The sequence below is a fragment of the Streptomyces adelaidensis genome (assembly GCF_016598475.1).
Taxonomy (GTDB): domain Bacteria; phylum Actinomycetota; class Actinomycetes; order Streptomycetales; family Streptomycetaceae; genus Streptomyces; species Streptomyces adelaidensis.
In genome coordinates this window covers 1-56,423 of sequence record NZ_JAEMUX010000001.1, presented here as the reverse complement: position 1 = coordinate 56,423, position 56,423 = coordinate 1, and the positions used below count along the sequence as shown (strand labels likewise).

Sequence of the window (56,423 nt, the reverse complement as noted above, 5' to 3'; positions counted from 1 at the left end):
GCCCCTCCCTTTCGATCGCCTGTTTGTGCAGGCTATCGGGTGCCACCGACAACGGCGGACAACGCGACGGGCCGACGGGATGTCTCCCGTCGGCCCGTTGAGCCCCTGGCCGTCGAACCGTGCGGCTCGCGGCAGCGTTACGCGTCGACCTTCTCCATGACGTCGTCGCTCACGTCGAAGTTGGCGAAGACGTTCTGCACGTCGTCGCTGTCCTCAAGGGCGTCGATCAGCTTGAAGATCTTCCTGGCGCCGTCCTCGTCCAGCTCGATCTGCATGGTCGGGACGAAGTTGGCCTCGGCGGAGTCGTAGTCGATGCCGGCCGCCTGGAGGGAGGTGCGGACCGCGACCATGTCGGTGGCCTCGCTGAGCACCTCGAAGGACTCGCCGAGGTCGTTGACCTCCTCGGCACCGGCGTCGAGCACGACCTCCAGGACGTCGTCCTCGGACAGCTCGCCCTTGGGGACGATCACGACACCCTTGCGGTTGAAGAGGTACGAGACGGAACCCGGGTCGGCCATGGAACCGCCGTTGCGGGTCATGGCGACGCGGACGTCGGAGGCGGCGCGGTTGCGGTTGTCGGTGAGGCACTCGATGAGCACCGCGACGCCGTTCGGGCCGTAACCCTCGTACATGATCGTCTCGTACTCGGCGCCACCGGCCTCGAGGCCACCGCCGCGCTTGACCGCGGAGTCGATGTTCTTGTTCGGGACCGACTGCTTCTTCGCCTTCTGGATGGCGTCGTAGAGAGTCGGGTTGCCCTCGATGTCGACACCGCCCATCCGCGCGGCGACCTCGATGTTCTTGATCAGCTTCGCGAAGAGCTTGCCGCGCTTGGCGTCGATCACGGCCTTCTTGTGCTTCGTCGTGGCCCATTTAGAGTGGCCGGACATCTGCCTGTCTCCTTCGCGTAACCCATCTCTGTACGAACGGCAGAGATCCTACAAGGAGTCCGCCGCCCGGCTCGCGTGCACCATCTCGACGAACAGTGCGTGCAGCCGGTGGTCGCCGGTCAGCTCCGGGTGGAACGACGTGGCGAGGGCGTTGCCCTGGCGTACGGCGACGATGTGACCCTCGTGCTCGGCGAGCACCTCGGTCTCGGCGCCGACGGACTCGACCCAGGGGGCGCGGATGAACACGCCCTCCACAGGATCGCCCGGCACGCCCTTGACGTCCACCGAGGCCTCGAAGGACTCGTTCTGCCGTCCGAAGGCGTTGCGGCGCACGATCATGTCGATGCCGCCGATGGTCTCCTGGCCCGAGCGCGGGTCGAGGATCTTGTCGGCGAGCATGATCAGACCGGCGCAGGTGCCGTAGACGGGCATGCCGTCCCGCACGCGCGCGCGTAGGGGCTCCATCACGCCGAACAGGACGGCCAGTTTGGAGATGGTGGTGGACTCGCCGCCGGGGATGACGAGGCCGTCGATCTCGGCGAGTTCCTCGGGGCGCCGGACCGGCCTGGCCACGGCGTCGGCCGCGGCCAGGGCTACGAGGTGCTCCCGGACGTCGCCCTGGAGGGCCAGGACGCCTATGACGGGTGTGCTCATCGGTGGTTACCAGCCGCGGTTGGCGTAGCGCTCGGCCTCGGGCAGGGTGTCGCAGTTGATGCCGACCATGGCCTCGCCCAGGTTGCGGGAGGCGTCCGCGATGATCTTCGGGTCGTCGTAGAAGGTGGTGGCCTTCACGATGGCGGCGGCGCGCTTGGCCGGGTCGCCGGACTTGAAGATGCCGGAGCCCACGAAGACGCCCTCGGCGCCGAGCTGGCGCATCAGCGCGGCATCGGCGGGAGTGGCCACGCCGCCCGCGGAGAAGAGGACCACCGGGAGCTTGCCCAGCTCGGCGACCTCCTTGACGATCTCGTACGGGGCGCGCAGCTCCTTGGCGGCGGCGTACAGCTCGTTGTTGTCGAAGCCGCGCAGCTTGGCGATCTCGTTCTTGATCTGGCGCAGGTGGCGGACGGCCTCGACGACGTTGCCGGTGCCGGCCTCGCCCTTGGAGCGGATCATCGCGGCGCCCTCGGCGATGCGGCGCAGGGCCTCGCCCAGGTTGGTGGCGCCGCAGACGAAGGGGGTGGTGAAGGCCCACTTGTCGGAGTGGTTGACCTCGTCGGCCGGGGTGAGGACCTCGGACTCGTCGATGTAGTCGACGCCGAGGGACTGCAGGACCTGGGCCTCGACGAAGTGGCCGATGCGGGACTTGGCCATGACCGGGATGGAGACGGCCTCGATGATGCCTTCGATCATGTCCGGGTCGGACATGCGGGCCACGCCGCCGTCCTTGCGGATGTCGGCGGGGACCCGCTCCAGGGCCATGACGGCCACGGCGCCGGCGTCCTCGGCGATCTTCGCCTGCTCGGCGTTGACCACGTCCATGATCACACCGCCCTTGAGCTGCTCGGCCATGCCGCGCTTCACGCGGGCGGTGCCGGTCTCGGGGGTCGGGGCGGCGGAGTTGGAGAGCGTGCTCGACACGGGTTTGACCTCGCTCGGGGAAGAGGGTTTCTGCAATCACCGAGACAACGGGAGGGGGGCGGGCCACTGCAAGGGCCAATGGGGAGGCGGTGGATCGTTTTTCCCGCCGACCCGCCCCGCTGCGCAGGAGGGCTCGGGGGGCTTGGGTGCGTCGGCGGGCGCGGGCCCGGTGGGGGCTGATCGCGCAGTTCCCCGCGCCCCTAAAAGCGAAAGCACGGGGCGCAGCCCCTGCTTATCAGGGGCTCGGGGAACTGCGCGAGCAACCACGGACGAACCCTCACCCGCCGACGCACCCAAGTCACCCGAGGTCCGAGATCACGTCCCCGCTCGGTCGGCGACCGCAGCCGGTGGCTCGTCGTCCATCTCGAAGGCCATGGGGAAGGGCGCGTGGCCGGCGAGACGGAACCAACGGACCTTGCGGTGGCGCCGCAGGGCCCGCGCCGCCCGCACCGCGTCGTTGTGGAAGCGTCGAGCCATCGGCACCCGACGCACGGCCTGGGCCAGTTCGTTCGCCGCGTCCTCGCCCCCCGGCGCCTCCCGCACGACCTCCACCTGTTGCGGGTCCGCGAAGACCGCTCGCAGCGCCTGGCTCAGCTCGCTCTCGGCGACCTCGCGCTGCTCCTCCTCCGCCTGCCGGGCCGCGTGTGCCGCCTCGTAGAGGACGATCGAGGCGGCCGGGTCCAGCACTCCGGAGGTGGCCAGTTCCTGGGCGACCGAGGCGCGGCGCAGCAACTGCGCGTCGAGCGCCGCGCGGGCGGCGTCGATGCGCGCGTGCAGCCGGTCGAGGCGTCCCGCGGTCCAGCTCAGGTAGAGACCGATCGCGAAGAGGACGACCGCGATCCAGATGAGTGTCGACGTCACGGGCCGCAAGGCTACCCGTGCCCGGTACGGCCTCCCGACCCACCCGGAACAGAGGCCCCGCCGGCCGCGCCTTCAGGACCGGGACGGCGGGCGCGGAACGGCAGGCTCGGCAGGCACCTCAGGCCGCGGTGGCCGCGATATCAGTCCCGAGCCAGCCCCAACCGCGCCCGCAGCCCCACCCGTTCGTCCGCCGCCACCGAAGCCGCGCCTTCCGTGACCGTCTCGTAGACGCCGAGGATGTCCGCGCCGACGGTCGACCAGTCGAAGCGGCGGACGTGCGCGCTGCCGCGGTCACGCAGCTCGGCGCGGCGGGCGGGGTCGGCGAGAAGGCGCAGGGCTGCTCTGGCGAGGGCGTCCGCGTCCTCGTTGGTGAACAGCTCCCCCGCGCCGCCCTGGTCGAGGACCTGGGCGAAGGCGTCGAGGTCGGCGGCGAGGACGGCGGCGCCGGCGGACAGGGCCTCGACGAGGATGATGCCGAAGCTCTCGCCACCGGTGTTCGGGGCGACGTACACGTCGACGCTGCGCAGGAAGCGGGCCTTGTCCTCGTCGCTGATCATGCCGAGGAACTCGACGCGGGAGCGCAGTTCCTCGGGCAGGGTCTCGACGGCCTCCTCCTCGTCCCCGCGCCCGGCGATCAGCAGACGGGTCTGGGGGCGCTCGGCGAGGATCTTCGGCAGGGCCTTCATCAGGACCGGCAGCCCCTTGCGGGGCTCGTCGATGCGGCCGATGAAGCCGAGCGTGTCGCCCTGCCAGTCGGGGTTGGGCTTGGCGCGGGCGAAGAAGTCGACGTCGACGCCGTTCGGGATGACGACCGCGTCGCCGCCCAGGTGTTCTACGAGGGTGCGGCGGGCGTACTCGCTCACCGCGATCCGCGCGCTGATCTTCTCCAGCGCGGGCTGGAGGATCGGGTACGCGGCGATCATCGCCCGGGAGCGCGGGTTGGAGGTGTGGAACGTCGCGACGATCGGTCCCTGTGCGGCCCAGCAGGCCAGCAAGCCGAGCGACGGGGAGGCCGGCTCATGGATGTGGATCACGTCGAACGTGCCGTCGTGGAGCCAGCGCCGTACCCGGGCCGCCGACAGGAAGCCGAAGTTCAGGCGGGCCACCGAGCCGTTGTACGGCACCGGGACCGCGCGGCCCGCCGAGACGACGTACGGCGGCAGCGGCGTGTCGTCGTCGGCGGGGGCGAGCACCGACACCTCGTGGCCGAGGCGGATGAGGTGGTCGGCCAGGTCGCGGATGTGGAACTGGACTCCCCCGGGGACGTCCCAGGAGTACGGGCAGACGATCCCGATCCTCACGGGCGTCCCTTCCCGGAACCCGACTCGGAACCCGGCTGGGGACTCGGCTCGGACCCTGTCGCGGGAGTCGCGGGGCCGTCGGGACTCTTCGCGGGATCGAGGTCCGCGAGCCACAAGCGCTGGAGCATGTGCCAATCCTCCGGATGGTCGGCGATGCCGGTGGCGAAGGCGTCTGCCAGCGCCTGTGTCATGACAGACGTCTTCTCGGCTCGGGTACCTGTCTCGGGTACCTCGACAGGGGGATGCACGCGTCCCCGCATGACGGGCGAGTCGTCGTACCAGAGTGTCACCGGCAGCAGCAGCGCACCGGTCTGCTGGGCGAGGAGGGCAGGTCCGGCGGGCATCCGGGTCTTCTCGCCGAAGAACCCGACCTCGACTCCGGAGGCGGACAGGTCACGGTCGGCGACCAGGCAGACCAGGCCGCCGTCGCGCAGCCGCCGGGCGAGCGTGCCGAACGCGGAGCCGCCGTTGTGCGGCAGGACCTCCATGCCGAGGCCCTCGCGATAGGCGACGAAACGGTCGTAGAGCGTCTCGGGCTTGAGGCGTTCGGCGACCGTGGTGAACGGGGTCTTCAGCTCGGTGGTGACCCAGGCTCCGGCGAGGTCCCAGTTCGCCAGGTGCGGCAGGGCGAGAACGACGCCCTTGCCGGAGGCGAGGCCGTCGACGAGGTGATGGGCGTCCCTTATGTCGCAGCCGGTCCTGATGCGCTCCTCGCTCCAGGCGGGGAGCCGGAACGACTCCATCCAGTAGCGGAGGTACGAGCGCATGCCCGCACGGGACAGCTCGGCGAGGCGCTGCGGGCTCGCGCCGGGCACCACGCGTGCGTAGTTGGCCTCCAGGCGACGTACGAGGGTGCCGCGCCGCATCCAGGCGGCGTCGGCGATCGTCCGGCCGAGGCGGACGGCGACGGGCTCCGGGAGCTTCTTGACGGTGCTCCAGCCGAATCCGTAGAGCCCGTCGGTCAAGCGCTCGCGCAGAGCGCTCACGGCGTCGCCTCGCTGTTCTGCGCGGTGTCGGTCGTCGTGTCCTGGGAGGCCGCCGCAGCTGCGGCGGCCTCCGCCTCGGCGGACTCGCGGCGGACGGTGACGACGCGCTGGATCAGCGTGACGAGGCTGCCCACGGCGACGATCCACAGGGCGACGGGCAGCAGGACGTCGATGCCGGGCACGCCGAACGCGTGCAGGCCCGAGAGACCGGCCGCGACCAGCGAGATCACCAGGCGCTCGGCGCGCTCCACCAGGCCGTTGACCGCCACCGGCAGGCCGATCGACTCACCGCGGGCCTTGGTGTACGACACCACCTGGCCGCTCGTCAGACAGAAGATCGAGACGGCGCACAGTACGTTGTTGTCGCCACCGCCCGCGTACCAGAGGGCGAAGCCGCCGAAGATCGCGCCGTCGGCGACGCGGTCGAGCGTGGAGTCGAGGAAGGCGCCCCAGCGGCTGGAGCGGCCCATCTGGCGGGCCATGTTGCCGTCGACGAGGTCCGAGAACACGAACAGCGTGATGACGATCGTGCCCCAGAAGAACTCGCCCCGGGGGTAGAAGACCAGCGCGCCCGCGATCACTCCGGCGGTGCCGAGGAGCGTGACCGTGTCGGGGCTGACGCCCCTGCGGATCAGAAACGCGGCGAACGGTGTGAGGACACGCGTGAAGAATGCACGCGCGTACTTGTTCAGCATGGCCTTCCCGAGGGTCGGTGTCGCCGTGTGGCCCTGCTGGCCACCGGCTGGCCCATCGTAGCCACGCGCCCGCGTGTGCGACCGTCGGGCACCGGCCCGCCGTGTCACGTGCGGTCGACGCCGGTGTCACGACGGGACCCGCGGCGCTGTGGCACCGGGCCTCACCTGGGCCGCGAGGAGCGATCGCGTCCGTCGTATGGACGGGCGGTGACGCGAGTGCCAAGCTCGAAGACACCGCGGGCGTCACCGGAGCCGCCACCGCTGGGGGTCCCTCCGGACGGAGTCTGGGGGAGGATCCGTATGTCCGCGCCCACAGTGACCTCACCGTGCACGGGAGGCAGGATCATGGGCGACAAGGCGAACGCACATCCCGGAGCCGCCGGCAGGGCTACGGCGGCCGACCACCCCGCGTCCGTACGGAATGTGGTGCTGGTCGGCCACTCCGGTTCGGGCAAGACGACTCTGGTGGAGGCTCTCGCGCTGACGGCGGGAGCGGTGAACCGGGCGGGCCGTGTGGAGGACGGCGGCACCGTCTCCGACTACGACGAGATCGAACACCGGCAGCAACGCTCGGTGCAGCTCTCCCTCGTCCCCGTCGAATGGGGCGGATACAAGATCAATCTATTGGACACCCCCGGATACGCCGACTTCGTCGGGGAACTCAGGGCCGGTCTGCGAGCGGCGGACGCGGCCCTTTTCGTCGTCTCGGCGTCGGACGGCGTGGACGGCTCGACCCGCATGGTGTGGGAGGAGTGCGCGGCGGTCGGCATGCCGCGGGCGATCGTGGTGACGCATCTGGAGGCCGCGCGGGCGGACTTCGAGGAGATGACCCGGGTCTGCGCCGAGACGTTCGGCGGGGACGACCCCGACGCCGTGCTGCCGCTCTACCTGCCGCTGCACGGCCCGCAGGGGCCCGACGGGCACGCACCCGTGACCGGTCTGACCGGGCTGCTGTCGCAGAAGCTGTTCGACTACTCCTCCGGGGAGCGCAAGGAGTCCGAGCCGGGCCCCGAGCAACTGCCGGCGATCGAGGAGGCCCGCGACCGGCTCATCGAGGGGATCATCGCCGAGAGCGAGGACGAGACCCTCATGGACCGCTATCTCGGCGGCGAGGCCATCGACGTCAAGACACTCGTCGACGACCTGGAGCGGGCCGTCGCCCGCGGGGTCTTCCACCCCGTGCTGGCCGCCGCCCCCGCCGCCGAAGGCGCCCGGCAGGGCCTCGGCACGGTCGAACTGCTGGAACTGATCACCGGCGGCTTCCCCACCCCCCTGGAGCGCGAGGCGCCCTCGGTGACCACACCGGACGGCAGGCCCCGCGACCTCCAGGGGGCCTGCGACCCGGACGGACCGCTGGTCGCCGAGGTCGTGAAGACCGCGAGCGACCCCTATGTGGGCCGTATCTCGCTCGTCCGCGTCTTCTCCGGGACCCTGCACCCCGACGAGACGGTGCACGTGTCGGGGCACGGACTCGCCGACCGCGGGCACGAGGACCACGATGTCGACGAGCGGATCGGCGCCCTGTCCGCGCCGTTCGGGAAACAGCAGCGGACCCTCACGCGCTGTATCGCGGGAGACCTGGCCTGCGTGGCCAAGCTGAGCCGCGCGGAGACCGGGGACACGCTTTCGGCCAAGGACGATCCGCTGCTCATGGAGCCGTGGGAGATGCCCGACCCGCTGCTGCCGCTCGCCATCCACGCGCACAGCAAGGCCGACGAGGACAAGCTCTCCCAGGGCCTCGCCCGGCTGGTCGCCGAGGACCCGACCATGCGGCTGGAGCAGAACCAGGACACCCACCAGGTCGTCCTCTGGTGCCTGGGCGAGGCGCACGCCGACGTGGCGCTGGAGCGGCTGCGCAGCCGGTACGGCGTCCAGGTCGACGTCGTACCGCACAAGGTCTCCCTACGGGAGACGTTCGCCGACAAGTCGGCCGGGCGCGGCCGGCATGTGAAGCAGTCCGGCGGACACGGGCAGTACGCGATCTGCGAGATCGAGGTGGAGCCGCTGCCCGGCGGCTCCGGCATCGAGTTCGTGGACAAGGTCGTCGGCGGTGCCGTGCCGAGGCAGTTCATCCCGTCCGTCGAGAAGGGCGTGCGGACGCAGGCCGCCAAGGGGGTCGCGGCCGGCTATCCGCTCATCGACGTCCGGATCACCCTGCGGGACGGCAAGGCCCACTCGGTGGACTCCTCGGACGCCGCGTTCCAGACGGCGGGCGCGCTGGCCCTGCGCGAGGCCGCGGCCGACGCGAAGATCCACCTCCTGGAGCCGGTGGCCGAGGTGTCGGTCCTGGTCGGCGACTCGTACGTGGGCGCCGTGATGAGCGACCTGTCCGGACGGCGCGGCCGGGTCGTCGGCACCGAGCAGTCCGGCGGCGGACGCACCCTCGTACGGGCCGAGGTACCGGAGATCGAGATCGACCGGTACGCCGTCGACCTGCGCTCCCTGTCCCACGGCACCGCGCGCTTCGGCCGCCGGTACACCCGGCACGAGCCGATGCCCGTCCAGGTCGCCGAGAGGCTCCGCGAACGGGCGTAGGAGAGCTGCGGGTTCGGGATCGACGGGGGCTCGACGGCAGGTACTGGTGACCGTCGGCGGGCGGCTCTGGCCGTCCGCCGACGGTTGCGGGTGGTTCCGCAGGGGGCAAAGTCGGCTCTAGGCCGCTTCAAGCCGGTTCCAGGGCGGTTCCAGGGCGGTGGGTTCCGTGAATGTCCGTTCTTCGCACCGCGCGATGTCCGTGGCTGCGGATACGCTGATCACCTGATCGACAAGTGTGGCTCGATCAGGACCAGATCAGGCGATGACCTGATCAACAGGTGTGCGGAGCACGGAAGTCGGGAAAGCCGCAGGAGCGAATGTGCGGCGATGGGGGCGGCGGTGGCGAACGAATTCGATTTCACTCCCGGGGCGCAGGTGCCGCTCACGGGCGCCGCGGGCCAGACAGCGGCGACGTACGCCCTGGCGTCCGCGGCCTACCGGGACAACGAGATCGCGGAGATCCTCAAGACCAACAACGACTGGCACAAGTCCACGGTCAAACCGGGCCGCAAGTGGGCGACCATTTTCCGGCCGAATCTCGGGGAGGCGTTCTCCCTGGCGGTGCGGGACCGCATGGTCGGCGCGGGCCGCAAGCCGCTCATCCAGTCCTTCGGCATGGAGCCGCAGGTCGTCGTCGAGCACTGTCTCGCGGCGAACAACATCCGCAGGGAGCGCGACAACTGGCTCTCGGCGGTGATGGTCCTGTGCGGCGTGCTCTTCCTGCCCGGACTCCTGCTGTGGCTGCTGGTCTTCCAGATCCGCACGACGGTCGGCAAGCGCGACGACAAGCGGGCCGGCGCTCTCGCCACCACGCTGCTGGTCGCCGTGGGCGCCCTCGCCGTGATCTTCCTGCTCAAGATGCCGTTCACCGGCTTCTGGGCCTGGTACGCGCGTGCGTGCGTCGTGCTTCCCGTGGTCGGCTGGTTCTGGGCGAAGCAGATCTGCGAGCGCACCGCCAAGGACCTGCGAGACCGCTGGGACAGCCTGCTGTCCGGCGGCGGCATCGGCGCCAAGATCCCCGAGGCCGTGCCCGGCAGCCCCGGCGAGACCAAGGCCGAGCAGCTGCGCAAGGAACTCGCCCGGCTCAGCGCCGAGCAGCGCTCCAACCTCGTCTTCTACGCCGGCCCCAAGGGCATCCTCGGCATGGGCACCCGCTGGGGCAGCTGGCAGCTCGCCGAGGATCTCGTGGCGGCCGACCCCGGCAAGGAGATCCATCCCTTCCGCAGCTGGGACGTCATACGCTCCATCCACGACCAGCTCCGCATGCTGGAGCGCACCCCCCTCAACACCGGTGGTTTCGCGGCCCCTTCGATCAAGCACTGGATCGTCAGCCCGATCGGTGAGGGCGCCGGCGGCGTGGCCCGGCCCGAGGGCACCGACGTGGACGCGTACCAGTACAAGAACCACGCCATACAGGACATCTGCAACAAACAGCACTTCGGCAGCGGCAACCGGCACTACCTGGGCGTCCAGTGGACGCTCTGGGACGGCCAGTTGGTCATCACCATGCTCGTCACGGTCACCGTCCTGCACCAGACACTCCGCATCGAGGTCACCGGCCACGCCCTGGGCCCGGTCCACGGACTGTTCACCACCAAGCCGGCGGCCAAGGAGAAGGAAGTCCAGAAGTCGCTGCGCTTCTGGGAGACCCGCAAGGTGAAGCTGCCGCTCGTCGACACGGACGAGGTCGTACGGCTCGCCGCCCGCGCCCCGCTGACCTGGTATCCGCCGCTGCTCAACTGGCTCGGCGGCTCCATGGGCCTGCCGGAGCCGTTCGGCCTGCGGCACGCCTGGGCGGACCAGCCGTGGCGGCACCGCTTCATGGCGGACGACGCGCTGCGCGCCGCCACGCCCGTGCTCCGCGTGGTCCACACCGCCGCCCTCAAGGTGCTGGAGGAGAACGGCGTGGACACCGAGAAGTTCGGGTCGCGGGCCGGGATGCTCAGCGGGGCGGTGCAGGATCCCACGCCTCGCAAGGCTGACCTCTACGACGCGTGAGCGCTGCGCCGGCTTGAGCGGGGGGTGCGTGGGGGGGGTGGGTGCGTTTTCGGCTGCGGCTTCGTCGTGGCTGGTCGCGCAGTTCCCCGCGCCCCTTAAAAGCAAAGGCAGGGGGCGCCCCTGGTGCTTTTGCTTTTAGGGGCGCGGGGAACTGCACGAGCAACCACACACAACCGGCAGCCGAAAACGTGCTCAACCCACGGTTCAGGCGGCGGTCGGCCAGGCGTCCGCGAGCATTTTGCGGGTGTCGGCCAACAGTTGCGGCAGCACCTTCGTGTGGCCGACGACCGGCATGAAGTTGGTGTCGCCGCCCCAGCGGGGGACGATGTGCTGGTGGAGGTGGGCGGCGATGCCGGCGCCGGCGACGGTGCCCTGGTTCATGCCGATGTTGAAGCCGTGGGCGCCGGAGGCGGTGCGGAGGGCCGTCATGGACTGCTTGGTCAGCTCGGCCAGTTCGGCGGTCTCCGGCGCGGTGAGGTCGGTGTAGTCGGCGACATGACGGTAGGGCACGACCATGAGGTGGCCGCCGTTGTACGGGTAGAGGTTGAGCACCGCGTACACGTGCTCCCCGCGCCTGATGAGCAGGCCGTCCTCATCCGATTTGGCCGGGATCGAGCAGAACGGGCAGCCGTCGTCGGCTCCGGGGCCGGTCGGCTTGTTCTCGCCCTGGATGTAGGCCATCCGGTGGGGCGTCCACAGGCGCTGGAACGCGTCCTGCGTCCCCACTCCGATCTGCTGCTCCGGCTCACTCGTCATGACATGCAGCATATGGCTTCGCCTGTTCGCGGCGTGTCGCCGGGTGCGGCCCCCGGGAGCTGAACCCCGGGGGCCTGCGATCGTCGTCCGGCGCGGGCGCCGTACGCCTCAGATCTGGACGCGGTCCTGCACGACCTGCACGATCTTCGCGATCGCCTCGTCGAGCGGGATGCCGTTCTCCTGGGAGCCGTCGCGGTAGCGGAAGGAGACCGCGCCGGCCGCCATGTCCTCGTCGCCCGCGATGACCATGAAGGGCACCTTCGCCTTCTGGGCGTTCCGGATCTTCTTCTGCATGCGGTCGGAGGAGGCGTCCACGTCCACGCGCAGCCCCTTCTTCTTCGCCTCCACGGCGAACTTCTGCAGGTACTCCACGTGCGCGTCGCCGATCGGGATGCCGACCGCCTGGACGGGCGCCAGCCACGCCGGGAACGCGCCCGCGTAGTGCTCGAGGAGCACCGCGAAGAAGCGCTCGATCGAGCCGAACAGCGCGCGGTGGATCATGACCGGGCGCTGCTTGGAGCCGTCCGGGCCGGTGTACTCCAGGTCGAAGCGCTCCGGCAGGTTGAAGTCCAGCTGGACCGTCGACATCTGCCAGGTCCGGCCGATCGCGTCCTTGGCCTGGACGGAGATCTTCGGACCGTAGAAGGCGGCGCCGCCCGGGTCCGGGACCAGCGGGAGGCCCTGCTTCTCGGCGACCTGGCGGAGCGTCTCCGTGGCCTCCTCCCAGGCCTCGTCGGAGCCGACGAACTTCTCCGGGTCCTTGGTGGACAGCTCCAGGTAGAAGTCGGTGAGGCCGTAGTCCCGCAGCAGGTTCAGGACGAAGGTGAGCGTCTTGTCGAGCTCGTCCGCCATCTGTTCGCGGGTGCAGTAGATGTGCGCGTCGTCCTGCGTGAAGCCCCGGGCACGGGTCAGACCGTGCACGACACCCGACTTCTCGTACCGGTACACGGTCCCGAACTCGAAGAGCCGCAGCGGCAGTTCGCGGTAGGAGCGGCCGCGCGCGTCGAAGATCAGGTTGTGCATCGGGCAGTTCATGGGCTTGAGGTAGTAGTCCACGCCCTCGTCGAGCTGCATGGGCGGGTACATGCCGTCGGCGTACCAGTCCAGGTGGCCCGAGACCTCGAAGAGCTTCCCCTTCGTGGCGTGCGGGGTGTAGACGAACTCGTAGCCCTCCTCCTCGTGGCGGCGGCGCGAGTAGTCCTCCATGACCCGGCGGATGATGCCGCCCTTGGGGTGGAAGACGGCGAGGCCGGAGCCGATCTCGTCCGGGATGGAGAACAGGTCGAGTTCGTTGCCCAGCTTGCGGTGGTCACGCTTCTCGGCCTCGGCGAGGAAGTCGAGGTGCGCCTTCAGCTCCTCCTTGGAGGGCCAGGCGGTGCCGTAGATGCGCTGGAGCATCGGGTTCTTCTCGCTGCCGCGCCAGTACGCGGCGGCGTTGCGCATCAGCTTGAACGCCGGGATGTTCCGGGTGGTGGGCAGGTGGGGACCGCGGCAGAGGTCCTTCCAGCACAGGTCGCCGGTCTTGGCGTCGTGGTTGTCGTAGATGGTCAGCTCGCCGCCGCCCACCTCGACGTCCGCGCCGTCGTCACTCGACGCGGAGCCCTTGATACCGATCAGTTCCAGCTTGTACGGCTCCGACGCCAGCTCCGCACGCGCCGCCTCGTCGGTCACCACGCGCCGCGAGAAGCGCTGGCCGCGCTTCTGGATCTCCTGCATCTTCTTCTCGACGGCTTTGAGATCCTCGGGCGTGAACGGCTTCGCGACGTCGAAGTCGTAGTAGAAGCCGTCCCGGACCGGCGGCCCGATGCCCAGCTTGGCCTCGGGGAACAACTCCTGCACGGCTTGCGCCATCACGTGTGCGGTGGAGTGGCGCAGGATGTTCAGGCCGTCCTCGGAGGAGATCTCCACGCTCTCGACGGTCTCGCCGTCCTTCACCTCGTACGCGAGGTCCTTGAGCTCGCCGGCCACCCGGGCCGCGACGACGGTGCGCTCGCCGGCGAAGAGTTCGGCGGCCGTAGTGCCCGTCGTCACCACGCGTTCTTCCCGCTCGGAATCGCGTTGGATGATCACACGGACGTCGGACACCGGTCTCTCCTGACTGAAGGCGGGTGCGTACGCAGGTGCGTACGCACCCGGGAATCGTACCGAGCCCACAGTGCCCTCTCACAACGCATAAGCGTCAAGGGCCTCAGTCCCCGCCGCACGCCTCCTCGAAGAAGGCCGTGATCTCCGCGGTCTCCTGCAGCGACTTCATCAGCCGGTCCCGCTCCGCCTCGTCGACCTGCACGGGTGCGACCCCGTCGGCGTCGGTGAGCCGTCGGAACCCGCCCCGGCTCTCCAGCCGCCCGTGCACCCGCACCGGCAGCCCGACGAGATGGGCCTGCCCCGCTATCCGGTACGACTCCTCGTCCAGGGTCATCCGGACGTGCGGGACCTCGGCCCCGGCGATGACCCGGAGCCGTACCGTGCCCGCGCCGCGCGCCCCCGACCGGCGCATCCGCACGACGGCCCCGGTGATCCGCACCGGCATCGAGGGCTCCTCGCGCAGGTAGCGCGCCCCGGCCTCGCGGAGCACGGGCAGGTCGCCCGGCGAGAACTCGACGGGCTCGGCCGGGATCGCACCGCCCTCGGGGACGCCTGCGGCGGGCGCCCAGTCGACGGCGACCCGGGCGCCCTCGGTGCCGCGGACGAGGGCGACAAGGGCCTCGGTCAGTTCATGGCTCACGCCTGCCCCGACGGCGCCGTCGAAGGCGTCCATGCCGCCGGTGGCGCGCCGGTAGTCGATGGCCTCGCGGGTGGCGTAGAGGGCCTGGTGGAGGCGGAGGGCGAGGGGGCGGCCGGTGGCGACGGGGACGAAGGCGGTGAGGCGGCGGCCGCCGGGGGCGGCTCCGACGAGGACGCCCTCCAGGGAGGCGGCGGCGGGGCGGCGGTGCCGGGCTCCGTAGTAGCCGGCCCGCGCGCGGGTGGCCAGGGCCGCCGCGAGGAGCATCTGGCGGGCGGCCGAGCGCAGTCGGTCCTCGACGACCCAGGAGGCGGTGCCCGCGGGGCCGGTCGGAACGTCCCGCCACCAGTGGATCTCGTCGCTGGGCACGGCGAGTGCGACCAGCACGTCACGGGCGGCGGGCGACCCGCTCCGGGACAGGGCGGTGAGGGCCTCGCCGAGCAGATCGTCACTGTCGGGGAAGGCCCGGTTCTCCGGCACGAGCAGGCTCATGCCCCGGCCGGCCGGGCCGGGCGGGGTCCAGCGGCCGTAGCGTCCGGCGGCGCCGCCGCGCCGCTGCCAGCCGTGCCGGCGCAGGAGGGCGCCGAGGACGGCGGGGTCGACCTGGGCGGCGTCGGGCGGCTGGGTCCAGGTGGGCTCGACGGGGTGGGACCGCCCGGGCCGCACGGGTTCGCCGATGGGACGGCGTACGGCCACGTCCTCGCCGTACGAGCGCCGACCGGACGCGCTCTCGCCATAGGGGCGCCGGCCGGGCCCGTCCGCGCCGGAAGGACGCGGTCCCGGGCGCGGACCTGGGCCGTCTTCGTCGTTGGGGCGGTGGGTCACGGTCTGCCTCCCGTTCCGACCCGCGTCATGATCTCGCAGAGCGCTCGGTCGTCGAAGATGCGCGAGGTCGGTATGCGGACGGTGGTGCGGCGCCGACCGGTGATCGGTTGTCCGGCGAGGTTGATCCAGTAGCAGCAGTGCCGCAGGTCGAGCCGGTCGTGGCCGGCCCGCAGCCACTGCTCCTGCGATCTCGGGACGATCATCACGACCAGGATCTTGTGCACCGAGACGGGAGTGCGGGCGAGCTTCGCCAGGTGGGCGTTGTCGAGGGTGAAGGAGAAGAACCGGCCGGGCGGGCTCGGCGCGAGCTGGTAAGTGGCCTTGAGCTGCACCTTGATGGTGACCTCGTCGTCGACCGTGTGCCCGGGCGAGCCGTGGCTGACGTGCCAGTCGATGCCGTTGTCCGGAAAGGGCTGGGAGAGGGAGCAGCCCGCCGCGGCGGCGACGGCGTGCAGATAACCCACCTGCAGTGTCTCCATGCAGGCGGTGGTGGCGAGGGAGCCGCGGTGCGATGCCGCGTGCTCGGGCAGCAGCCCGCCCCGCTCGGGCTGCGCTATGGCCATGCCCAACAGCCTTCCGATTACCGGTGTTTCCGCGTGCCGAGCCGCTGAACTGCGCGGACCCGTACTTCTGTTGTCTCCTTCCGGCGTACGGCGCAAACAGCCCGGGTATCACCAAACAGGCAGAAGACGGGACGTCAGCTGCGGTGGGTGAACGAGGAGTTGTATACGCATGACGTGTTGGTACGAGGGGCCCTTGGCGGCGTTCGACACGGAGACCACGGGCGTGGACGTGGAGACCGACCGGATCGTGTCGGCCGCCGTAGTCGTCCAGGACGGGCCCGGCACCCGTCCCCGGGTGACCCGGTGGATGGTGAACCCGGGCGTGCCGGTGCCCGAAGCGGCGACGGCGATACACGGGCTGACGGAGGAGCGGCTGCAGCGCGACGGCCGCTGGCCGGCACCGGTGATGGAGGAGATAGCCAGGGCGCTGGCCGAGCAGGCGACGCGCGGCCGTCCGCTGGTGATCATGAACGCGCCGTTCGATCTGACCATGCTGGACCGCGAGTTGCGGCGGCACCGCGCCTCGTCGCTGGACCACTGGTTCGAGGCGACACCGTTGCGGGTCCTCGATCCGCGGGTCCTCGACAAGCATCTGGACCGCTACCGCAAGGGCCGGCGCACGCTCACCGATCTGTGCGCGCACTACGAGGTCGTCCTGGACGGCGCGCACGACGCGGCGGCCGACGCGCAGGCCGCGATGGACGTCGCACGCGCGGTGGGCCGCCGATTCGCCGTCCGGCTGGCCCGTCTCTCCCCCGCCGAACTGCACACCCTGCAGGCCGTGTGGCACGCGGCTCAGGCACGCGGTCTGCAGGCGTGGTTCGCGCGCAGCGGCACGGAGGAGGCGGTGGACCCGGCGTGGCCACTGCGTCCGGACCTGCCGGCCGCGGCGGCGTGAGAGCACCGGCGGACGGTGTGGGCGCACAAGAAAACCGGTCCGTCATCGACGGACCGGTTCTTCCGGGTGGGCGATACTGGGTTCGAACCAGTGACCTCTTCGGTGTGAACGAAGCGCTCTTCCACTGAGCTAATCGCCCGGGAACGCACTGAACCATACAGGTCCCGACGGGTCTGGTTCAAACCCCTTGGGCACCGGCCGCGAGGTACGCGAGGAGGCCTCGCCGTCCCGCCCGCATCATCAGCGCGTGGTTGGCGCGGAACACGGGGCGTCCGGGTACCGCGAGCCGGCGCAGCAGGGGCTTGGTGACGTCGACCTCCTGGTCGTAGCGGGCGAGGGTGCCGATGCCGTCTGCGGTGAGCGTCCAGCGGGCCCAGCCGTCGACGTCGCCGGCCATCTCGATCTCCAGGACCCCGGCCGCCTGATCGCGCCGTACCTCGCGGGCGGTGAAGGCGAGGTCGTACGGCAGGGCCGAGCGGATGCGCATGGTGCCGCTGGTGTCATCGAGCCGGACGACCTCGCGCACCTGCGGCCACCAGTTCGGGTAGTGGTCGGCCCGCTGGAGCACGTCGTACACGGCGGCGGGTGGCGCGGGCAGATCCCAGCGGCTGCGGAAGCGGTAGTGACACCAGTCCATGGGGGGATTCTGCCTGCACAGGGGCTGTCTGTGCGGGATCTGAGTACGTCCTGAGTATCCGCACTCATGTCGTACGACGTGACCCGGACCACACTCCGGAGCATGACGCATTTTCCGTCCCCAGCTGAGGAGTTGCGGGTCCTCGACTCCGAGCTTCGGCAACTCGACGCCCGTCGTACGTTTCTGCTGGCGCGGCGCGCCTGGCTGGTCAACGTCCTGTACGCGCAGGTCCCCGCGGCCGTGGCGCCGCCGGTGCGGCGGCCCGAGGCGACGGCGCCCAGGGTCCAGAACGTGCTGCTGGTCCTCGGCGGCGTTCTGCTGACCATCGCCGCGATCGCGTTCACGCTGGTCAGCTGGGGGCAGCTGGGAATCGCCGGCCGGGCTCTGATCCTCGGTGCGGTGACGGTGACCGCGCTCGGCATCCCGGTGCCGCTCCTCCGGCGAGGCCTGCGCTCGACCGCCGAGGCGGTGGCCGGCCTCGGCGTCGCCCTGACGGTCCTCGACGCATACGCCCTGCACGAGGTCGCGTTCGCCGGGGCGAAAGGCACCGCGTACGCGGCGGCCGCGTCGGCGGTGCTCGCGGCGACCTGGGCGGCGTACGGCCTGGGGCTCGGCGCGCTCACGCCAACTGCCACTCCCTCAGTCACCGGAGACACGAGGGCGCGTACCCGCACTCCGCTGAGTCTGCCGCTCCCCCTCGCTCTGATCGTCGCGCAACTCCCCCTCCTCCTCTGGTCGTTCGCGATGAAGGCGAGCGTGGAGACGGTCACGGTCGTGCTGCTGGTGACAGCGGCGGCCGACACCTGGGTCGCGCTGCGGGTGCCCGTGAAGCCGCTTCGGATCGTCGCCGTGGTCGGTGCGTGCGGCTGGGGTGCCTGGGGCGTATGGGCGGCCGGGTGGCTCTCCTGGGTCGCCGTCGGCCCGGACGCCGCCGCCCGTGCGGCGGCGCTCCTCGCCCTCGCCGCCGCGATCGCGCTGACCGCCGCCCGGCACGCGCCGAAGCCGGCCCTGGCCCTCGGCGCCGCGCTGACCGGCGGGCTCCTCCTGGTCGCCGGTCTCGGTGGGATCGCACGGTCGGTCCTGTCCGACGTGTGGACGGTCCCCGGCTATCTGCTCTGCGGGGTCGCACTGCTCGCCGCCGTACGGATGCGGGCGCCCGAGCCCGTACGCCGAGGTCTCGCCCACGCCTCCGCCGTCGTCCAGGCCCTCGCCCTGGCCACCGCACTCCCGGTCCTGCTCCTCGTGCTGCTGGGCCCGGCCGGCTGGATCGAGCGGATCTGGTCCGGCGCGCCGGCGGACGCCCGCAGGGCGGTGACCCTCGACGCGCCCTGGCCGCCGAACGCGGAGACGGTTCCCCTGGTGCTCGCCGTGGTCGCCGTGGTGCTGGCGATGGCCGGGCGCAACGCGCCATGGCGCACCCCGGCCCTGGTGGGCGCGTTCGTCCTGGCGTGGGCGACGGCCCTGGTACTCCCCGCGGTTCTCCAACTGCCGTACACGGCAGCGATGGTGGTGCAGGGCCTCGTCGTCGCGGCCACGCTGGGCTTCGCGGGACTCGTACGCTCTGCCGCGCCCAAGCGCCTCCAGGCTCCGCTGCCCCTCACCGGCGCCCTGCTGGCCCTCGTCACCTCCCTGAGCCTCGCCCTCCTCTCCCTCGCCGCCGAACCGGCCACCCTCACCGTGCTCGCCGCCTCGACCGCCCTGTTCGCGCTCGCGGCCTGGCGCACGGGCCTCGGCCCCCTCACCGCGCCCGCCTCCCTCGTCTACGCCACCGCTCTGACCTGCGCGATCGGCGCGTCCGCCGACTGGAAGCCGGCGCATACGGCCTTGCTCGTCCTCGCCGTGCCGATCGCGGCGGCCCTCCTCGCCGCTCGTCCCGGCGACTCCCTCATGACCGTCCCGGTCGAGGCGACCGGCGCCGCGGCGGGCCTCGTGGCCATCGGCCTCGCCGCCGCCGACCCGCCCCTGCTGGCCCTCATCCTCGCCCTCGGCGGAGTGATCGCCGCGGGTACGGCGGTACGACCGGACCGGCGCCACGTCGGCTACGCGGCCGCCGCGCTCTTCGTGCTGGCCTCCTGGGTGCGGCTGGCGGTCTGGGAGGTCGGCTCCCCGGAGGCGTACACCCTGCCGGTGACCGTCCCCGCGCTGGTCGTCGGCCATCTCCGCCGGCGCCGCGACCCGACCGCCTCGTCGTGGACGGCGTACTGCCCGGGCCTCGCGGTGACTCTCCTGCCGAGCCTGGCCGCGGCCTGGGGCGACGAGCACTGGCTCCGCCCACTGCTGCTGGGCGTCGCGGCCCTGGTCATCACTCTCGTGGGCGCCCGCCACCGCCTCCAGGCCCCACTCCTCCTCGGCGGCGCCACCCTCGTCCTGGTCACCCTCCACGAACTCGCGCCGTACATCGCCCAGGTCATGGGCGCACTACCGCGCTGGGTACCGCCCGCCCTGGCAGGCCTGACACTCCTCGCCCTGGGAGCCACATACGAGCAGCGCCTACGCGACGCCCGCCGCATGCGGAACATCCTGGGAAAGCTGAACTGAGGCGCCCCTCAAGGGGCGCGGGGAACTGCGCGTCCAGCCACAACGGACCCGCAGTTCCCCCAGGTGCCAAGTCACCACCTGCTCCCCCGGCGGAGCGTCACGGCATCTTGTCGCCCACCAACGCGAGGTTCTGGATGGCCGCCAGCCCGTACAGCGCCGTCGCGTTGGTCGAGACCCACGCCGCCTCACTGCCCGGCACCAGAGCCGTCGGGCCCTCGATCTTCTTCGTGGACCAGTCGGTCGACTCCTTGTAGTCCCAGGGGTCGGCGCTGTTGTAGAACTGCCGCCACGCCCGGGCCGCCAGCTTGTCGTCGCCCAACTGGACGGCGGCGTACGCGTCCTGCCGCGAGTGCCCCTGGAAGAGCAGCAGGGAGCCGAAGTTGGACCCGTAGCGAGCGGCCTGCTCCGCCTTGGTGGCGTTGAAGTAGCGGCAGTAGTCGAGCCATGCCTCCTTGAACTTCGGCATGTCGATCTGGTCGAGGAGTTCGGCGTTCAGCTCGACCAGGCCGAACATCGCGGAGAGGTGCGAGACGCCGACGCGGGGCTCGGTCGCGACGGCGAACTTGCCCGTGTCGAGGTCGTAGAGCGCGTTGCCCTGGACGAAGCCGTTGGGCTGGGCCGCGATCGTCTCCATGGTCGACAGGACCCGGGCCTTGGCCTTCTCCCACTTGGGGCCGCGCCGCTCCCACTCGGTGAGCCACGCCGACACCAGCCCGGACCAGTCGGTGCCGAAACCGATCGACAGGGCGTTGCGGTCGGGCGTGTACGGCTCGGTGCGGATCTTGCGGATGGGGTCGAGGACGAGGAACGTCTCGTCGGAGTCGACGTTGGCGTGCATGAGGTCGCCGACGCGTTCGTCGGCGGTGAGGAAGTAGTAGTAGCGGCGGTACGTGGTGTTGGCGATGCGCTGCTGCTTGGCACTGTCCGCGTAGTGCTGGACGCCGTGGCGGGTGCCGAGGCCGGCCCATTGGCCGAGGTGGTAGACGTCGACCTCGCCGGTGTGGCGGGTCATGGCCTCGGCGAAGCGGAAGATGTCGGCGCGGCCGGAACGCATGTACGCGAACCACAGCCACAGGTCGGGCGAGAGTTCCGAGTTGTCCCAGGCGTAGCCGCCGACGTCGTAGCACCACTGGTGGCGGCTGGGGTCGTAGCTGTGCATGATGTCGCCGTAGTCCCAGAAGCCGTACCAACGGCGCATCTCCACCTGGTCCTTGTAATAGGTGAAGAGGAAGTCGAGGTGGTCCTCGATCTTGGCCTTGGCGGCGGTGGTGCGGTCCGGTTCGGCGAAGAGCTTGCCGAAGACGCCCGCCTTGATGAGCTGCTTGGGCGGGGCGGCGAGCTGCGGGGGCGTGCGTACGGCCTCGACCTGCTTGGCCATGTCCTCGGCGCTCGGGGTGGACTCGTGGGCCCAGAAGAGGAGTTCGCTGGTCCGGGCGATCCCGTAGGGGGTGCCGAACTCGGGCTCGTAGTCCTCATAGGTGATGTTGAGGCCTTCGAGCTGCTCGGGGTAGGTGTCCTGGCCCATGCCGTCGTGGTAGAAGCGCAGGTCCATGGGCTGCGCCTCGGGCGACCAGAGCCAGAGGGTGACCTCGGCGTTGTCGGTGTGGGCGTCGCGGATGTCGAGCTGGGCGGGGAACTTCTCCCAGAAGTCCCTGAGGCCGAAGGCGAATCCGCCGCTCGCGCCGCCGACGTAACCGAAGCCGCTCGCCCGTCGGCCGCCGCCGGCCGGGATCCAGCCGTGGCCCTCCTTCGTCCGCTTGCGGACGCCGAAGCCGTCGGCGGAGAGCTGCGAGAGCGTGTAGTCGCCCCACTCGGGGATGTACTGGAGGCGGGTGGTGACCCGCTGGTCCCACATCGAGGGGTCCGGCAGCTTCTCGCCCTCGAACTGGGCGGTGCGCACGGCCGCGCCCGGGTCGCGCCGCAGCCCGGTGACGCCCTTGACGGCCTCACGCAGCAGCCCGGTGCCCTCGCCGCCGATACGGATGTGCCGGTCGTACGCCGCGTCGCGCATCGGGACCTTGAAGCGGACGCCGATGCCCCGGATGAAGTCGCCGCTCGCCTTGCCGGGCTCCTGGGCGCCGTCGAAGGTGATGGTGTGCACCATGCGGAACGATTCCGCGCCCGCGTAGAAGTAGAGCCGGATGGAGAAGGGCAGCCAGCTTCTGCCGCCCTTACGGTGCTTGCCGTCGATGCGGACCACGGCGCGGACCGGGCCCTCCTGCTCGACCTCGGCCTCGTCGATGACGCTCTCGAAGCGTTCGTACTTGACCGTGCCCTGGTCGCCGTCCTCGATCTCCGGCTGCCGCAGCAGCACGAGGCGGCCGGTGTGGGCGACCTCGGTGGAGCCGCGCAGGACGGACTTGACGAGGGTCGAGCCGCTCTTGCCGAGCTTGGCGGTGATGACGCCGGTCGACACGGTGATGGTGCCGCCGCTCTTGTCGACGGTGACCTTCTTCTCGGGTGCGGCGGCAGTGCCGGCGGCGAGGGTGAGCTTGCCGGAGCCGGCGCCCGCGCCGACCGCGTGCGCGGTCCACTTCACGGAGCCGTCGGGCCAGTAGCCGATGGGCCAGGACTGGACGGGGACCTGCTTGCCCTCCGCGTCCTTCAGAGAGAACGACTGTTCCTTCTCGTAGGCGCCCTTGGGCCAGGGCACGCCCACGGTGGACCCCGGCGCGGCGCCGAGGCCGCCGCTTTCCAGCCAGTCCAGGGTCACCGGTTCGGCCTCCGCGGCCTCGGCTCCGGGCGCGGCCTGGGCGTTCGTACTCCCTAGCGCCCAGCTGAACTGCGCGGCGGCTCCGGCGACAGCAGCCGCCTTCAGCAGGGACCTGCGGTCGATGGGGGACATGGCCTTTCCTTTCCGTACGGGAAGTCTTGCGTGCGGGTGGTCAGGGGCATGACAGAGAGAGGTACGACGCCCAGGGCGCCGACCTTGTTTCGAGCGGCGCGGCCCGGTCGGTGGCGCCCGCCCGGAGTGAGGGCACCGCCGGTCAGCGGCGGCGCCGGTACCGCTCCTCCACGGCGACGGCCGCCGCCGCGACGGACCCGAGGACCGGGATCGCCAGCGGTGCGACGAACCAGGCGGAGCAGGCCACCACGGCCAGTCCGCCGACGAGCAGGAAGGACCCGGCGGGGTCGAGCACGGTCCGCCGCCCGGCCGCGCCGAGCAGGGCCCGCCAGGTGGCGCCGGGCCGCCAGAGCGCCGCCGCGCGCAGTCCGGCGACGACGGCGCCGATCAGCGCGAGGACCCCGACGACGCCGACCAGCGGCCCACCCGGGATGCCGGCGCGCACGGCCTGGACGTCCACCCACACCGCCGCGAGCGCCGCCCATCCGGCGAGCCCGACGAGCCAGCCGCCGCGCACCGCCGCCCGGAAGTCGGCCATGAACTCCCGCCAGCCGCCGCCCTCATGGGCCGTACGGCGTCGCAGGTGCCGGGAGCCGGCGGCGAACGCGGCGGGGTACGTCACCAGCGGCAGCGAGGCCACCGCGATCCACACCCCGGTGAGCAGACACTCGGCGAACAGGGCGAACCGCTCGGCGAGCGGGGACTCCTCGCGCACCTTGGTGGCGGCCTTCACACGGGCCTGGGACATGGTCGGTTCCCCTCAGCCCTTCAGGCCGGATGTGGCCATGCCGTCGATCAGATAGCGCTGGAAGGCGAGGAAGAAGGCGAGCACCGGCAGCAGGGCCACCAGCGACATCGCGATCATGCCGCCGTAGTTGGCCACGCCCTCCTGGTCCACGAACATCTTCAGGCCGAGCGAGACCGTGTACTTGTCCGGCTCGTTGATGTAGATCAACGGCCCCATGAAGTCGTTCCAGGAGTTGATGAACGTGAAGATCGCACTGGTGATGAGCGCGGGCCGGCACAGCGGCAGCACGATCGACCAGTAGATCCTCAAGTGCCCGCAGCCGTCGAGCCGGGCCGCCTCGTCGAGCTCCTTGGGCAGGTTCCGCATGAACTGCACCATCAGGAAGACGAAGAACGCCTCCGTGGCCAGGTACTTCGGCAGCAGCAGCGGGGTGTACGTGTTGATCATTTCCATGTTGCGGAACAGCACGTACTGCGGGATCAGCAGCACGTGGTACGGCAACAGGAGCGTGCCGATCATCAGCGTGAAGAGCAGGTTCCGGCCCGCGAACCTGATCTTCGCGAAGGCGTACGCGGTCAGCGAGCAGGACACCAGGATCCCGATCACCGAACCGACGGCGAGGGTGAGCGAGTTGACGAAGAACGTGGAGATCGGGATGTCCGCGATGCCGTCGGCGAGGCTCGTGTAGTTCGCGATGACCGGGTCGCCCGGGAAGAGGTCCAGGCTGCCGACGACGTCCTCGCTCTTCTTGAACGAGCCGCCGACGACCCAGATCACCGGGTAGAGGATCACCGCCAGGACGAGCAGGGACCCGATGTGCCAGGCGACGGAACCGGGCAGTCTACGCCGGAAGGCACTCGTCCTCGCCGACGGGGCCGGCGTCATCTCGGTGGCCTGTGCGCTCATCAGGCACCCTCCTCGTAGTGCACCCAGCGCCTCTGGGACCAGAACAGCACCGCCGTCACCAGGGCGACCGCGACCAGCAGCAGCCAGGCCATCGCGGAGGCCAGCCCCATCCGGCTGTTCTCGAAGCCCTGGACGTAGAGATAACAGGTGTAGACCATCGAACCGTCGGCCGGACCACAGGCATTGCCTCCGGCGCCACCACCGACGATGTACGCCGAACTGAAGATCTGGAAGGAGTGGATCGTCTCCAGCAGGACGTTGAAGAAGAGGACCGGGGAGATCATCGGCAGGGTGATGTTCCAGAACCGCCGCCAGGGGCCCGCCCCGTCGACCTCGGCGGCCTCGTACAGCTCGCGCGGGACCTGCTTGAGACCGGCGAGGAAGATGACCATGGGCGCACCGAACTGCCAGACTGTGAGCGCCACCAGGCTGTAGATGATCAGGTCGGGGTCGCCGGTCCAGCCGCCCACGTCGATGCCGAAGGTCTTCTGCGTACGGTCGACGATCGCGTCGTCCGAGAAGATCGCCTTCCAGACGATCGCGATGGAGACGCTGGCCCCGATCAGTGAGGGCGCGTAGAAGGCGGCCCGGTAGAAGGCCTGTCCGCGCCGTTTCTGGGCCAGGAGCAGGGCTACGCCGAGGGCCGCGAGCAGCTTGAGCGGCGTACCGACGACGACGTACCAGAGCGTCACCCGCACCGAGTGGCGCCAGCGCTCGTCGGCGAACATCTCGGAGAAGTTGTCGAGCCCGATCCACTTGGGTGAGTCGAACAGGTTGTAGTCGGTGAAGGCGAAGTAGAGCGAGGCGACCATCGGGCCCGCTGTCAGCAGCAGGAAACCGGCGATCCACGGGGACATGAAGAGATAGCCGGCCAGGCTCTCCCGGCGGCCCCGCCGCTTGAGTGCGGCGGGGCGCGGAGGCTTGGCCGGACGGTGCCGCGGCTTGGAGTCCTTGGTCAGGTCCTCCATCGCAGGGGCGTGTGTCACGGCGGTTCCCATCAGCTGCCGAGAGCCGTCTTCGACTCGGTGAAGAACTGCTTGACGGCGTCGTCCACCGACCGCTTGCCCAGGCCGATCTCCTCGCCGATGCGCAGGAACGCGGCCTCACAGATGTCCGCGCCGTTCGGGTGCGGGGTGATGGGCTCCAGGACGCCCGACGAGACGAGGGACTCCTCGTACGCGGCGATCGCCTTGTTGACCGGGTCGGTCGGCGCGAACGCGTCGTACTGGGCCTGTGTCGCGGGCACACCCCGGTCGTAACCCATGATCTTGGCGACCTCAGGCTCGTGCACCATGAAGTCGATGAACTGTGCGACTTCTTTGGGGTGCTGGGTGCGCTTGGACGCGCTGAGCATCAGCGAGCCGAGGTACTGGCCGGTCCTCTTGCCGTCCGTGGTCGGGATGGGGGCGAGGCCGTACTCGCTCTTGCCCTCGGAGCTGTAACGGATGGTGAAGTTGTCCCAGGTGAACTCGCCGGCGGCGATCTCCCCGGAGACCGCCGACTTGGGCTTGATCTGGGTGACCTTCTTGACGTCGGCGTAGATACCCTCCTCGACCGCCTTCTCGGCCTTCGTCCACCAGGCCTTCAGATCCTCCTCGGCGAAACCGAGCCCGTCCTCGGTGAAGAACGCCTTGCCGTTCTGGCGCAGGTAGAGGTCGTAGAGGTACATGACGTTGTACGGGCCGGTGTCACCGGCACGGCCCGTCTTGTCGCGGATCTTCTTCATCGCCGCGTCGTAGTCGTCCCAGGTCCAGCCCTGCTCCGGTTTCACACCCGCCTTGGTGTAGACGGGCGTGTCGACGACCAGGGCCATCGAGTTGGAACCGACCGGAACACCGAGCAGTTTTCCGTCGATCTCGCCGAACTTCTCCAGGCCCGCTCTGAAGCCGTCCATGGAGAGGTTGCCCGCCTCGACCTGTGCGCCGAGATCGAGCAGCACATTCTTCGCGTCGTATTTGCGCAGGAATCCAATGGCATTCTGGAACACGTCCGGCGGATTTCCACCGGAGGCCTGGGTGTTGAACTTCTTCCAGAAGTCGGTGTAGGGCTGAAAGTCCGTCTTCACCTTGATCTTCGGGTACTTCTTGTGGAAAAGCTCCACGGTCTTGTTGATGCGCTCGGCCCGGTCCTCGGCGCCCCACCAGGCGTAACGGATCGTCACCGTCCCGTCCCCCGTACCACTGTCGCCGCCGCAGGCCGTGGCCGTCGCCCCGAGCCCCGCTACGGCCAGTGAGGCTCCGGCCGCCTTGAGGACCGTTCGCCTCTCAACGTTCCTGTTTTGCTGCATGGTTGAGCCTCCCCGCGACGTTGCGTCCCGCTCCATGAATCGTTTCAAGTAAGCGCTTGCTGGCACAAGGTACGGAGACCCTCAGGAGACGTCAATGATTCGGACAGGAATTGATGGAAAGCGGAGTCGCCGTTGGGCCGCCCGAGGAGGCATCCCAGGTGACACATGATCAACTGAAAGGCCAGGCCAGGGAGTTGCGATCGACGGGTCGAACGCGATGTGGCCCGCCGAGCAGGAAACAGGTGAGCCTGAAAGGAGTCAGCGGGGCGAGGCGCCGCCACAGCCCGACCGGCCCTCGGAAGCGGGACGAGCCGACCGGGCTCGAGCACCTTCGACGGAGGCGGAGAGTGCCCGACACAGCCGCACGGAAGCGGAGTTGAAGGCACCGCACCGGCCGCGCGCGTCACCGGCGGAGGGCGCCCTGCCGACCGCCGGCCCTACGGATTTCGGACGGCCCGGGCGCCTTGGGCGGCGCCTGAATACCCCCGCACATCTCCTGCCTATTCACGACGAAAACGGCCCGGCCCACGTTTCCGTGGGCCGGGCCGCAATCGATCGGTGGGCGATACTGGGTTCGAACCAGTGACCTCTTCGGTGTGAACGAAGCGCTCTCCCGCTGAGCTAATCGCCCGGGCGCAGGAAGAACATTACCCCATGTCAGGGGGTGCCTACGACCACGTCCGGAAGCCCTGATGCCGCCCTGTCGGGGATCACTGGTCCTTGATGTTCCAGGGCATCTCGAAGCCGAACTTCCAGACGTAGATACCCACGAGGACAGCCACGATCACCAGGCCGATCGTCGTGAGAATGATGTTGCGGCGCCGGACCTTGGGGTCGAGGGCCCGTTGGGTGGCCTCGGTGACCTTCCGCTTGGTCCAGCGGAGCGCCAGTTGGGCCCAGACGAATTCGGTTGCCCAGATCGCCATGCCACCGAAGATCACGACCCAGCCGGGGCCGGGCAGCGGAAGCATGATCACGCCTGCGACGACCACGGCGAGCCCGATGACGAAAACCGCCACCTGCCAGCTGACGTGCAGCATCCGCCGGGCTTTGATGAATTGCGGCGCACGGGATCCGAGCGGCGCTTCATTCTTCGCCACATCGGCCTCACTGTTCGCTACGTCTGCTTCACTCTTCGTCCCGTCGGCCGCCACAGCGGCCTCCCCCGTTCCGTCACTCCCCGTGCTCATACAGCCAAACCCTACCCGAGAGAAACCGGTCACCGGAATGGTCGTACCGGACCAAGACGGTCTCGGCCGGATGAGCTACCAAAAGCGACGCAAAACTCCCAGAGGGGTTTACAACGGCACCGTAGGTGGCATGTCGATTTCGCCGACGTGCGAATCCCCGAGCGCACACTGAGCGAAAGGCCTTGGCGCTTATGAACACCACGGTCAGCTGCGAGCTGCACCTGCGCCTCGTTGTGTCGAGCGAGTCCTCACTGCCTGTTCCCGCGGGACTGCGGTATGACACGGCCGATCCCTACGCCGTGCACGCCACCTTCCACACCGGAGCGGAGGAAACGGTCGAATGGGTGTTCGCCCGCGACCTCCTCGCCGAGGGCCTGCACCGGCCCACCGGCACCGGCGACGTCCGTGTCTGGCCGTCCCGCAGCCACGGCCAGGGCGTCGTGTGCATCGCCCTGAGCTCTCCGGAGGGCGAGGCCCTCCTCGAAGCCCCGGCGCGGGCGCTGGAGTCCTTCCTGAAGCGCACAGACGCCGCCGTGCCGCCGGGCACGGAACATCGGCACTTCGACCTCGATCAGGAGCTCTCGCACATCCTGGCCGAAAGCTAGGGCGAGGCCTCACAGAGCCGCCCGGCGCCGTCCACTCGGGGAGACGGCTCGGGCCCAGACAACCGAATACGGCTCAGGCCGACCATCGACGCCGTCCCGTGGAGCGCTCCACGGGACGGCGTCGCCGCGCTGTGACCGGCCGGGGCACCAATTCGCCCCCTGGCCCGTTCCGGTCGTGACAGGGGCGCTCCAGGCCGGTCCCGTGCCGGTCCACCGCTTCGCCGAGCCACTACGATCGGCCAGCATCGGCGGGCGCCCGCCCGACCCTCGCAGGCCAGGGAGCGAAACGTGCTGATCACCCACGACACCCGGTGCGCCCTCGACACCGTGGTGGATCTGGTGAACACCGCGCCGGAGAACGACTCGGCGACGGACGGGCTCACGGATCTCGCGTCGCTTGAGGACTTCGTACGAAACCACGAGATCAGCGACGTCGGCGTCCTGTCCGAGTTCGATCTCGCGGCGGTGCGCAAGGTCCGCGGCCGGTTCACCGAGGTCTTCGCGGCCCCCGAGGCGGGCTCGGCCGCCTCGGTCATCAACGATCTGATCGCCGCGGCGGGCACCACCCCCCGGCTCACCGACCACGACGGCTACGACTGGCATGTGCATTACTTCGCGCCGGGCGCGTCCGTCGCCGACCATCTCGCGGCCGACTGCGGCATGGCGCTCGCCTTCTTCGTCGTCGCCGGGGAGCAGGAGCGGCTGCGCCGCTGCGAGGCGCCCGACTGCCGGCGCGCCTTCGTCGACCTCTCCCGCAACCGCTCGCGCCGTTACTGCGACAGCCGCACCTGTGGCAACCGTCTGCACGTGGCCGCCTACCGGGCGCGCCGCAAGGAGGCAGCGGGCTGAGGAGGCCGCGGACCGGCGGCCGGGACGGCGGGGGCTGACGGAGCCCTCGACGGGTGACGTCAGGGGCTCCGTTTACGGCTCAGAGCATCAGCAGGTCGTGCAGTGACGCCATGAGCAGCAGGCAGCCGATCACCGCAAGGAAGATCATCAGCGGTGGCTGGGAGAGCGCGAAGAGACAACCTCGCCGCTCCTGTGGTGGGGCGGTCGTGTCGCTCTGTGTTGTGTCCAGCATCTCGCCGCGATGATGACGCAGCGGAGGCCCTCCGCGCGATCAACCCACCCGGAATGACGGAGAGTTCGCCAATATCCTCAAGGTCCGGAGCGAACGTGATCACTTCGGCGCCGCCGCCCGACCTACTGTGTCGTTTCAGTCGGCGAGGCCTCGGGCGGCCCGATGCCGGGCTCCGCCGGATCAGATGCCGTGCTTCTTGAGGATCGCCTCGATGTCGCTGAAGTCGTCCTTGCCGGTCGCGCCGGAGCCGGCCGCCCGGGGTGCGGCTGCCGGGCGGGCCCCTGGCCGTGCGCCCGGGCCCAGCGAGGGTGCCGAGGCCTCGGGGGCTATCGCCCCGGTGCGCGACGGCTCGGCCGCCTTGCGCTCCTTGCCGGTGACTCCGCGGCGGCGCTCGACCGCGCGTGTCGTCATGAACAGGAACCAGGCGGCGCCGAGCACACCGAAGCCGGCCCACGCGGTCGGGCTGAAGGCGGTGTCCGCCACCCATTCGACGACCCCGGTCATCACCAGGCCGAGGGGCACGAGGGAATAGGCGGCGATGCGAGTCGCCCTGAGGAAACGCTTCCGGTACGCCGTGATCGCGGCGATGCCCAGGCCTGCCACGGAGACGGCGGCACAGACTGTCTCGGCAATCATCCGGTCCTCCAGGCACTGCTCGGGTCGGGCGGTCTCGGTCCGTCCCTTCCATCCTGCACCGCCACCCGTCCGATATGCCATGGTCCAGGGGAGACCTCAGGGACATCTCCGGGTCGTCTCGGGGTCGCGCCGCCCGGGTGGAGCCGAGCGTCGGGCCGCCGGGGGCCGACCGATTGGGCCGGTGCGGCCCCGGCTGGGAGACTGATCCCCATGAGCGACTCCTCCCCCGTACCGTCCGCCGTCGTCCTGGACGTCTGGTGCGAACTCCAGTGCCCCGACTGCCGTAGCGCCCTCGACGACATCCGTGCGCTGCGGGCCCGCTACGGCGACCGGCTCGACGTACGGCTGCGGCACTTCCCGCTGGAGAAGCACAAGCACGCCTTCGCCGCCGCGCAGGCCGCCGAGGAGGCCGCGGAGCAGGGGCAGGCGTGGCCGTACGTCGAGGCCGTGCTCGGCCGGGTCGAGGAACTGGACCGTGCGGGAGAGCCGCTCCTGGTCGACGTGGCCCGTGAACTCGGGCTGGACGCCGAGGAGTTCGACACCGCGCTGATCGACGGCCGGCACATCCTGATCGTCGACGCCGACCAGGCCGAAGGCAAGGCGATCGGCGTGACCGGCACCCCCACCTATGTCATCGGCGGCGAGCGCCTCGACGGCGGCAAGAGCCGGGCCGGGCTGCGCGAGCGCGTCGAGGAGATCGCCGACCGGTTGCTGGCCGGGGGCGTCTGACCCCGGGGACCACTCGCGGTGGCTCTCAGATCAGCTCCTTGGTCAAATGACGGACGGTCGTCTCGTAACCGAGCGACTCGTAGAGGCATTCGGCCCGGATGTTCCCCGCGAAGACGTTGAGGCCGATGACGGATCTCCCCGCCGTCAGCGTCTGGGCCTCGGCCAGCAGCATCAGGGAGCGGCCGTGGCCCCGGCCCCGGTGTGCGGCGGCCGCCTCCACGTCGTACACGAAGGTGCCGCCGTCGGTGAGCGCCAGCCACAGGACGCCGACCCGGGTTCCCTCGTGTTCCAGGACGCTGAACAGCATGTTCTCGGTCTGGATGCCTTGGCCCAGCAGCTGGTCATGGTCGCGATCGGCCTTGGTGCGCGCCTCCGCCTCGGGCACCCCGCGATCGATCCAGTCCTGGACGTAGTCCTCCCGGCTCGCCTTCTCCCAGGGCACGAACTCGGCCTCCGTCATCGGCCGTCCCCGGCTGCCCGCGGGCAGTTCTGGCGGGGTGGAGCCGAGGGTCTTGCGCATGGTGCGGTTGCGCAGGACGTAACCGAGCGCCTGGGTGAGTCCCAGGGCGGCTTCGGCGTCGGCCGGGACGGACGTCTCGATCCGTCGGCAGCCCCAGCCGCGCGCCACCTCCTCGGCGGCGAGCGCGGCCACGGTGCCTCGTCCGCGCCGCCGGTCCGGTTCCTCGATCCGCAGGTCCCGGAGCCGGGCCACGGAGTTCCCGAAGGCGGGATGGGTGTCCAGGTGTATCGCGCCGACGGGACGGCTGTTCACGCACACCTGATAGCGGCGCGAACGCGTCCCGTCGGCGGCGTGCTGAAGCGGCTCGATCGGCCGCAGAGTGGTGGTCATCAGGGGTGTTCTACCCGCTCCGGACCGCCGATTCAGCCCAATATTCGTGGCTCTTGAGGCCCGGCTCCGGATCCGTGGTCCTCACGGGTCCTGGTCGTCCCCGGACCGCTCGTCGAAGACCCGCATCGCCTTGGCCGTCACCGGACCGGGCGTGCCCGGCAGTTCGCGGGCGTCGACGCGGTGCACGGCCTGCACGTCGCGCAGGCTCGATGTCAGGAAGACCTCGTCGGCGTGGTCCAGGACGTCCAGGGGCAGCTCGGTCTCGCGGGCGCCGGTCCACTCGACGACGAGCGCGCGGGTGATGCCCGCCAGGCAGCCGGAGGCGACCGGCGGGGTGTGGAGCTCGCCGTCGAGGACGACGAAGACGTTGGAGCCCGTGCCCTCGCAGAGCTGCCCGACCGTGTTGGCGAACAGCGCCTCGGTGGCGCCCTGTTCGTGGGCGCGGGCGAGGGCAACGACGTTCTCGGCGTACGAGGTGGTCTTGAGGCCGGTGAGGGCGCCACGCTCGTTGCGGGTCCAGGGGACGGTGATCGCGGCGGTGGAGTCGGCGCGCCGGGCGGTCCCGCCGAGGGCGACGACGAGGGTCGGGCCGTTCTCGCCGCGGTCGGAGCCGAGCGGGGAGACACCGCCGGTGTAGGTGATGCGCAGCCGGCCGAGCGCCACCGGGCCGGCGTCCAGGACGGCGGAGCAGGCGCGGCGTACCTCGTCGAGGTCGGGCTCGGGCAGACCGAGTCCGCGCGCCGAGCGGCCCAGCCGGTCGAGGTGGCGGGTCAGCGCGAACGGCCGCCCGTCGACCGTCTTCACGGTCTCGAAGACGCCGTCGCCCACGGTCAGTCCGTGGTCGAGGACGGAGACACGGGCGGAGTCGATGTCCTGCAGTCCGCCGTCGAGCCAGATCTTCACGTAAGGGTCCTCCCACTCGCCTCGTACGTCCCCGACGCTACCGCGAGCAGTCGGGCGGCCTTCAGCTCGGTCTCCAGCCACTCCGCCTCGGGGTCCGAGCCCCAGGTGATGCCCGCTCCCGTACCGAAGCGCAGCTCGCCGGCGGCCCGGTCGACCCAGAAGGTACGGATGCCGACGGCCAGCTCCGCGGTGCCCCGGCCGGCGTCGACCCAGCCGATGCCTCCGCAGTACGGGCCGCGCGGGGCGGTCTCCAGGGCGTCGATGATCCGCAGGGCGCTCGACTTGGGCGCGCCGGTGACGGAACCGGGCGGGAAGGCGGCGGCGAGCAGCTCCGGCCAGCCGGCGCCCGTACGCAGTTCGCCGCGGACGAGGGAGACGAGGTGCACCAGGCCGGGGTGCTTCTCGACGACGCACAGGTCGGGCACGGTCACGGAGCCGGTGGCGCAGACCTGGCCGATGTCGTTGCGGACCAGGTCGACGATCATCACGTTCTCGGCGTAGTCCTTCTCCAGCAGGTCCGCCTCGGTGCGTCCGGTGCCCTTGATGGGGCCCGACTCGACGACCCGGCCGTCGCGGCGCAGGAAGAGCTCGGGAGACGCGGTGGCGATCTCCACGCCGTACGCCGGAAGACGAATCGTTCCTGCGAACGGTGCCGGGTTGCCACGCGCCAGCAGCGCGGTCAGGGCGTCCACGTCGGCGTCCGGCGCGACGGGAGCCGACAGCACCCGGCAGAGGTTCGCCTGGTAGACCTCGCCCGCCGCGATGTGCTCACGGATCCGGCGCACACCCGCCACGTACGCGGCGCGGTCGAGGGACGACACCCAGTCACCGACGCCCGGCCCGTACCACTGCCCCGGCACCGGAGCGGGTGCGGCCTCGCGACGTACGTCACGGAACCGCGCGCACACCAGAGCGCCCTCGTAGTCCGAGCACACCGCCCAGAAGCCGGACGAGTCCAGGGCGGCGGCGTCGCTGGTCACATCGGTGAGACCGGTGGCGACGAGGTTGCCGAAACGGGCGAGCGGAGGGAGGTCGAGCACGCTGTCGAGTCTAGGACGGGCACCCCGCGGGCGGACCCGGCCGGGTCCTGGACCGGGCGCACCGCAGCACGCTGCACAAACGTGTTTTTGTGCTGGCCCCGGAATCCGCTAGAGTTCAACTCGTCGCCGGGCCGCGAGAGCGGACCGAAACGGCACGCGGACGTAGCTCAGTTGGTAGAGCGCAACCTTGCCAAGGTTGAGGTCGCCAGTTCGAACCTGGTCGTCCGCTCGCAGGAAGAGGGGGATCTTCCCGAACCCCCGCACTCCTGGTGGAGTGGCCGAGAGGCGAGGCAACGGCCTGCAAAGCCGTCTACACGGGTTCAAATCCCGTCTCCACCTCCAAGGACGATTAGCTCAGCGGGAGAGCGCTTCCCTGACACGGAAGAGGTCACTGGTTCAATCCCAGTATCGTCCACTGATCCGGTTCACCGGGTCCCCGCGCGATTAGCTCAGCGGGAGAGCGCTTCCCTGACACGGAAGAGGTCACTGGTTCAATCCCAGTATCGCGCACGCAAGATCGACAGCCCCGGGATCGCCCGGGTTGTGATCCCGAGGACGATTAGCTCAGCGGGAGAGCGCTTCCCTGACACGGAAGAGGTCACTGGTTCAATCCCAGTATCGTCCACACGCACCGAGCCCCCGGCCGTCTCGTACGGCCGGGGGCTTCGTCGTTCCTCGGCTCAGCTGGAGAACAGCATGTGGCCGAAGCCCCGGTTGTGGTGACCGTGCTGGCCGTGGTGACCGCCGCCGTGGTGACCGCCGTGCTGGGCACCCCAGGCGGGAGCACCGTGGCCGCCGCCCGACGGGTACTGCGGAGCGGCCGGCGGCGGCGGAACGGCCGGGCCGGCACCCCACTGGGACTCCAGACGGGTCAGTGACTCCAGCTCGCCGTAGTCGAGGAAGATCCCGCGGCATCCGCTGCACTGCTCGATCTGGACGCCATTGCGGTTGTAGGTGTGCATCGGCGCATGGCACTTCGGACACTGCATGTGCATGGTTCGGCTCAACTCCTCGCCGTTCGGTGCTGCTTCGCGTTACGCCAGGACAGACACTGTCCGGCGGCGGTCGGTTGCACCCTACTTCGGGAAAGCGGCGGCCAACTCCGGCGGGATGCCTCCCATTCGGTCACATGCGTCGATAACGGCCTGCTGCGCGTCGTCGGGGGCGCGGCCGGCCGCCGTGGACTTCGCGATGGCCAGGGCCGCGGTCTGCACGGTGAGTGAGCGGGCCGGTACGTCCAGTACGGGCCAGGGGTCGCCCTGCGCGGGGACCGCCGGGCCGCCTGCGCGTCGGTACGCGTCCAGGAAGCGGATCCACTCGTCGGGGAGGAGGAGGCCGCAGGCGTACCAGGCGGCCGGGCGGGCCAGGTCCCAGGCCGGGACGCCCACGCCGAGGTCGTCGACGTCTATCAGTCGCCAGGCGCCGGTCGTCGCCGGGTGGCGGACCAGCTGGCCGAGGTGCAGGTCGCCGTGGCAGAGGGTGGCCGGGCCGGGCATGAGGGTCTCGGCCCGGGCCCAGGCGGGGAGGGTGCGCCAGGCGCGCAGAACGGAGGCGGTGGTGGGGTGGTGGGGTGCGACGGTGCGGAGGCGGGCGATGGCCCGGGCCGCCTTGACCGGGCCGCGCATGGGCGGCAGGCCCGGGGGTGCGGGGCGCCGGTGGAGGCGGGCGAGGAGGGTGGCCGCCTCCTCCCACGGGGCGCGCTCCGGTGCCTCGGGGTCGACCGGGGTGCCGTACGGCCAGAGCGTGATGAGGCGACCGTGGAGGGGGGTCGGGGTGGAGTGGAGGGGAGCCAGGAGGATGTCCGGGTGGGCGGTGGCGACGGCCAGGCGAAGGGTCAGGGCAGTGGGGCCGGTGTCGGAGGCGTGGGCCTTGGCGACGGTGTCGGCGTGACGTACGACCGTGCCGTCCGCGCGCTCCGCGAGGACCGTGTCGGGATGGGAGCAGACGGTGGACTCGGGGTGGGACACGCTTCGCACCCTGGCCCTCAGCGCTGGAAGTACGTCGGCATCAGCGGCGGTCATGGGGTCCCCCTGCGAAGTCGTACGACGGCACCGAGCAGAGCCTACGCAGGTGGGCACGGTGGGCCGGGGCGGGGCGGGGCGGGGCGGGGCGGGGCGGGGCGGGGGGCTCGGCTCGGCGGTCACGAGGTGCCGCCGCGCCCACCCTTGCCGCCACAGCGGCACGATAGCGGGACTCACGGCATCCCGCCGCCCCCGGGCAACCAGCGGATTCAGGGCAGCGCGCTGGGCGCGGCCACGGTGGGGGAAAGAGCAACGCCCGCGCAGCTCCCCAGCTGCGCGGGCGTCTATTGCCGTCCGCCGCACCCCCGTCCCCACGGGGTTTCATGGATGGATGTCCCCGCCCGGACCGCTCTTCCGGGCCTGGGGTCGCCGCTCAGCGCCCCAGCATCACACCCACGGACGACGCTTGTGTGACCACTGCTTCCCAGCCGCCGAAGGCGTATACGAGCAGGGCCGCCAGAGGGAGGACCATCGCGGTCGCCACCAAGGGGTGGCGACGGCCCGAACGGCGATCGGCGGTGAACACCTTGCGCTCCCGTGTGCGGATCGCGGTCCGCGGTGCCGTGTGGGCCATGGTCCCTCCTCTCTGACCGTTCTTTTCGGTCTTGTCTTGTTTTGTTTTGGCAGCGGCGGGTGTCTGACCTCGGGGGACGAGTGCTGCACCCGCCGCTTGACCTCAAATCTAGGCGTGCGGCCCGTCCGGGTCGTCATGCCCTCGTACCGATTGCCGGGCCTCCCGGAGGATGAGCGATGACCTGCGACGTACTCCCCAGGGTGGAGATGAGGTCCTAGGTCTCGGGGTCTTCCCGGAGGGGACGCCCGGTCTGCCCCTTCTGCTACGAGTTCCGCTCCGAGCCGTCCTCGCGGGGCACCGGCTGCTCGACCAGTGCGAGGACCCGGTTCGCCATGAACCGGGCCGTCCGTACCACGGAGCCGATGGGGGTCCCCCCGCGCGAGCGAAGCCGAGCGTGGGGGAGGGTGACTTCGCTCACTTCCACGACCCCTCGGCGTACCACCGTCTCCACCCGGCGGCCGGCCCTGCTCGCGATCACCTCGTAGGTGCGTGTTGTGTCCCCGGCGTCCACGACTATCTCCACACCGTCACCCTTCACGGGTTCAATCCCCCTTCCCTGGTGGGTGGTTGGGATCACAGGCAGTCCAACCAGGTGCCGAGCCCCTGTTCCCTGACCACCCTTCAAGTTTCCCACCCGGCACTGACAATCGATCGGGTCGCGAGGGCGCGGCCTCTGCGCACGCCCGGCCGTGGAAACGTAAGCTGTGGCTCGTCAGACGGAACGGGCAGCGGGGATGAACATGGCGATGATGCGCCTGAGGCGCGAGGACCCGCGCGTCGTCGGCTCGTTCAGGATCCACAGACGGCTCGGCGCCGGCGGAATGGGCGTTGTCTACCTGGGCTCGGACCGGCGTGGACAGCGAGTGGCGTTGAAGGTGATCCGGCCGGATCTGGCGGAGGATCAGGAGTTCCGTTCACGGTTCGCGCGCGAGGTCTCCGCGGCGCGGCGGATCAGGGGTGGCTGCACGGCACGGCTCGTCGCTGCCGATCTGGAGGCCGACCGGCCGTGGTTCGCCACGCAGTACGTGCCGGGGCCCTCGCTGCACGACAAGGTCGCCGAGGAGGGGCCGATGCCGGCCGCCGATGTGGCCGCCGTCGGTGCCGCCCTCTCCGAGGGACTCGTGGCCGTGCACGAGGCCGGTGTCGTACACCGGGATCTGAAGCCGTCCAACATCCTGCTGTCCCCGAAGGGCCCGCGGATCATCGACTTCGGTATCGCGTGGGCGACCGGGGCCTCGACCCTGACCCATGTCGGCACGGCCGTGGGATCGCCCGGATTCCTCGCGCCCGAACAGGTGCGCGGCGCAGCCGTGACACCGGCCACGGACGTCTTCTCCCTAGGTGCCACCCTCGCCTACGCGGCGACCTCCGACTCGCCCTTCGGACACGGCAGTTCCGAGGTCATGCTGTACCGGGTGGTGCATGAGGAGCCGCAGCTGCGCGGGGTGCCCGACGCGCTGGCTCCGCTGGTTCGCGCCTGTCTGGCGAAGGACCCGCAGGAACGGCCCACCACGCTTCAACTGTCGTTGCGGCTCAAGGAGATCGCGGCCCGGGAGGCGCAGGGGCCGACGGATGTCCGGCCGCCCGCGCAGCGCACCGATCCGGACCGGCCCTCGGGACGGCTCGCGGAACAGTACGTCGAGCAGCGCACGCTCCGGCAGCCGCAGGACACGCGCGGGTCGCAGCAGGGCAAGCCCGGCGGGCCGGGTACGCCGCCGCCCCGGACCGGGGGCGGTTCCCGTACGGGCGGGGGCGGTGCACGGACCGGTGGCGGCTCGCGGCCCGGCGGGCGGTCGGCGCCGGCTCGCAACACCACCCGCTCCGGCAAGCGGCCCGCGCCCCGCAGTGGTGCCGGCCGTCCGACCCGGACCAACGGGACCGGGCGGCGGCCCGCCAACCCCCGGCTGCTGCGTCAGCGGCTCGTGGTGTTCGTCGTGGTGACGCTCCTGGCCGCGCTGGGCATCGCGGCGGCGCAGGGCTGCCAGGGTCCGCCGCGAGGGCTCGGCGGTGCGGGCGTACAACAGGACGGCGTGCAGCGGGACGTACGGCAAGACGTACGTCAGGAGCAGCGGGTCGCGCCTGCTGTCGAGGACTGACGCGGGCTGATCCGGCGGCGGGACCGCCGGATCAGATCAGTGCGTCATGACTCGACATGACTTGTCATGACTGTGGGCGGCCCGTCGCCACCGCGTAGAAGGCCACGGCCGCCGCCGCGCCCACGTTGAGGGAGTCGACGCCGTGGGCCATGGGGATGCGGACCCATTCGTCGGCCGACATGAGTGCCTTGGTGGACAGCCCGTCGCCCTCGGCGCCGAGCATGAGGGCGACGCGGTCCATCCGGTGCGGGGCGGCCTCGTCGAGGGACCGGGCCTTCTCGTCCGGGGTGAGCGCGAGCAGGGTGAACCCGGCGTCGCGGACCGCGTCGAGCCCCTTCGGCCAGGTCTCCAGGCGGGCGTACGGCACGGAGAAGACCGCGCCCATGGAGACCTTGACGCTGCGGCGGTAGAGCGGGTCGGCGCAGTCCGGGGAGAGTAGGACCGCGTCCATGCCGAGGGCGGCGGCCGAGCGGAAGATCGCGCCGCTCGTCTTCCGTCTTCCGGTCTACGACGGAGAGCGAGCAGGTAGCCCCTGCCCGTCTCGCCCGGTGATGTTCTTCGCGGTCCTGCAAGAAGGCCGGTTCGGTGCAACGCCGGACGGCCCCTGGCAGGCGGCACTCGGTCCGCCCGCGTCGGGCCGCCGTCTCAACGCGGCAGGTAGCGGCCCTTGCCGCGCAGCCGGCCGCGGCAGTGATTTTGCGCAGCTCGCCACGCACCGGCTCCACCCTCGCCGGGGCGGCGTCCCGTCCCGGCGAGACGGTCAGTTGGAGGAGAAGCGCAGGATCAGACGCTCGTTGACGTCGTCGATCAAGAAAGGCGTAGTGGGGTATGGCCCGTATACATGCTCGGGGGCGGAGTCTTCGACCGGGCTGTCTCCCTGTCCTGCCGTGCACACCGGGTATGCGGTGCCGGGGCCGCCCGCGAGGATCTTCTGGCAGGTGATCTCGTGGCGCCAGCAGTCGCCGAGGTCGTAGGTGTAGCTCAGGGAGCTGCCCTTCCGGGGAAACACGTCGGCGAGCAGGACGGCGTCCTCGTCCACGGCGTCCAGGTCGCACCAGGCGGGGGCGTAGGTGCGGCGACCGGGCCCTTGGAAGAGATGCAGGTGGTCGTCGTCCCACTCCAGGACGGTGCGGATGACCTCGTGCAGATCGCCGAGGGTGAGGGTGGGTCGTACCAGGACGCGGCGCCATGCTCCGTAGCCGGTCAGGGAGATCTTGAGCTGGTACACGCTGGGCTGTGACTGCTCGGCACCGCTGCGCGTCAGGTGGTCGGCGAGGGCCGCGGCGTCCGGGTGACCGCTGGTGCGGACAGCGGTCAGGCGCTCGGGCCCGTCGGCTCCCGGCAGATCGTGGAACTGTTCGAGCACGCGCGCCGTGTCGTCGCCGAGCCAGGCCGCGGCACAATCGTCGACGGCCAGCCAGAGCAGGTCCTGCGAGCCGAGGTTCCGTTCGGTGGGGTCGTCGTGCCACAGGATCCGGCGGGCGGGCGGACCGAGGACCGCGTGTGTGGCGGCCCGGTGCCACGGTTCGTCGGAATGCACGGGGAGGCCGGCGGCGAGTTCGAGGGCAAGTCTGCGCCGCAGGGTGCCCGCCCGGTCGGCTTCGGCGAGCAGTGCGCGGAGTGCGGCATCCGGACCCTGGAGCTCGGTCCATGACCAGATCACCGGGTAAGGGTCGAGGGGCGGGCGGCGCTCAAGCTCCGCCAGCAGGTCGGCGGCGCTCATCCGTGGTTCGATCCGCGCCGGGCGCAGCCGCTCCAGCGCCCAGATGCCGAGCGGGGTGAGACCTCGATCGTCATCGACCGCCCCGGCGTCGACGAGGACGGTGCGGAGGTGGTCGAACTCGTGCTCTTCCAGAGTCCGGAGGAAGGAACAACCGTAGGGCAACCGCCACTGGTCGGTGTGTGCCATCTCGAGGATGCGGGCGCTCACGTCGCCCGCGTCCCGCGTGCCGCCGGCAGTGGAGAAGGCGGACAGAAGGACGGCGAGGCAAGTGGCGCGCTCGTCGTCGACCGGCCGGTCGGTTCCCGCACCGAAGGGGACGGCCGCCGACAGAGCGTCGAGCCAGCGTGGCAGGACGGTCTCCGACGGCAGCTTCGCCCAGTCCGCTTCTGCTGCCGCACCATGGCCCCGCCCGCCGTCGGTCGTGACGAACCCGCCTGCGCGGGCGAAGCGCCACACTGCGGCGAGCTCGGGAATGTCTGCGGCCCGGCGTACCCGGCGCGGGGCGGGCACACCCAGGGTGGCGGCGGCTTCGGGAGCGTCCGAGGGTTTTGGCATGCCCGCCGGGGTGACGGCCCGTCCCGGGCCGAGCCAGGCGGCGAGCGTGCGTGCGCTCGTGACGAGTCGACAGGACCGGGCCACGTCGGCGAGTGCCGCCGTCGTGCGGAGCTGGGCGTTCATCATGGCACCCTATCCGGGCGTCCGGTCGCTGGTGTCCGACGGCCTCTCAGACCGTGCCGAGGGCCGCGGTCAGCCATGCCAGGTCTGCGGCGGCCTTGGCCCGCACGTTCGCCGGGCCCGTGAAGAGCTTGTCGGTCTTGGCCAGCACCAGGGTGTAGGGGCGCCCCTGCCGACGGGTCTGGTGCCGTACCGGCAGCTCTGCCGCGTCGATCCGGGAGTGGATGTGGCGACGCCCGTCCTTCGCCAGCGGCCACTCATGGACCCGCTGCGTCCGCGAGCCGAGAAATGCTCCCAGCCGGTCGCAGAGGGCGCATCCGCACCCGGTCCACGAGATCGACCAGTCGTCTGCACCGCGCGGCGGCGTAGCGGCGATCCGGCCGAGCCGCTGTGCGCAGTCCCGGGCGAGCGGCCCGAGCCCCGCCGTCCCCCGCGCGTGTGCCAGGCGCAGCGCCGGCATCAGGCACTCCAGGACGGTGTCCGCGTATGCGCGCAGTGTTTCCGTGATCCCGTCGCGGAGGTTGTCGTCGACCGCTTCCAGGAGCCGCGCCAGGGGTGTACTCAGGTTCTCCAGCTGTGCCCGGCGGATGTCGCTCTGCGCGATGTTGCTCCACTGCACGAACTCACCAGCCAGCCAGCGCCACACGTCGGATGCCAGGAGCCGCGCCACCTCCGGGCTGCCAGCGGTACACAGCGCTCCGTGCAGCCCGGGCAGTGTGCTGCCGACCCACTCGGACAGACCGGTCCGGTGGTGGTGCCGCTCCGATCCGAACCAGCCGCCGATGACGCTCCGCGTCCAGTCCTCGCCGTACAGCCCGGCCACCGCCGCCAGCCCGTCCGCGTGCTCCCGCGCGAGCAGCCCGGCATGGAACGGCTCCAACAACATCGCGGCCGTCCCGGCCGCGTTCACGGCCTCCGCCGCGTCCAGGGCCTCGGTGAGCAGGCCCGCCTCCGCCTCCAGCTGTCCCCAGAACGGTGCGAGGGACTCCGCCGCGCTCCGCGCGCCCGCCAGATCTCCCGCGTCGACGCGGGAGCGGATTTCGCGCAGGGCCCACCCGGACCCGGCCTCGGCCCGCGCCGCGAACGCCCTCTCACGCGGCCACACCACGACCGCTGCCCGCCGGTACCACCGGTCCAGCGTGTTGCCGTAGTTGCCCATGTAGCCCTCGTACTCGGACTGGTAAGGCGTCAGACTCGCGTTCGGGGTGGCGGCACACACCTCGTAGTCGTGAACCTGCAGCGAGACCGGTTCACCGCCGGTTCCGTCCTGGCCGGTCCACCAGTCGAGGGTGATCTCGTCGTCGATCAGCTCGTTGAGCTGGTAGTCCTCACGAGCCTCGTCCGCCGCGTCGAACCTGTCCGCCTCGTCCTCGTCCTCGTCCTCGTAGTAATCGTTGTAGTCGTTCCACGGGTCGTCGCCGTCGGGCAGGGCGTCCCAAGTCTCCTTCACCTCGGCGAGCGCCAGCACCGTCTCGCATCCGGCCCGCTCCGCCGCAGCGCGCAGCAACGCGGCCCGCTCCACGTCGGCGCCCTTGAGCCGGTTCCAGTCCAGGCCCCGTTGGGTGTACTCGTGGTCGAGCAGGAAGACCAGCCGGTTCGGCGGGGCGAGGTCGGGGCCTCCGTAGCGCGGGGTAGCCGGCGTGCTGAAGTGCTCGGTGAGGCAACGTGCCGACTCGATGGCGGGGCCGACCTCCGTGGCCGGGGGAGCGGCGTCGGCGAGCAGGTTGAAGGTGAGCGTGTGACGGTACCCGGACGTGACCGGCGTCACCTCGTGGCGGCAGTCGGCGTAGAAGGCGACGAAGGTCAGTTCGTCCTTCGAGGCACGGTAGGCGGCGCTTGCCCCGGCATGTTCGATGATCAGTTCCCCGCCGGTGTGCGCCGAGGGCAGGGACACCACCAAGGTGCCTACCATCGCGTCGTCCTTCTCCGAGTCCTGGTGAGGGAGGAAGAACTGCCCCTTGCCGTAGATCAGCATCGAGTGCGGTTCGGCACGCAGACGAGACCCGCGCGGCAGCGCGAGTTCGGCACGGAAGTACTCGAGGGCGTTGCCGAGGAGCGTCGGCCAGCTGGGCCCGTCCAGGGTGAACTGGTCCGGGGTCAGCTCCCAGGTGTCCCGGACACTCGCGTCGGCCAGCGTCTCCTCGCCCCGCCCGAACTTCGCCGGCCGCGCCACCGCGATCAGCTTCTTCGCCACAGGCGCGCGCAGCGGAAGTCGCACCGGCCCGACACCGGACACCTCGAGCCCGATGAGGCCGGCCGGCGCCGACAGTCGGGCGCTGAACGAGCCGACGGGTCCAGTGCCGCCCAGCAGTCGCGCCAACTGTTCCCTCGCGCTCTTCGCCATGTGTGCCCGCTCGCCCTTCTCGTAACCTCGCGTGAGCTCCAACCGTATCCGGGGTGCCTCGGCCCGCGGTCCGCATCGAGCAATCGTCCGGGGGCGCTTCCAGGCGGTGAGGTGAGGGTGCCTGCCGTGGCGTCGCGACGCCACGGGGCAACTCCATACAGGGTCTAGCCAGTTCAGGCACCTGCCCGGATACTCACGCCGAGGCGCTGTCGGCCAGCCGGCCGACAGCGCGAGCCGTAGCCTGCGAACGCCAGCGATCTCTTGAAACGCGTTCCGCAGCGTCGCGGCTCAGAGCCTCGTCGCGTAGAAGGCCACGGCGGACGCTGCGGCGACGTTGAGGGAGTCCACTCCTGCGGCCATCGGGATCCGAACCCATTCATCGGCCGCGCGCAGGGCGTCGACCGACAGTCCGTCGCCTTCGGTACCGAGCATGAGTACCAGCTTCTCGTACCGGCGGGCGGCCAGTTCGTCAATCGGGATCGACTTCTCGTTGAGGCACAGGGCAGCCGTCACGAAGCCGTGCTTGCGGAAGATCTCGACATCCTTCGGCCAAGAGGTCAGCCGGGTCCAGGGAACGTGGAAGACAGCGCCCATCGACACCTTCACGGCCCGCCGGTAGAGAGGGTCGGCGCAACGTGGCGTGAGGAAGACGGCGTCCACGCCCAGAGCGGCCGCGTTACGGAAGGCGGCCCCGAGATTCGCGTGATCAACTATGTCCTCGAAGATGGCAACGCGCCGACCTCCACCTCTTTGTAGACCCAAAGGCAACATGGCGCCGATGTTGGTGTGGTCGTTGACCGACTCCATGACCACGACGCGGCGGGCGGCCCCCAGGAGCTGGTCCGCCGCCGCCAGTGGCCTGCGCTGCATGGAGGCGAGGGCGCCCCGGTGCACGTGGTAGCCGGTGACCTGTTCGGCGAGCTCCGGGCTGACCGCGTAGACGGGGGCCGGGAGCTCGTCGATGACGTCGCGCATGACGTCGACCCACTTGGCGGAGAGCAGCATCGAGCGCATCTCGTAGCCGGCTTCCTTGGCCCGTCTGATCACCTTTTCGCCCTCGGCGATGAACAGGCCCTCGGCGGGCTCGCGCCTGCGGCGCAGCTCCACATCGGTCAGGCCGGTGTAGTCGCGCAGGCGCGGGTCGTCGGGGTCCTCAACGGTGATGAGATCGGCCACAGGGGTGATACTGCCTTGTCCTGGGTGTGGTGCCAACGGCTTGGAACAGGTTGGGTTACCCGTGGTTACACGGAGGGGTTCGGTCCGACGTTCACGACCTCGCCGATGACGATGACCGCCGGCGGCTTGACCTCCTGAGCGCGGACCGTTTCGGCGGCCGTCGCGAGGGTCGCGTCGACGCGGCGCTGGCCGGCCGTGGTGCCCTCCTGAACGAGGGCGACGGGCGTGTCCGGGGACTTGCCGTGGGCGATGAGCGTCTCGGCGACCTTGCCGATCGTGCCGACGCCCATGAGGATCACCAGCGTGCCGGTCAGCCGGGCGAGGGACGGCCAGTCGACCAGGGAGCGCTCGTCGTCGGGGGCGATGTGGCCGCTGACCACCGTGAACTCGTGGGCGACGCCCCGGTGGGTGACCGGGATGCCGGCGGCGCCCGGCACCGAGATCGAGCTGGAGATGCCGGGCACGACCGTGCACGGGATGCCGGCTTCGGCCAGCGCCTGGACCTCCTCCATGCCGCGCCCGTAGACGAAGGGGTCGCCGCCCTTGAGCCGTACGACCGACTTGCCCTGCTTGACGTGGTCGATCAGCGCGTTGTTGATGGCCTCCTGGGCCATGAACCGGCCGTAGGGCAGCTTCGCCGCGTCGATCACCTCGACGTTCGGGGACAGTTCGGCGAGCAGGTCGCGCGGGCCGAGGTGATCGGTGACGACCACGTCGGCCTCGGCGAGCAGCCGGCGGCCGCGCACGGTGATGAGGTCGGGGTCGCCGGGGCCGCCGCCGACCAGCGCGACTCCGGGTGTACGGGTGCGGTGATGGGGGGCGACGAGGGTGCCGTCGCGCAGGCCCTCGACGACCGCGTCGCGGATGGCGGCGGTGTGGCGGGGGTCGCGCCCCTGGGCGCTGGTGGTCAGGACGGCGACCGTGACGCCTTCGCTGTGGCCGGTCGCCGGGGTCCAGGCGGTGGCTTCCTCGGCGTTGTCGGAGCGGACGCACCAGACGCGGTGGCGCTCCGCTTCGGCCGACGCACGGGTGTTCGCCTCGGTGTCGCCGGTGGCGATCAGGGCGTACCAGGCGTCGGCGAGGTCGCCTTCCGCGTAGGGGCGTTTCTCCCAGGTCAGCTCGCCCGCGTCGGCCATGGCTTCGACCGAGGGGGTCGCGTCCGGGGACACGAGGAGGATGTCGGCGCCTGCTGCGAGGAGGGCCGGGAGGCGGCGTTGGGCCACCTGGCCGCCGCCGAGGACGACGACCTTGCGGCCGGTGAGGCGGAGGCCCACGGGATAGGCGGGGTATTCGGCCATGAGGTGCGGCTCCCTCGGGGCTGGCGGCGGTGCGATGTGGGCGACTGCGGCTTTGGAGTGGCCCTGACGTGCGGATTCTAGAGTGCGGGCGGGTGGGGGCTCGGGCTGGGGTTTTCTTTCCCCGAGCCCGAGCCTTCCCGGACCGGGGGGGGCGCCCGCCGGGTTCCCCCCGGCGCCCGGCCTACTTCTCGGTCACCCCAGCCGAGTCGAACGTGGCCACCTCGTGCATCGCGCGCGCCGCGCTCTGGACGACCGGGAGGGCCAGCAGGGCGCCCGTGCCCTCGCCAAGGCGGAGGTCGAGGTCGACCAAGGGGCGCAGGCCCAGCTTCTGAAGGGCGGCGACGTGGCCGGGTTCGGCGCTGCGATGGCCGGCGATGCAGGCGGCGAGGACCTCGGGGGCGATGGCGCGGGCCACCAGGGCGGCGGCGCCGGCGCTGACGCCGTCGAGGATCACCGGCGTACGGAGGGAGGCGCCGCCCAGGAGGAGGCCGACGATGGCGGCGTGTTCGAAGCCGCCGATCGCGGCCAGGACACCGATGGGGTCGGCGGGGTCCGGCTGGTGGAGCTCGATGGCCCGGCGAACGACCTCGGTCTTGCGGGCGAGGGTCTCGTCGTTGATGCCGGTGCCCCGGCCGGTGACCTCGGTGGGGTCGGCGCCGGTGAAGACGGCGATCAGGGCGGCGGACGCCGTGGTGTTGGCGATGCCCATCTCGCCGGTGAGGAGGGCCTTGTTGCCGGCCGCCACCAGGTCGCGGGCCGTCTCGATGCCCACCTCGATGGCCTGTTTGGCCTCCTCGCGGGTCATCGCGGGCCCGGTGGTCATGTCGGACGTGCCGGCGCGGATCTTGCGCGGCAGCAGCCCCGGGGTGGCCGGGAGGTCGCTCGCCACGCCCACGTCCACGACGCAGACCTCGGCACCGACCTGGGTGGCGAAGGCGTTGCAGACCGCTCCCCCGCCGAGGAAGTTGGCGACCATCTGGGCCGTCACCTCCTGCGGCCAGGGGGTGACGCCCTGGGCGTGGACACCGTGGTCGCCCGCGAAGATCGCGACCGCTGCGGGCTCCGGGATGGGCGGCGGGCACTGGCGGGACAGGCCGGACAGCTGGGCGGAGATGATCTCCAGCATGCCGAGTGCGCCGGCGGGCTTCGTCATCCGTTTCTGGCGCTCCCATGCCTCGCCGAGCGCCTTGGCGTCCAGCGGGCGGATGCCGGCCACGGTCTCGGCGAGCAGGTCGTGCGGCTCGGCGCCGGGCAGCGCGCGACGGCCGTACGTCTCCTCGTGGACGACCCAGGACAGCGGGCGGCGCTTGGCCCAGCCCGCCTGCATCAGCTCGGGTTCCGCCGGGAACTCGTCGACGTACCCGACACACAGGTAGGCCACGACCTCCAGATGCTCGGGCAGGCCGAGGGCGCGCACCATCTCGCGCTCGTCGAAGAAGCTGACCCAGCCGACGCCGAGGCCCTCGGCGCGGGCCGCGAGCCACAGGTTCTCGACCGCGAGGGCGGAGGAGTACGGGGCCATCTGCGGCTGCGTGTGGCGGCCCAGGGTGTGGCGGCCGCCGCGGGTCGGGTCGGCGGTGACGACGATGTTGACCGGGGTGTCGAGGATCGCCTCGATCTTCAGTTCCTTGAACTGCTTCGCCCGGCCCTTCGGCAGCGACTTCGCGTACGCCTCGCGCTGGCGCTGGGCGAGTTCGTGCATCGTGCGGCGTGTCTCGGCCGAACGGATGACGACGAAGTCCCAGGGCTGCGAGTGGCCGACGGAGGGCGCCGTGTGGGCGGCTTCCAGGACGCGGAGCAGCACGTCGTGCGGGATCGGGTCGCTGCGGAAGCCGTTGCGGATGTCGCGACGTTCGCGCATGACCTTGAGCACGGCCTCGCGCTCGGCGTCGTCGTAGGGGGGCGCGGCCGGGCCCATGGGCTGCCGGATTTCCTCCCGTACCTCTGCTTCTGCTTCTGCCTCTGTCGGCGCTTCTTCCACTACGGCCGTGCTCTCTTCGGTCGCTACCGCCGCGGCTGCTTCTTCTTCGTTGTCTTCCTGGTCGGCTGCCCTGGTGTCCAGGTCCTCCGCGCTCTGGGCGACGTCCGGGTCCGCGCCGGCCGCCGCGACCGGCTGCGGTACGACGATCGTCTCGGCCTCGGAGGCCCGGGGGGCGGGGACCTCGGCCACGGGCTCGGCCGCCGCTTCCGGCTCCGGCGCTTCCCGGGCTGCCTCCGTCTGTCCCTCGGCCGCCGGGAACTCGGCGGCGACCGACGTCGGCCGGTCCTCGGCGGGCAGCGGCGGGACCGCCATCCCCTGGGGAGGGGTCGGGGCCAGGTGGGGGGTGGTGGGCACGGAGCCGTCCACGGGCACGAACTGGCCCAGGGACTGGTCGGCTTCGGGCTGGGGCTGTTCCGCCTCGGGCTGGGGCTCGGGCTGGGGCTCCTGGGGTGCCTCCGCGAGCGGGGCTTCAGGGGTGGGTTCGGCCGGGGTCTGGACCACGGCTCCCTGAGGGGCGTCGAGCTGGGAGACCTCGGGGGCCGGGGGCTCGGCGGCGGGGGGTTCCACGATTGCGGGGGCTGCGGCTGCGGGCTCGACGGGGTCGGCCGGGGCCTCGGCGGGCAGCGGCTCCGCGAGGACGGGTTCCTGGGGGTCAGGGACCTCCTGCGGCTGATCCGTCGCCTCCATCGCGTCCGGCACGTCCGTCACGTGCGTTGCGTCCGCCGCGTTCACATCCGTGACTTCGGGCTCGGCGACGGAATCGGGCGTGGCCTCGGCCTCGACTTCGACCTCGGCTGCGATTGCGGGCTGCTGGTCGGTCTCCGGCTCGGCCGGGGCTTCGACGGCCTCAGTGGGCTGCGCCTGCGCCTGCTCCTGGTCGAGCTCCTGCTCCGCCTCGTCCGCGACGGGTACCACCGGCTCGGCGGCCTGCGGCTCTTCGGCGACAACCTCCGGCTGAGGCGATGCGGCCTCCGCCTGCTGCGGCTCTTGGGCGACCGGCGTTTCCACCGGCTGCGGCTGGTCCTGCACGAGTGCGGGTTCCTGCACGGCGTCCGGCACAACGGCCGCGGCCTGCTGTTCAGCCATGGCGGCAGCCTGCTCGGAGGCATCCACCTCAGCCGCCGGAACCGTGACGTCCACCTGCGGCGGCGGCTCCACTGCGGTGGCCTGCGGCGGTACGGACACCTCGGCGGGCTCGGCAGGGGCCTCGGGCTCCTGCGGCGCCTGGAAAACGTCCTGTGCCTCGGCCACGGCCTGCACCTGGACCGGCTCGGGCCCCTGGGCGGCCGGCGGGAAAGGCGCGGCATCCGGAACCTGTGCGGCCGGCGCGGTGGGCACGGCCCCCTCGGGTGCCGCCGCCACGGGCTCGGGAGCCTGGGGGGCCTGCGGGGGATCAGCCCGCGGGACCTCCGCGACGGGCGGGACCTCGACGGCCTCGGGCACCGGCGGTACAGGGACCGCCTCCGGGACCTGCGGCTGAGCGGCGACCGGGACCTCGGCGGGTTCCGGAACCCAGACCTGGGCGGCCGCGGCCTCCTGGGCCTGGGCGAAGGCGGCGTCCTGCGCCTGGTGCAGGGCGTCGGCGTCCTGGACCTGCTGAAGGCCTTCGGCCTCCTGGGGTACGGCCGCGACCTGCGGCGCTTCGGCGACGGCCACGGAGAACTGCTCCTGCGGAACGACCGTTTCTGCAGCCGCACCCCCGACGGACACCGCCGGTGCGGTCGCGTCCGCCCATGGCGACACGCTCTGCTGGGGCACGTCGAGGTACTCGGGACCGGCGGTGGCCGGGGCGGACTGGCGTACGGCGCCGGGCGGGACGGGGGCGCCCGCCGGGCCGCGGTCGGCGAGGGAGCGGACCGGGCTGGCGGAGGCGTCGGGGGTGAGCGGGCCGAGGTGCAGCGGCCGGCGGGCCACCGGAGGCTGCGGGACGGGGGTCGCGACGGTGGCGCGGACGGCGCCGAGGTCGAGCGAGCCGCTGTCCCGGCCGGACATCTCGTGCGGACCCGGCTCGTGCACGACCTGTTCGTGGGCGACCGGTTCGGGTGCCACGGGCTCGGGGGCGGCGGGCTCGTGGACGACCTGGACGACGGGCTCGGGGGCGGGGGGCGGCACTTCGTTGCCCCACGCGCTCTGGGCGCCCGGCAGCAGGAGGTCTTCGTCCTCGGCGGCGGTCTCGGAGAGGTAGGTGTACGCACCCGGCGCGGGGACGCCCGGCTGCTCCACCATGCCTGCGCTCTCCGGCAGTCCCTCGCCCGGGACCTGGCCGGTGTCGGTCATGCGTACCCCTCGCCCATCGGTTAGTGCCTCAGTGCCGGCTGGCCCGGGAACGGCGCACCGACCGCCCCACTGTGAAGAACGAGCGTGCGCGCCCAGCGGCACGTGACGACCCGCCTGCAAGTCGACAAAGCCATTGCTGGCCATTGTCCCGGTCGTCCCGCCGTCGCGACAGATTGATCCGCGACGGTCCGCTGTGGACTGCGCCACGTTGCGCGCCCTCCGGTTCCGCCGTACCACACACGCCCTCAAAACGGGCGCGCTTTCCGGACGTTGACCGACGAAGTGTCGGGTGCCGAAGCGCGGTACAACAGTCGGCCAGCTTACCGCGCCGGTACGACAACCGGATCACAGGGAACGTTCGGGCAATGTCCCGCTGAGCAGGAACGCGACGCTCCGTTCCCGCTCCGTCCAAGCCCTTGTATCGAGTTCGACGGACTGCACGAACTCGCACCGGACCTCGTATCCGTGCTCGGTCAGATCCCGTCCGATGCGCTCGGCGGCGGGACGGGTGAGGGCGTGGGTGACGATGCGCTGGGGGCGGCGGTCGGCGACGGCGGAGACCACCGCCGCTCCCCCGCCGCCGACGCGTACGACGTCCGGTTCGGGGAGGTTCTCCAGGATGTGCGGGGCGGTGCCGTGGACGACCTGGAGCTGGACTCCGAAGCGTCGGGCGGCGAGAGTCGTACGGCCGCAGGCCTCGGGGTCGCGGTCTACGGCGATGACGGCGGCGCCGCAACGGGCGGCGTCGGTGGCGAAGGCACCGCTGCCGGAGCCGATGTCCCACACGAGGTCGCCCACCCGTGGTCCCAGGGCGGCCAGTTGGGAGGAGCGCAGCAGTTGGGCCTCACCCTCGCCCATGGCACTGCCGTAGACGCGGGAGGGCAGGGCCCAGCCGCGTGGTCCGGCGCCGGGGTCGCGGCCCGCGATCCAGCCGGCGCCGTCGGCCGCGGTGGCCTGGCCGCCGATGACGATGACGAGGTTGGGGTCGCGCCAGATGTGGTCTACGGCCTTGTCGGAGGTGAGGACCGTGACGCGTTCGCGTGCGGTGCCGAGTTCCTCGCAGATCACGAAGGTGCGGTGAACTCCGTCCAGGAGCAGGCCGAGTTCGGCGGGCCCGGCGCCTGGCGAGGTGAGGACGGCCACCTTGGGGTGGGCGCGGCACACGTTCACCGCGCGGCGCAGCGTACGGCGGTGGGCGACGACCACTTCGGCGTCGTCCCAGGGCATGCCCGCGCGGGCGAAGGCGGCCGCCACGGAGGAGACGCCGGGGACGACTTCGACCTCAAGGCCGAACTCGGGGGCCCGCAGCGTGCGGACGACGCCGAAGAAGCCCGGGTCGCCGTCGGCGAGGACCACGGCGGTGCCGCGGTGGGCGGCGATGCGGCGGGCGGCGAGGGCGACGCTGCCGAGGCGGACGCGTTCGGCGGCCGGGGACACCTCGGGCAGGGCCAGGTGGTGGGCCGCGCCGGCCACCAGGGTGGCGGCGGCGAGGGCGGAGCGCGCCGCGGCGGTCGGGGGGGAGCCGTCCCAGCCGATCACCGTGACCCGGTCGGCCATCGTTGTCAGTCTCCAGAGGGTCTTCGCAGGTCGTCGGTAATGCCCGCGGAGGGTCCCGTGAGGGTACCTGGTGACGCGGCGGGACCCGGCGGCCGGGCGTATGCCCGTGGGTTGTTCAGTTCCAGTCCGCGTAGGAGCCGAAACCAGCACTGTCGGCCAGTTCCTCGCTGACGCCCTCGATGTCCTCGGGCAGGAGGCTCCAGACGATGAAGTCGGTGCGGATCTGGGTCCAGCCGACGTCGCCGGTACGGGTGCGCGCTATGCAGGCGTTGCGCAGGACGCCCTCGCTGATGCAGCCGATCTTCTGCGCGACCTGCTGGGAGGCGGTGTTGTCGGCGGCGGTGCGCAGCTCGATGCGTTCGAACTTCTGCTCGCGGAAGAGCCATTGGGCGGTCGCGAGGGCGGCTTCGGAGGCGTAGCCCTCGCCACGCGCCCAGGGGGCGACGACGTACGACAGTTCGGTGGACCGGATGTGCCAGTTCGTCTTGGTCAGCTGGATGACGCCGACCAGGCGCTGGGTGAGGAACTCGGTGACGGCGAGGTCGAGGCCGCGGCCGGAGGTGCGTTCGATGGGCGCGTACTCGGTGATCCAGTTACGGGCGCCCCTCTCGGTGAAGGGCTGGGGGACATCGGTCCAGGCCATCACCTGCTCGTCGTTCATCATCTCGGTGAACGCCGGGATGTCGTCCGTGTCGAACGGGCGCAGAACCAACCGCTCCGTGCTGATGGAGATGTCGGGAAAGGTGCTCATCATGCGCCGCTCCGTAACCTTCGAAACCTGTGAGGGCCTGCTGAACTGCCCAGCATGCAGCATGAAAGCACTGAACCGCACCACGGGGCCCACTCGCGGTGAACGAGTGGACCCCGTGCGTGGCGATACGCCGTATACGCCCCGTCAGAAGGACGGGATGACGGAGCCGTTGCTCCACCTGTCCTCGATGAACTTCCTGACCTCGTCGGAGGTTCGGAGGTGAGGAGCTTGGCGAGCTTCTTCACCCGCGGGTCTTCCTCGTTGCCGGGATTTCGAGCGGCAACTCGACATGGTCCTGGACGGTCCGCGTGGACAGCAGGTTGAAGTGCTGGAAGACCATGCCGATGCGGCTGCGCGCGCGGCGGAGTTCCCGGCCGGCGCGGGGGCCGCGGCCGGCCAGGGCGGTGAGGTCCTGGCCCGCGACGGTCACGGTTCCGGAGGTGGGGCGTTCGAGGAGGTTGACGCAGCGGATCAGCGAGGACTTACCGGCGCCGGACTGGCCGATGACGCCGTACACCTCGCCCTCGCGTACATGCAGATCGACGCCGTCGAGGGCGGTGACCTCGCGGCCGCCGCCGCGGTAGACATTGGTGAGGCCCGATGTGGTGATCACTGGGGTTTCCGTCACTTTCGTGTGCGCAGGCGCGGGCGTGGGTGTGCCCGGGCACGGAGGCATGTGGTCGGGGGCGCGGCACGGTTCTCGCGGTGGCGAGGGAAGCGGGGAGAACAGACGCGCGGAGCGGCTCACGCGCGGGGCGTACGGACATGCCGCGGCGTCCCGCTTCGGGGCGCGAGACTCGGGATGGTGCGGGGGCCCTCTAGACCCGGACTTCGCGGGTCACCATTTCAGGTCTGTGGCCAGCGGGTTTGCCCAATGTCGGTGTCGAGGAGATCGAGGATGTGGAGTTGGACGCCACGGGTGATCTGGACGGTGGGCGGATCGGTGATGTGGCCGATCCGCAGGGTGAGTTCGCCGAGATGGTAGAAGATCATGCGGCCGGTGGGGCGGACTCGGCGGTTGTCCGGGTAGAGGCCGGTCATGGACTGGTCCGGCCCGAGCGCGCGTCTGACCTGCCGCTCGATGAGACAGAACACCAGCAGGGCCAGGCAGATGACTTGGATGAGGGCGGCGACGCGCCGGTTGTGCTGGACGAAGACCGGCGCGACCGCGAGGGGCCCCTTGAAGTCCGCGTAGCGCCGTTCGACCGTGCCCTGCCCCTTGTAGTGGATCAGGACCTGGCCCGGATCGGCCTTCTGAGCGGGCTTTCTCTGCGGTCCTGTAGTGCCGGCCGCCGGCCGCTCCTGCGAGCTTGTCGAGTTCTTCAGCGGCCTTGGCCAGGCGTTTGTCCCGGGCCGCCTGCTGGCCCGCCGCGTTCGCGGTGGAGTGGACCAGGATTCGGCGCAGTCTCAGCACGGGATCGCTCTTACGGGGCCCGTTCAGGGTGTGGGTGTCCTCCAGCACGCGGTAGATCTCGCGTTGCCCGGCCCTCTTCCCGGCGTCCCGTTCTGGGGTCCAGTCGACGACGGCTGCCTGATCGAGGCTGAGGGCGGCGTAGACCTCGTCCTTGACCTGCGAGGCCGGCACCGGAGCGACGAAGTCCACCTCGGCGGCCGGCAGGGCGGAGACGTTGCCGTACGACACCAGCTTGGAGTCGGCGACCATCAGGAACTTCTGCTTGCCGGCCATGGCCCGCAGGTCCTTCATCGCGCCGACGACCTGGCTGACTTCGGCCGCAGGTCCGTCGAAGATCCGGGCGTGGACGGGGATGCCGCCGTCGGCGGAGACCGCGAGCCCGGCCTGGATCTGTTTCAGGTCTGTGCGCCGGTCCTTGGGGTGCCCGTAGTTGATCACAGGGAAATTGTCGTCCTGGTCCTCGGCCGGGTACGCGCCGTGCACGGACATGCTGTAGGGGTCGGACCGGGACGCGGTGCTGGTGTTCCCACCAGCCCGTTTCCCCGGCCCGCCCTCCGAACCGGACGTGCCCGTTACCGAGCATCCGGCTCTCCACAAGCCCCGTTGAGCGGGACGTTCGCGTCACGCGCCGATCGGCCACGGGCTGGGGATCTTGGTTCCCCGGTAGTAGTAGCGTCTGGTGCCTACTCCTGCCGGGTTGAACAAGACCACCTCGCCGTCGGCGGGCCACCATCCGTCGCTGGTGAAGCGGCGACGGAGATCCTTCCAGGTCGTCTTCGGGTGCTTGCGGCGCAACCATCCGAAGACCCGCTGCCACAGGTAGGCCCTCACGTACTGGAAGGTCTTGCTGGAGCATCCGTTCCGGAAGTAGGCGGTCCAGCCCCGCAGCATCGAGGTGAACTGATGCAGCAGGACCGCGAGCGGCAGGTTCTTGTCCTGCCTGCACAACGCCTTGATCTTGGCCATGACGGCGACCAGCGCCTTCTTGGCCGGGTAGACGTAGACGTAGTGCTTGGTCGTGCCCCGCTTGCGGTGCCGCTGGATGCGCCACCCCAGGAAGTCGAGGCCATTGTCGATGTGGGTGATCAATGTCTTCTCCGGCGACAGGCGCAGGCCCATCGTGGACAAGACCTCCGCCGCTTCCACGCACAGGCCCTCGGCGTGCTCACGCGTGCCCGCAACTGCCAGGACCCAGTCGTCCGTGTAGCGGACGAGTCGGCAGTTCGGCAACCCGTGGCGACGTCGTCGGGCCCGTTCGGTCGCGTTGGCCCAGTACCCGGCGAAGTGCTCGTCGAGTACCGACAGCGCGACGTTGGCGATCACGGGGGAGAGAATCCCACCCTGCGGAGTACCGGCCCGGGTCTCCGCGAGCGTGCCGTCCTCGGTGAGGATGCCCGCCTTGAGGAACGCCTTCACCAGGGCCAGGACGCGCTTGTCCCCGACTCGTTCTCGAATTCGGCCCATCAGGGCGGAATGTGAGATCTCATCGAAGCAGGCTTTGATGTCGCCCTCCACGGCCCACTCATACGAGCGGGACACGAAGTGATGCACCTCGGCCACGGCGTCATGGGCCCGGCGCTTGGGGCGGAACCCGTAGGAACACGGGAGAAAGTCCGCCTCGAACACAGGCTCCAGGACCAGTTTGAGAGCACCCTGGACCACCCGGTCGCGCAGGGCGGGAATCCCCAGGCGACGACGCTTGGTCGTCCCCGGCTTCGGGATCATCCGCTCCCGCACGGGAATCGGGCAGAAGCTGCGGTCCTTCAACTCGGTCCGCAGCTGGCCGAGGAAGACCTCGACCCCTTGCACGGTCTCGACGTGGTAGGCGGTCTCGCCATCCACCCCGGCCGTGCGCGCTCCCTTATTGCCCCGCACGCGAGCCCAGGCCACCAGAAGGAAGGCCGGGTCGCAGACAAGGTTGTGCAGATCATCGAACCGGCGATCGGGATCGTCGGTCGCCCAACGGTGCAGTGAACCGCCCCGGTTCGAGTAGAGGCTCGATTTCATGAAAGGATCGAGTCATGGCACGACCTTCCAAATACCCGCTTGAGCTGCGCCGACGTGCGGTGCGCATGTTCGCCGAGATCCGCGGCAGTCATCCGACCGACACCGCCGCGATGCAGTCGGTCGTCGAGAAGCTCGACATCGGTTCACGCGAGACGCTGCGGAACTGGCTCAAGCAGCATGACATCGACGCCGGGACCCGGCCGGGGACAACAACGGAGGAGTCCGCCGAGCTGAAGGCGTTGAAGAGGGAGAACGCCGAGCTGAAGCGAGCGAACAGCATCCTGAAAGCCGCGGCGTCTTTCTTCGCGGCCGAGCTCGACCGGCCACACACACGCTCGTAGCGTTCATCGACGAGTACCGGGCCCGCTTCGGCGGTGTCGAGCCGATCTGCAGGACGCTCACCGAGCACGACTGCAAGATCGCCCCCTCCACCTATTACGCCCACAAGAAACGTCTGGCCGAGCCGTCCGCGCGCACGGTCCGTGACGCAGAACTCGTCCCGCTCATCCGGAAGATCTTCGACGACAACTACCGCGTCTACGGCGCCAGGAAGATCTGGCGGGCACTGAACCGCCAGGGCCACGTCGTGGCCCGCTGCACCGTCGAGCGCCTCATGCGCGAGGCCGGCATCACCGGCGCGGTCCGCGGCAAGAAGGTCATCACCACGATCCCCGGCGACCAGGCCGACCGGGCGCCGGACCGGCTGAACCGCAAGTTCGTCGCCGACGCACCGAACAAGTGCTGGGTCGCGGACTTCACCTACGTGGCCACCTGGGCGAAGACCGTCTACGTCGCTTTCGTGGTGGACACCTTCTCCCGCCGCATCGTCGGCTGGTCCGCCTCCACGTCGAAGGAGACCCAACTCGTCCTGGACGCGCTGGAGATGAGCCTTTGGCAACGCGACCGCGACCGACTCCCTTACCAAC

Annotated in this window: 46 protein-coding genes, 7 tRNA genes and 3 pseudogenes; 15 read left to right on the top strand and 41 right to left on the bottom strand. The window is 70.8% G+C overall.

Annotated elements, in window-relative coordinates:
• Positions 1-137: 137 nt before the first annotated feature.
• From I8N67_RS00280 to pgsA, 7 genes are all read right to left on the bottom strand, one after another.
• Positions 138-890: a YebC/PmpR family DNA-binding transcriptional regulator gene (locus tag I8N67_RS00280; protein WP_200300486.1), complete on the bottom strand. Its 753-nt coding sequence runs from the start codon at positions 888-890 to the stop codon at positions 138-140.
• A 48-nt stretch (positions 891-938) separates the two neighbouring features.
• Positions 939-1,544, bottom strand: coding sequence for a pyridoxal 5'-phosphate synthase glutaminase subunit PdxT (gene pdxT / locus I8N67_RS00275; RefSeq protein ID WP_200300485.1), 606 nt, complete (start codon positions 1,542-1,544; stop codon positions 939-941).
• A 6-nt stretch (positions 1,545-1,550) separates the two neighbouring features.
• Complete coding sequence (pdxS, locus tag I8N67_RS00270) at positions 1,551-2,468, bottom strand: pyridoxal 5'-phosphate synthase lyase subunit PdxS (protein ID WP_200300484.1); 918 nt, start codon at positions 2,466-2,468, stop codon at positions 1,551-1,553.
• A 315-nt stretch (positions 2,469-2,783) separates the two neighbouring features.
• On the bottom strand, positions 2,784-3,329 hold the full coding sequence (locus tag I8N67_RS00265) for a LemA family protein (RefSeq protein WP_200300483.1): 546 nt from the start codon (positions 3,327-3,329) through the stop codon (positions 2,784-2,786).
• A 140-nt stretch (positions 3,330-3,469) separates the two neighbouring features.
• Entirely contained in the window at positions 3,470-4,630 is a 1,161-nt protein-coding gene (locus I8N67_RS00260) for a glycosyltransferase family 4 protein (RefSeq protein ID WP_200300482.1), read from the bottom strand.
• Complete coding sequence (locus I8N67_RS00255) at positions 4,627-5,616, bottom strand: phosphatidylinositol mannoside acyltransferase (RefSeq protein WP_307835111.1); 990 nt, start codon at positions 5,614-5,616, stop codon at positions 4,627-4,629. Before I8N67_RS00255 ends, I8N67_RS00260 begins: the two co-directional genes overlap by 4 nt.
• Positions 5,613-6,311 (bottom strand): phosphatidylinositol phosphate synthase, encoded by a 699-nt coding sequence (pgsA, locus tag I8N67_RS00250; RefSeq protein ID WP_200300481.1) that lies wholly within the window; start codon positions 6,309-6,311, stop codon positions 5,613-5,615. The genes I8N67_RS00255 and pgsA overlap by 4 nt, the downstream gene beginning before the upstream one ends.
• A gap of 345 nt (positions 6,312-6,656) precedes the next feature.
• On the opposite strand from pgsA, the gene I8N67_RS00245 reads away from it, so the two are divergent.
• The gene (locus I8N67_RS00245; RefSeq protein ID WP_200300610.1) at positions 6,657-8,846 is read left to right on the top strand and encodes an elongation factor G-like protein EF-G2; all 2,190 of its coding nucleotides are present in this window, start codon (positions 6,657-6,659) and stop codon (positions 8,844-8,846) included.
• Between the two features lie 327 nt (positions 8,847-9,173).
• The gene (locus I8N67_RS00240; protein WP_200300480.1) at positions 9,174-10,844 is read left to right on the top strand and encodes an AbeC-like domain-containing protein; all 1,671 of its coding nucleotides are present in this window, start codon (positions 9,174-9,176) and stop codon (positions 10,842-10,844) included.
• A 204-nt stretch (positions 10,845-11,048) separates the two neighbouring features.
• Here the strand turns inward: I8N67_RS00240 and I8N67_RS00235 are convergent, their stop codons facing one another.
• The 4 genes from I8N67_RS00235 to I8N67_RS00220 form a co-directional block, all read right to left on the bottom strand.
• Positions 11,049-11,612, bottom strand: coding sequence for an HIT family protein (locus I8N67_RS00235; RefSeq protein ID WP_200300479.1), 564 nt, complete (start codon positions 11,610-11,612; stop codon positions 11,049-11,051).
• Between the two features lie 96 nt (positions 11,613-11,708).
• Positions 11,709-13,685, bottom strand: a complete 1,977-nt coding sequence (thrS, locus tag I8N67_RS00230; protein ID WP_200300478.1) for a threonine--tRNA ligase — start codon at positions 13,683-13,685, stop codon at positions 11,709-11,711.
• Between the two features lie 103 nt (positions 13,686-13,788).
• Entirely contained in the window at positions 13,789-15,018 is a 1,230-nt protein-coding gene (locus I8N67_RS00225; RefSeq protein ID WP_200300477.1) for a hypothetical protein, read from the bottom strand.
• A gap of 125 nt (positions 15,019-15,143) precedes the next feature.
• Positions 15,144-15,710, bottom strand: a complete 567-nt coding sequence (locus tag I8N67_RS00220; protein WP_200300476.1) for a DUF4365 domain-containing protein — start codon at positions 15,708-15,710, stop codon at positions 15,144-15,146.
• 169 nt (positions 15,711-15,879) lie between these two features.
• Between I8N67_RS00220 and I8N67_RS00215 the strand changes: the two genes are divergently transcribed.
• Positions 15,880-16,608, top strand: a complete 729-nt coding sequence (locus tag I8N67_RS00215) for a 3'-5' exonuclease (RefSeq protein ID WP_200300475.1) — start codon at positions 15,880-15,882, stop codon at positions 16,606-16,608.
• 67 nt (positions 16,609-16,675) lie between these two features.
• Here the strand turns inward: I8N67_RS00215 and I8N67_RS00210 are convergent.
• Together I8N67_RS00210 and I8N67_RS00205 are read right to left on the bottom strand one after the other, a co-directional pair.
• A tRNA-Val gene (locus tag I8N67_RS00210) sits at positions 16,676-16,747 on the bottom strand.
• Between the two features lie 39 nt (positions 16,748-16,786).
• Positions 16,787-17,245: an SRPBCC family protein gene (locus tag I8N67_RS00205; protein WP_200300474.1), complete on the bottom strand. Its 459-nt coding sequence runs from the start codon at positions 17,243-17,245 to the stop codon at positions 16,787-16,789.
• A 66-nt stretch (positions 17,246-17,311) separates the two neighbouring features.
• On the opposite strand from I8N67_RS00205, the gene I8N67_RS00200 reads away from it, so the two are divergent.
• On the top strand, positions 17,312-19,783 hold the full coding sequence (locus I8N67_RS00200) for an SCO7613 C-terminal domain-containing membrane protein (RefSeq protein ID WP_200300473.1): 2,472 nt from the start codon (positions 17,312-17,314) through the stop codon (positions 19,781-19,783).
• A 97-nt stretch (positions 19,784-19,880) separates the two neighbouring features.
• Here I8N67_RS00200 and I8N67_RS00195 read toward each other — a convergent pair whose 3' ends face one another.
• The 7 genes from I8N67_RS00195 to I8N67_RS00165 all read right to left on the bottom strand — a co-directional run bounded on the left by I8N67_RS00195 (position 19,881) and on the right by I8N67_RS00165 (position 27,759).
• Entirely contained in the window at positions 19,881-22,628 is a 2,748-nt protein-coding gene (locus I8N67_RS00195; protein WP_200300472.1) for an exo-rhamnogalacturonan lyase family protein, read from the bottom strand.
• 142 nt (positions 22,629-22,770) lie between these two features.
• Positions 22,771-23,376, bottom strand: a complete 606-nt coding sequence (locus I8N67_RS00190) for a hypothetical protein (protein ID WP_200300471.1) — start codon at positions 23,374-23,376, stop codon at positions 22,771-22,773.
• A gap of 12 nt (positions 23,377-23,388) precedes the next feature.
• Positions 23,389-24,282: a carbohydrate ABC transporter permease gene (locus I8N67_RS00185; RefSeq protein ID WP_200300470.1), complete on the bottom strand. Its 894-nt coding sequence runs from the start codon at positions 24,280-24,282 to the stop codon at positions 23,389-23,391.
• Positions 24,282-25,280 carry a carbohydrate ABC transporter permease gene (locus I8N67_RS00180; RefSeq protein ID WP_200300469.1) on the bottom strand — a complete coding sequence of 333 codons (999 nt, stop codon included), beginning with the start codon at positions 25,278-25,280 and terminating at the stop codon, positions 24,282-24,284. Before I8N67_RS00180 ends, I8N67_RS00185 begins: the two co-directional genes overlap by 1 nt.
• Complete coding sequence (locus I8N67_RS00175) at positions 25,280-26,569, bottom strand: ABC transporter substrate-binding protein (protein ID WP_200300468.1); 1,290 nt, start codon at positions 26,567-26,569, stop codon at positions 25,280-25,282. Before I8N67_RS00175 ends, I8N67_RS00180 begins: the two co-directional genes overlap by 1 nt.
• A 559-nt stretch (positions 26,570-27,128) precedes the next feature.
• Positions 27,129-27,200: transfer RNA gene (locus I8N67_RS00170), tRNA-Val, on the bottom strand.
• Between the two features lie 79 nt (positions 27,201-27,279).
• Positions 27,280-27,759: a TIGR02611 family protein gene (locus I8N67_RS00165; RefSeq protein ID WP_200300467.1), complete on the bottom strand. Its 480-nt coding sequence runs from the start codon at positions 27,757-27,759 to the stop codon at positions 27,280-27,282.
• A 191-nt stretch (positions 27,760-27,950) separates the two neighbouring features.
• Between I8N67_RS00165 and I8N67_RS00160 the strand changes: the two genes are divergently transcribed.
• Both I8N67_RS00160 and I8N67_RS00155 read left to right on the top strand, forming a co-directional pair.
• Positions 27,951-28,364 (top strand): SsgA family sporulation/cell division regulator, encoded by a 414-nt coding sequence (locus I8N67_RS00160; RefSeq protein WP_004002642.1) that lies wholly within the window; start codon positions 27,951-27,953, stop codon positions 28,362-28,364.
• A 288-nt stretch (positions 28,365-28,652) separates the two neighbouring features.
• Positions 28,653-29,213 (top strand): CGNR zinc finger domain-containing protein, encoded by a 561-nt coding sequence (locus I8N67_RS00155; protein WP_200300466.1) that lies wholly within the window; start codon positions 28,653-28,655, stop codon positions 29,211-29,213.
• A gap of 79 nt (positions 29,214-29,292) precedes the next feature.
• Here the strand turns inward: I8N67_RS00155 and I8N67_RS00150 are convergent, their stop codons facing one another.
• Together I8N67_RS00150 and I8N67_RS00145 are read right to left on the bottom strand one after the other, a co-directional pair.
• The gene (locus tag I8N67_RS00150) at positions 29,293-29,445 is read right to left on the bottom strand and encodes a hypothetical protein (RefSeq protein WP_200300465.1); all 153 of its coding nucleotides are present in this window, start codon (positions 29,443-29,445) and stop codon (positions 29,293-29,295) included.
• 180 nt (positions 29,446-29,625) lie between these two features.
• Positions 29,626-30,081: a hypothetical protein gene (locus tag I8N67_RS00145; RefSeq protein WP_200300464.1), complete on the bottom strand. Its 456-nt coding sequence runs from the start codon at positions 30,079-30,081 to the stop codon at positions 29,626-29,628.
• A 210-nt stretch (positions 30,082-30,291) separates the two neighbouring features.
• On the opposite strand from I8N67_RS00145, the gene I8N67_RS00140 reads away from it, so the two are divergent.
• Positions 30,292-30,810: a DsbA family protein gene (locus I8N67_RS00140; protein ID WP_200300463.1), complete on the top strand. Its 519-nt coding sequence runs from the start codon at positions 30,292-30,294 to the stop codon at positions 30,808-30,810.
• A 25-nt stretch (positions 30,811-30,835) separates the two neighbouring features.
• Here the strand turns inward: I8N67_RS00140 and I8N67_RS00135 are convergent, their stop codons facing one another.
• From I8N67_RS00135 to I8N67_RS00125, 3 genes are all read right to left on the bottom strand, one after another.
• Entirely contained in the window at positions 30,836-31,660 is an 825-nt protein-coding gene (locus I8N67_RS00135) for a GNAT family N-acetyltransferase (protein WP_200300462.1), read from the bottom strand.
• Between the two features lie 81 nt (positions 31,661-31,741).
• Positions 31,742-32,563 carry an aminotransferase class IV gene (locus I8N67_RS00130; protein WP_200300461.1) on the bottom strand — a complete coding sequence of 274 codons (822 nt, stop codon included), beginning with the start codon at positions 32,561-32,563 and terminating at the stop codon, positions 31,742-31,744.
• Positions 32,560-33,603 (bottom strand): chorismate-binding protein, encoded by a 1,044-nt coding sequence (locus I8N67_RS00125; protein ID WP_200300460.1) that lies wholly within the window; start codon positions 33,601-33,603, stop codon positions 32,560-32,562. Before I8N67_RS00125 ends, I8N67_RS00130 begins: the two co-directional genes overlap by 4 nt.
• A 156-nt stretch (positions 33,604-33,759) precedes the next feature.
• Between I8N67_RS00125 and I8N67_RS00120 the strand changes: the two genes are divergently transcribed.
• The 5 genes from I8N67_RS00120 (at position 33,760) to I8N67_RS00100 (ending at position 34,228) form a co-directional block, all read left to right on the top strand.
• Positions 33,760-33,832: transfer RNA gene (locus I8N67_RS00120), tRNA-Gly, on the top strand.
• A gap of 39 nt (positions 33,833-33,871) precedes the next feature.
• Positions 33,872-33,945, top strand: a tRNA-Cys gene (locus I8N67_RS00115).
• A gap of 1 nt (position 33,946) precedes the next feature.
• Positions 33,947-34,018, top strand: a tRNA-Val gene (locus I8N67_RS00110).
• Between the two features lie 23 nt (positions 34,019-34,041).
• A tRNA-Val gene (locus tag I8N67_RS00105) sits at positions 34,042-34,113 on the top strand.
• Between the two features lie 43 nt (positions 34,114-34,156).
• Positions 34,157-34,228 (top strand) — tRNA-Val (locus I8N67_RS00100).
• Between the two features lie 55 nt (positions 34,229-34,283).
• On the opposite strand, the gene I8N67_RS00095 is transcribed toward I8N67_RS00100, so the two are convergent.
• The 4 genes from I8N67_RS00095 to I8N67_RS00080 all read right to left on the bottom strand — a co-directional run bounded on the left by I8N67_RS00095 (position 34,284) and on the right by I8N67_RS00080 (position 36,736).
• A complete protein-coding gene (locus tag I8N67_RS00095) occupies positions 34,284-34,592 on the bottom strand; it encodes a TFIIB-type zinc ribbon-containing protein (protein WP_200300609.1) in 309 nt (102 codons plus the stop codon).
• Between the two features lie 87 nt (positions 34,593-34,679).
• Positions 34,680-35,624: a phosphotransferase family protein gene (locus I8N67_RS00090; protein ID WP_200300459.1), complete on the bottom strand. Its 945-nt coding sequence runs from the start codon at positions 35,622-35,624 to the stop codon at positions 34,680-34,682.
• A gap of 373 nt (positions 35,625-35,997) precedes the next feature.
• Positions 35,998-36,198, bottom strand: coding sequence for a hypothetical protein (locus I8N67_RS00085; RefSeq protein ID WP_200300458.1), 201 nt, complete (start codon positions 36,196-36,198; stop codon positions 35,998-36,000).
• A 262-nt stretch (positions 36,199-36,460) separates the two neighbouring features.
• Positions 36,461-36,736 (bottom strand): DUF8836 family protein, encoded by a 276-nt coding sequence (locus tag I8N67_RS00080; RefSeq protein ID WP_200300457.1) that lies wholly within the window; start codon positions 36,734-36,736, stop codon positions 36,461-36,463.
• 196 nt (positions 36,737-36,932) lie between these two features.
• Here I8N67_RS00080 and I8N67_RS00075 point away from each other — a divergent pair, with 196 nt between their 5' ends.
• Positions 36,933-38,294 (top strand): serine/threonine-protein kinase, encoded by a 1,362-nt coding sequence (locus tag I8N67_RS00075; RefSeq protein WP_200300608.1) that lies wholly within the window; start codon positions 36,933-36,935, stop codon positions 38,292-38,294.
• 64 nt (positions 38,295-38,358) lie between these two features.
• Here I8N67_RS00075 and I8N67_RS00070 read toward each other — a convergent pair.
• The 12 genes and pseudogenes from I8N67_RS00070 to ltrA all read right to left on the bottom strand — a co-directional run.
• Positions 38,359-38,778, bottom strand: a pseudogene (locus tag I8N67_RS00070) (TrmH family RNA methyltransferase); the annotation flags it as partial.
• Between the two features lie 276 nt (positions 38,779-39,054).
• A complete protein-coding gene (locus tag I8N67_RS00065; protein WP_200300456.1) occupies positions 39,055-40,695 on the bottom strand; it encodes a plasmid pRiA4b ORF-3 family protein in 1,641 nt (546 codons plus the stop codon).
• A 46-nt stretch (positions 40,696-40,741) separates the two neighbouring features.
• Positions 40,742-43,078, bottom strand: a complete 2,337-nt coding sequence (locus I8N67_RS00060; protein WP_234044630.1) for a 2OG-Fe(II) oxygenase — start codon at positions 43,076-43,078, stop codon at positions 40,742-40,744.
• A 246-nt stretch (positions 43,079-43,324) separates the two neighbouring features.
• Positions 43,325-44,212 carry a TrmH family RNA methyltransferase gene (locus tag I8N67_RS00055; RefSeq protein ID WP_200300455.1) on the bottom strand — a complete coding sequence of 296 codons (888 nt, stop codon included), beginning with the start codon at positions 44,210-44,212 and terminating at the stop codon, positions 43,325-43,327.
• Between the two features lie 65 nt (positions 44,213-44,277).
• Entirely contained in the window at positions 44,278-45,510 is a 1,233-nt protein-coding gene (gene cobA / locus I8N67_RS00050) for a uroporphyrinogen-III C-methyltransferase (protein WP_200300454.1), read from the bottom strand.
• A gap of 181 nt (positions 45,511-45,691) precedes the next feature.
• Positions 45,692-49,768 carry a nicotinate-nucleotide--dimethylbenzimidazole phosphoribosyltransferase gene (gene cobT / locus I8N67_RS00045; protein WP_200300453.1) on the bottom strand — a complete coding sequence of 1,359 codons (4,077 nt, stop codon included), beginning with the start codon at positions 49,766-49,768 and terminating at the stop codon, positions 45,692-45,694.
• 345 nt (positions 49,769-50,113) lie between these two features.
• Complete coding sequence (cbiE, locus tag I8N67_RS00040; protein WP_200300452.1) at positions 50,114-51,325, bottom strand: precorrin-6y C5,15-methyltransferase (decarboxylating) subunit CbiE; 1,212 nt, start codon at positions 51,323-51,325, stop codon at positions 50,114-50,116.
• Between the two features lie 115 nt (positions 51,326-51,440).
• Positions 51,441-52,079: a GNAT family N-acetyltransferase gene (locus I8N67_RS00035; RefSeq protein ID WP_200300451.1), complete on the bottom strand. Its 639-nt coding sequence runs from the start codon at positions 52,077-52,079 to the stop codon at positions 51,441-51,443.
• Between the two features lie 265 nt (positions 52,080-52,344).
• Positions 52,345-52,752: pseudogene (locus tag I8N67_RS00030) on the bottom strand (ATP-binding cassette domain-containing protein); the annotation flags it as partial.
• A gap of 170 nt (positions 52,753-52,922) precedes the next feature.
• A complete protein-coding gene (locus I8N67_RS00025) occupies positions 52,923-53,117 on the bottom strand; it encodes a hypothetical protein (RefSeq protein ID WP_143644594.1) in 195 nt (64 codons plus the stop codon).
• 316 nt (positions 53,118-53,433) lie between these two features.
• Positions 53,434-53,979 (bottom strand): annotated as a pseudogene (locus tag I8N67_RS44865) (hypothetical protein); the annotation flags it as partial.
• Between the two features lie 132 nt (positions 53,980-54,111).
• Positions 54,112-55,497: a group II intron reverse transcriptase/maturase gene (ltrA, locus tag I8N67_RS00015; RefSeq protein WP_200300449.1), complete on the bottom strand. Its 1,386-nt coding sequence runs from the start codon at positions 55,495-55,497 to the stop codon at positions 54,112-54,114.
• Between the two features lie 14 nt (positions 55,498-55,511).
• Between ltrA and I8N67_RS00010 the strand changes: the two genes are divergently transcribed.
• Positions 55,512-55,838 (top strand): hypothetical protein, encoded by a 327-nt coding sequence (locus I8N67_RS00010; protein WP_200300448.1) that lies wholly within the window; start codon positions 55,512-55,514, stop codon positions 55,836-55,838.
• A 5-nt stretch (positions 55,839-55,843) separates the two neighbouring features.
• The coding region (locus I8N67_RS00005) for an IS3 family transposase (RefSeq protein ID WP_200300606.1) at positions 55,844-56,423 on the top strand (580 nt) is incomplete at its 3' end.

Excerpts from the sequence above, each read along its gene's own strand:
- pgsA (WP_200300481.1), bottom strand. The coding sequence starts at position 6,311 with ATGCTGAACAAGTACGCGCGTGCATTCTTCACGCGTGTCCTCACACCG.
- cbiE (WP_200300452.1), bottom strand. The coding sequence starts at position 51,325 with ATGGCCGACCGGGTCACGGTGATCGGCTGGGACGGCTCCCCCCCGACC.
- I8N67_RS00095 (WP_200300609.1), bottom strand. The coding sequence starts at position 34,592 with ATGCAGTGTCCGAAGTGCCATGCGCCGATGCACACCTACAACCGCAAT.
- I8N67_RS00190 (WP_200300471.1), bottom strand. The coding sequence starts at position 23,376 with ATGTCCCAGGCCCGTGTGAAGGCCGCCACCAAGGTGCGCGAGGAGTCC.
- I8N67_RS00185 (WP_200300470.1), bottom strand. The coding sequence starts at position 24,282 with ATGAGCGCACAGGCCACCGAGATGACGCCGGCCCCGTCGGCGAGGACG.
- I8N67_RS00215 (WP_200300475.1), top strand. The coding sequence starts at position 15,880 with ATGACGTGTTGGTACGAGGGGCCCTTGGCGGCGTTCGACACGGAGACC.
- I8N67_RS00065 (WP_200300456.1), bottom strand. The coding sequence starts at position 40,695 with ATGAACGCCCAGCTCCGCACGACGGCGGCACTCGCCGACGTGGCCCGG.
- I8N67_RS00090 (WP_200300459.1), bottom strand. The coding sequence starts at position 35,624 with ATGACCGCCGCTGATGCCGACGTACTTCCAGCGCTGAGGGCCAGGGTG.
- I8N67_RS00200 (WP_200300473.1), top strand. The coding sequence starts at position 17,312 with ATGTCGTACGACGTGACCCGGACCACACTCCGGAGCATGACGCATTTT.
- I8N67_RS00235 (WP_200300479.1), bottom strand. The coding sequence starts at position 11,612 with ATGCTGCATGTCATGACGAGTGAGCCGGAGCAGCAGATCGGAGTGGGG.
- I8N67_RS00160 (WP_004002642.1), top strand. The coding sequence starts at position 27,951 with ATGAACACCACGGTCAGCTGCGAGCTGCACCTGCGCCTCGTTGTGTCG.
- I8N67_RS00150 (WP_200300465.1), bottom strand. The coding sequence starts at position 29,445 with ATGCTGGACACAACACAGAGCGACACGACCGCCCCACCACAGGAGCGG.
- I8N67_RS00025 (WP_143644594.1), bottom strand. The coding sequence starts at position 53,117 with ATGACCGGCCTCTACCCGGACAACCGCCGAGTCCGCCCCACCGGCCGC.
- I8N67_RS00280 (WP_200300486.1), bottom strand. The coding sequence starts at position 890 with ATGTCCGGCCACTCTAAATGGGCCACGACGAAGCACAAGAAGGCCGTG.
- pdxT (WP_200300485.1), bottom strand. The coding sequence starts at position 1,544 with ATGAGCACACCCGTCATAGGCGTCCTGGCCCTCCAGGGCGACGTCCGG.
- I8N67_RS00240 (WP_200300480.1), top strand. The coding sequence starts at position 9,174 with ATGGGGGCGGCGGTGGCGAACGAATTCGATTTCACTCCCGGGGCGCAG.
- cobT (WP_200300453.1), bottom strand. The coding sequence starts at position 49,768 with ATGACCGACACCGGCCAGGTCCCGGGCGAGGGACTGCCGGAGAGCGCA.
- I8N67_RS00135 (WP_200300462.1), bottom strand. The coding sequence starts at position 31,660 with ATGACCACCACTCTGCGGCCGATCGAGCCGCTTCAGCACGCCGCCGAC.
- I8N67_RS00205 (WP_200300474.1), bottom strand. The coding sequence starts at position 17,245 with ATGGACTGGTGTCACTACCGCTTCCGCAGCCGCTGGGATCTGCCCGCG.
- I8N67_RS00010 (WP_200300448.1), top strand. The coding sequence starts at position 55,512 with ATGGCACGACCTTCCAAATACCCGCTTGAGCTGCGCCGACGTGCGGTG.
- I8N67_RS00035 (WP_200300451.1), bottom strand. The coding sequence starts at position 52,079 with ATGATGAGCACCTTTCCCGACATCTCCATCAGCACGGAGCGGTTGGTT.
- I8N67_RS00145 (WP_200300464.1), bottom strand. The coding sequence starts at position 30,081 with ATGATTGCCGAGACAGTCTGTGCCGCCGTCTCCGTGGCAGGCCTGGGC.
- I8N67_RS00175 (WP_200300468.1), bottom strand. The coding sequence starts at position 26,569 with ATGCAGCAAAACAGGAACGTTGAGAGGCGAACGGTCCTCAAGGCGGCC.
- I8N67_RS00195 (WP_200300472.1), bottom strand. The coding sequence starts at position 22,628 with ATGTCCCCCATCGACCGCAGGTCCCTGCTGAAGGCGGCTGCTGTCGCC.
- cobA (WP_200300454.1), bottom strand. The coding sequence starts at position 45,510 with ATGGCCGAATACCCCGCCTATCCCGTGGGCCTCCGCCTCACCGGCCGC.
- I8N67_RS00245 (WP_200300610.1), top strand. The coding sequence starts at position 6,657 with ATGGGCGACAAGGCGAACGCACATCCCGGAGCCGCCGGCAGGGCTACG.
- I8N67_RS00140 (WP_200300463.1), top strand. The coding sequence starts at position 30,292 with ATGAGCGACTCCTCCCCCGTACCGTCCGCCGTCGTCCTGGACGTCTGG.
- I8N67_RS00180 (WP_200300469.1), bottom strand. The coding sequence starts at position 25,280 with ATGGGAACCGCCGTGACACACGCCCCTGCGATGGAGGACCTGACCAAG.
- I8N67_RS00075 (WP_200300608.1), top strand. The coding sequence starts at position 36,933 with ATGAACATGGCGATGATGCGCCTGAGGCGCGAGGACCCGCGCGTCGTC.
- I8N67_RS00085 (WP_200300458.1), bottom strand. The coding sequence starts at position 36,198 with ATGGCCCACACGGCACCGCGGACCGCGATCCGCACACGGGAGCGCAAG.
- I8N67_RS00165 (WP_200300467.1), bottom strand. The coding sequence starts at position 27,759 with ATGAGCACGGGGAGTGACGGAACGGGGGAGGCCGCTGTGGCGGCCGAC.
- I8N67_RS00220 (WP_200300476.1), bottom strand. The coding sequence starts at position 15,710 with ATGGCCATAGCGCAGCCCGAGCGGGGCGGGCTGCTGCCCGAGCACGCG.
- ltrA (WP_200300449.1), bottom strand. The coding sequence starts at position 55,497 with ATGAAATCGAGCCTCTACTCGAACCGGGGCGGTTCACTGCACCGTTGG.